This window comes from Wandonia haliotis (assembly GCF_039523435.1).
Lineage (GTDB): Bacteria > Bacteroidota > Bacteroidia > Flavobacteriales_D > Crocinitomicaceae > Wandonia > Wandonia haliotis.
In genome coordinates this window covers 115,343-173,013 of the sequence record NZ_BAAAFH010000007.1, presented here as the reverse complement: position 1 = coordinate 173,013, position 57,671 = coordinate 115,343, and the positions used below count along the sequence as shown (strand labels likewise).

Annotated in this window: 54 protein-coding genes (2 of these 54 running past the window's edge); 42 read left to right on the top strand and 12 right to left on the bottom strand. The window is 40.2% G+C overall.

All coding sequences use genetic code 11. The features are described 5' to 3' along the window. Window positions 1-416, top strand: partial view of a tetratricopeptide repeat protein gene (locus tag ABDZ97_RS06940; protein WP_343785894.1) — the 3' portion only. Its footprint begins 1,513 nt before the window's first position; 416 of the gene's 1,929 nt are visible here — the last part of the coding sequence; its start codon lies beyond the left edge, outside the window; its stop codon occupies window positions 414-416. Window positions 417-418: 2 nt separating this feature from the next. Here ABDZ97_RS06940 and apaG read toward each other — a convergent pair whose 3' ends face one another. Continuing rightward, window positions 419-811, bottom strand: a complete 393-nt coding sequence (gene apaG / locus ABDZ97_RS06935; RefSeq protein ID WP_343785892.1) for a Co2+/Mg2+ efflux protein ApaG — start codon at window positions 809-811, stop codon at window positions 419-421. 355 nt (window positions 812-1,166) lie between these two features. Between apaG and ABDZ97_RS06930 the strand changes: the two genes are divergently transcribed. The 18 genes from ABDZ97_RS06930 to ABDZ97_RS06845 all read left to right on the top strand — a co-directional run bounded on the left by ABDZ97_RS06930 (window position 1,167) and on the right by ABDZ97_RS06845 (window position 19,734). Further along, window positions 1,167-2,528 (top strand): Na(+)-translocating NADH-quinone reductase subunit A, encoded by a 1,362-nt coding sequence (locus tag ABDZ97_RS06930; RefSeq protein WP_343785890.1) that lies wholly within the window; start codon window positions 1,167-1,169, stop codon window positions 2,526-2,528. Window positions 2,529-2,558: 30 nt separating this feature from the next. Then, window positions 2,559-3,761, top strand: coding sequence for an NADH:ubiquinone reductase (Na(+)-transporting) subunit B (locus tag ABDZ97_RS06925; RefSeq protein WP_343785888.1), 1,203 nt, complete (start codon window positions 2,559-2,561; stop codon window positions 3,759-3,761). 2 nt (window positions 3,762-3,763) lie between these two features. Beyond that, window positions 3,764-4,474 (top strand): NADH:ubiquinone reductase (Na(+)-transporting) subunit C, encoded by a 711-nt coding sequence (gene nqrC / locus ABDZ97_RS06920; protein ID WP_343785886.1) that lies wholly within the window; start codon window positions 3,764-3,766, stop codon window positions 4,472-4,474. 8 nt (window positions 4,475-4,482) lie between these two features. Next, window positions 4,483-5,166 (top strand): NADH:ubiquinone reductase (Na(+)-transporting) subunit D, encoded by a 684-nt coding sequence (locus ABDZ97_RS06915; RefSeq protein ID WP_343785884.1) that lies wholly within the window; start codon window positions 4,483-4,485, stop codon window positions 5,164-5,166. A gap of 22 nt (window positions 5,167-5,188) precedes the next feature. Then, window positions 5,189-5,821: an NADH:ubiquinone reductase (Na(+)-transporting) subunit E gene (nqrE, locus tag ABDZ97_RS06910; protein WP_343785882.1), complete on the top strand. Its 633-nt coding sequence runs from the start codon at window positions 5,189-5,191 to the stop codon at window positions 5,819-5,821. Between the two features lie 19 nt (window positions 5,822-5,840). Next, window positions 5,841-7,133 (top strand): NADH:ubiquinone reductase (Na(+)-transporting) subunit F, encoded by a 1,293-nt coding sequence (gene nqrF, locus ABDZ97_RS06905; RefSeq protein WP_343785880.1) that lies wholly within the window; start codon window positions 5,841-5,843, stop codon window positions 7,131-7,133. Window positions 7,134-7,247: 114 nt separating this feature from the next. After that, window positions 7,248-8,564, top strand: a complete 1,317-nt coding sequence (locus tag ABDZ97_RS06900) for a DUF389 domain-containing protein (RefSeq protein WP_343785878.1) — start codon at window positions 7,248-7,250, stop codon at window positions 8,562-8,564. Between the two features lie 101 nt (window positions 8,565-8,665). Then, on the top strand, window positions 8,666-9,250 hold the full coding sequence (locus ABDZ97_RS06895; protein ID WP_343785876.1) for a Riean_0653 family protein: 585 nt from the start codon (window positions 8,666-8,668) through the stop codon (window positions 9,248-9,250). 205 nt (window positions 9,251-9,455) lie between these two features. Beyond that, window positions 9,456-10,010: a Riean_0653 family protein gene (locus ABDZ97_RS06890; protein ID WP_343785874.1), complete on the top strand. Its 555-nt coding sequence runs from the start codon at window positions 9,456-9,458 to the stop codon at window positions 10,008-10,010. 10 nt (window positions 10,011-10,020) lie between these two features. Continuing rightward, window positions 10,021-10,587, top strand: a complete 567-nt coding sequence (locus ABDZ97_RS06885; protein ID WP_343785872.1) for a Riean_0653 family protein — start codon at window positions 10,021-10,023, stop codon at window positions 10,585-10,587. A 5-nt stretch (window positions 10,588-10,592) separates the two neighbouring features. Continuing rightward, the gene (locus ABDZ97_RS06880) at window positions 10,593-11,147 is read left to right on the top strand and encodes a Riean_0653 family protein (protein ID WP_343785870.1); all 555 of its coding nucleotides are present in this window, start codon (window positions 10,593-10,595) and stop codon (window positions 11,145-11,147) included. Between the two features lie 5 nt (window positions 11,148-11,152). Beyond that, complete coding sequence (locus ABDZ97_RS06875) at window positions 11,153-11,710, top strand: Riean_0653 family protein (RefSeq protein ID WP_343785868.1); 558 nt, start codon at window positions 11,153-11,155, stop codon at window positions 11,708-11,710. A 5-nt stretch (window positions 11,711-11,715) separates the two neighbouring features. Further along, window positions 11,716-12,282, top strand: coding sequence for a Riean_0653 family protein (locus ABDZ97_RS06870; protein ID WP_343785866.1), 567 nt, complete (start codon window positions 11,716-11,718; stop codon window positions 12,280-12,282). Window positions 12,283-12,291: 9 nt separating this feature from the next. Then, window positions 12,292-12,846, top strand: coding sequence for a Riean_0653 family protein (locus ABDZ97_RS06865; protein ID WP_343785864.1), 555 nt, complete (start codon window positions 12,292-12,294; stop codon window positions 12,844-12,846). Between the two features lie 5 nt (window positions 12,847-12,851). Continuing rightward, window positions 12,852-13,406, top strand: a complete 555-nt coding sequence (locus tag ABDZ97_RS06860; RefSeq protein WP_343785861.1) for a Riean_0653 family protein — start codon at window positions 12,852-12,854, stop codon at window positions 13,404-13,406. Window positions 13,407-13,411: 5 nt separating this feature from the next. Continuing rightward, entirely contained in the window at window positions 13,412-13,969 is a 558-nt protein-coding gene (locus tag ABDZ97_RS06855; RefSeq protein ID WP_343785859.1) for a Riean_0653 family protein, read from the top strand. Window positions 13,970-14,058: 89 nt separating this feature from the next. Then, window positions 14,059-14,652 (top strand): Riean_0653 family protein, encoded by a 594-nt coding sequence (locus ABDZ97_RS06850; RefSeq protein WP_343785857.1) that lies wholly within the window; start codon window positions 14,059-14,061, stop codon window positions 14,650-14,652. Between the two features lie 48 nt (window positions 14,653-14,700). After that, complete coding sequence (locus tag ABDZ97_RS06845; RefSeq protein WP_343785855.1) at window positions 14,701-19,734, top strand: T9SS type A sorting domain-containing protein; 5,034 nt, start codon at window positions 14,701-14,703, stop codon at window positions 19,732-19,734. Window positions 19,735-19,781: 47 nt separating this feature from the next. Here the strand turns inward: ABDZ97_RS06845 and ABDZ97_RS06840 are convergent, their stop codons facing one another. Then, entirely contained in the window at window positions 19,782-21,710 is a 1,929-nt protein-coding gene (locus ABDZ97_RS06840; protein ID WP_343785853.1) for a RecQ family ATP-dependent DNA helicase, read from the bottom strand. Between the two features lie 209 nt (window positions 21,711-21,919). Between ABDZ97_RS06840 and ABDZ97_RS06835 the strand changes: the two genes are divergently transcribed. From ABDZ97_RS06835 to ABDZ97_RS06825, 3 genes are all read left to right on the top strand, one after another. Then, entirely contained in the window at window positions 21,920-22,990 is a 1,071-nt protein-coding gene (locus ABDZ97_RS06835) for a branched-chain amino acid aminotransferase (protein ID WP_343785851.1), read from the top strand. Between the two features lie 325 nt (window positions 22,991-23,315). Then, window positions 23,316-23,969: a hypothetical protein gene (locus tag ABDZ97_RS06830; protein WP_343785849.1), complete on the top strand. Its 654-nt coding sequence runs from the start codon at window positions 23,316-23,318 to the stop codon at window positions 23,967-23,969. A 285-nt stretch (window positions 23,970-24,254) separates the two neighbouring features. Then, window positions 24,255-26,300 (top strand): OmpA family protein, encoded by a 2,046-nt coding sequence (locus ABDZ97_RS06825; RefSeq protein WP_343785847.1) that lies wholly within the window; start codon window positions 24,255-24,257, stop codon window positions 26,298-26,300. A 1-nt stretch (window position 26,301) separates the two neighbouring features. On the opposite strand, the gene ABDZ97_RS06820 is transcribed toward ABDZ97_RS06825, so the two are convergent. The 4 genes from ABDZ97_RS06820 to cls form a co-directional block, all read right to left on the bottom strand. Continuing rightward, window positions 26,302-27,285 (bottom strand): T9SS type A sorting domain-containing protein, encoded by a 984-nt coding sequence (locus ABDZ97_RS06820; protein ID WP_343785845.1) that lies wholly within the window; start codon window positions 27,283-27,285, stop codon window positions 26,302-26,304. 218 nt (window positions 27,286-27,503) lie between these two features. Next, window positions 27,504-28,298 carry an SDR family oxidoreductase gene (locus ABDZ97_RS06815; protein WP_343785843.1) on the bottom strand — a complete coding sequence of 265 codons (795 nt, stop codon included), beginning with the start codon at window positions 28,296-28,298 and terminating at the stop codon, window positions 27,504-27,506. A gap of 11 nt (window positions 28,299-28,309) precedes the next feature. Further along, complete coding sequence (locus ABDZ97_RS06810; protein WP_343785841.1) at window positions 28,310-29,119, bottom strand: 2,3,4,5-tetrahydropyridine-2,6-dicarboxylate N-succinyltransferase; 810 nt, start codon at window positions 29,117-29,119, stop codon at window positions 28,310-28,312. 95 nt (window positions 29,120-29,214) lie between these two features. After that, entirely contained in the window at window positions 29,215-30,657 is a 1,443-nt protein-coding gene (gene cls / locus ABDZ97_RS06805) for a cardiolipin synthase (protein WP_343785840.1), read from the bottom strand. A gap of 127 nt (window positions 30,658-30,784) precedes the next feature. On the opposite strand from cls, the gene ruvX reads away from it, so the two are divergent. Then, entirely contained in the window at window positions 30,785-31,195 is a 411-nt protein-coding gene (gene ruvX / locus ABDZ97_RS06800; RefSeq protein WP_343785839.1) for a Holliday junction resolvase RuvX, read from the top strand. Here the strand turns inward: ruvX and ABDZ97_RS06795 are convergent. Further along, on the bottom strand, window positions 31,192-32,052 hold the full coding sequence (locus ABDZ97_RS06795) for an OmpA family protein (protein WP_343785838.1): 861 nt from the start codon (window positions 32,050-32,052) through the stop codon (window positions 31,192-31,194). The genes ruvX and ABDZ97_RS06795 overlap by 4 nt on opposite strands. A gap of 144 nt (window positions 32,053-32,196) precedes the next feature. On the opposite strand from ABDZ97_RS06795, the gene ABDZ97_RS06790 reads away from it, so the two are divergent. After that, window positions 32,197-32,769, top strand: coding sequence for a TMEM175 family protein (locus tag ABDZ97_RS06790; protein ID WP_343785837.1), 573 nt, complete (start codon window positions 32,197-32,199; stop codon window positions 32,767-32,769). Here ABDZ97_RS06790 and ABDZ97_RS06785 read toward each other — a convergent pair whose 3' ends face one another. After that, window positions 32,770-33,636, bottom strand: coding sequence for a nucleoside phosphorylase (locus ABDZ97_RS06785; protein ID WP_343785836.1), 867 nt, complete (start codon window positions 33,634-33,636; stop codon window positions 32,770-32,772). Between the two features lie 132 nt (window positions 33,637-33,768). On the opposite strand from ABDZ97_RS06785, the gene murQ reads away from it, so the two are divergent. After that, on the top strand, window positions 33,769-34,584 hold the full coding sequence (murQ, locus tag ABDZ97_RS06780) for an N-acetylmuramic acid 6-phosphate etherase (protein WP_343785835.1): 816 nt from the start codon (window positions 33,769-33,771) through the stop codon (window positions 34,582-34,584). A gap of 40 nt (window positions 34,585-34,624) precedes the next feature. Here murQ and ABDZ97_RS06775 read toward each other — a convergent pair whose 3' ends face one another. Both ABDZ97_RS06775 and ABDZ97_RS06770 read right to left on the bottom strand, forming a co-directional pair. Continuing rightward, window positions 34,625-36,397, bottom strand: a complete 1,773-nt coding sequence (locus ABDZ97_RS06775; protein WP_343785834.1) for a SulP family inorganic anion transporter — start codon at window positions 36,395-36,397, stop codon at window positions 34,625-34,627. A 92-nt stretch (window positions 36,398-36,489) separates the two neighbouring features. After that, on the bottom strand, window positions 36,490-37,155 hold the full coding sequence (locus ABDZ97_RS06770) for a DUF2490 domain-containing protein (protein WP_343785833.1): 666 nt from the start codon (window positions 37,153-37,155) through the stop codon (window positions 36,490-36,492). A 254-nt stretch (window positions 37,156-37,409) separates the two neighbouring features. On the opposite strand from ABDZ97_RS06770, the gene ABDZ97_RS06765 reads away from it, so the two are divergent. The 12 genes from ABDZ97_RS06765 to ABDZ97_RS06710 all read left to right on the top strand — a co-directional run bounded on the left by ABDZ97_RS06765 (window position 37,410) and on the right by ABDZ97_RS06710 (window position 47,920). Further along, window positions 37,410-38,279 (top strand): hypothetical protein, encoded by an 870-nt coding sequence (locus ABDZ97_RS06765; protein ID WP_343785832.1) that lies wholly within the window; start codon window positions 37,410-37,412, stop codon window positions 38,277-38,279. After that, entirely contained in the window at window positions 38,272-38,622 is a 351-nt protein-coding gene (locus ABDZ97_RS06760) for a hypothetical protein (RefSeq protein ID WP_343785831.1), read from the top strand. Before ABDZ97_RS06765 ends, ABDZ97_RS06760 begins: the two co-directional genes overlap by 8 nt. A gap of 195 nt (window positions 38,623-38,817) precedes the next feature. After that, entirely contained in the window at window positions 38,818-40,233 is a 1,416-nt protein-coding gene (locus ABDZ97_RS06755) for an MBL fold metallo-hydrolase (protein ID WP_343785830.1), read from the top strand. A gap of 65 nt (window positions 40,234-40,298) precedes the next feature. Beyond that, the gene (locus ABDZ97_RS06750; RefSeq protein ID WP_343785829.1) at window positions 40,299-40,613 is read left to right on the top strand and encodes a rhodanese-like domain-containing protein; all 315 of its coding nucleotides are present in this window, start codon (window positions 40,299-40,301) and stop codon (window positions 40,611-40,613) included. 10 nt (window positions 40,614-40,623) lie between these two features. Beyond that, window positions 40,624-41,460 carry a universal stress protein gene (locus tag ABDZ97_RS06745; protein ID WP_343785828.1) on the top strand — a complete coding sequence of 279 codons (837 nt, stop codon included), beginning with the start codon at window positions 40,624-40,626 and terminating at the stop codon, window positions 41,458-41,460. A 19-nt stretch (window positions 41,461-41,479) separates the two neighbouring features. Continuing rightward, entirely contained in the window at window positions 41,480-42,037 is a 558-nt protein-coding gene (locus ABDZ97_RS06740) for a YeeE/YedE family protein (protein ID WP_343786351.1), read from the top strand. 18 nt (window positions 42,038-42,055) lie between these two features. Continuing rightward, entirely contained in the window at window positions 42,056-42,469 is a 414-nt protein-coding gene (locus ABDZ97_RS06735) for a DUF6691 family protein (RefSeq protein ID WP_343785827.1), read from the top strand. Between the two features lie 58 nt (window positions 42,470-42,527). Further along, complete coding sequence (locus ABDZ97_RS06730) at window positions 42,528-42,962, top strand: DsrE family protein (RefSeq protein ID WP_343785826.1); 435 nt, start codon at window positions 42,528-42,530, stop codon at window positions 42,960-42,962. A gap of 28 nt (window positions 42,963-42,990) precedes the next feature. Then, window positions 42,991-44,391 carry an OprD family outer membrane porin gene (locus ABDZ97_RS06725; RefSeq protein ID WP_343785825.1) on the top strand — a complete coding sequence of 467 codons (1,401 nt, stop codon included), beginning with the start codon at window positions 42,991-42,993 and terminating at the stop codon, window positions 44,389-44,391. Between the two features lie 205 nt (window positions 44,392-44,596). Beyond that, window positions 44,597-46,657: a S9 family peptidase gene (locus tag ABDZ97_RS06720; RefSeq protein WP_343785824.1), complete on the top strand. Its 2,061-nt coding sequence runs from the start codon at window positions 44,597-44,599 to the stop codon at window positions 46,655-46,657. Window positions 46,658-46,778: 121 nt separating this feature from the next. Then, window positions 46,779-47,357: a hypothetical protein gene (locus tag ABDZ97_RS06715; protein WP_343785823.1), complete on the top strand. Its 579-nt coding sequence runs from the start codon at window positions 46,779-46,781 to the stop codon at window positions 47,355-47,357. Continuing rightward, window positions 47,354-47,920: a hypothetical protein gene (locus ABDZ97_RS06710; RefSeq protein WP_343785822.1), complete on the top strand. Its 567-nt coding sequence runs from the start codon at window positions 47,354-47,356 to the stop codon at window positions 47,918-47,920. The genes ABDZ97_RS06715 and ABDZ97_RS06710 overlap by 4 nt, the downstream gene beginning before the upstream one ends. A gap of 20 nt (window positions 47,921-47,940) precedes the next feature. Here the strand turns inward: ABDZ97_RS06710 and ABDZ97_RS06705 are convergent, their stop codons facing one another. Then, on the bottom strand, window positions 47,941-48,477 hold the full coding sequence (locus ABDZ97_RS06705) for a DinB family protein (protein WP_343785821.1): 537 nt from the start codon (window positions 48,475-48,477) through the stop codon (window positions 47,941-47,943). 57 nt (window positions 48,478-48,534) lie between these two features. Beyond that, complete coding sequence (locus ABDZ97_RS06700) at window positions 48,535-49,089, bottom strand: Crp/Fnr family transcriptional regulator (RefSeq protein WP_343785820.1); 555 nt, start codon at window positions 49,087-49,089, stop codon at window positions 48,535-48,537. A gap of 282 nt (window positions 49,090-49,371) precedes the next feature. On the opposite strand from ABDZ97_RS06700, the gene ABDZ97_RS06695 reads away from it, so the two are divergent. The 5 genes from ABDZ97_RS06695 to ABDZ97_RS06675 form a co-directional block, all read left to right on the top strand. Next, entirely contained in the window at window positions 49,372-49,836 is a 465-nt protein-coding gene (locus ABDZ97_RS06695) for an HYC_CC_PP family protein (RefSeq protein ID WP_343785819.1), read from the top strand. Between the two features lie 73 nt (window positions 49,837-49,909). After that, window positions 49,910-53,596, top strand: coding sequence for an efflux RND transporter permease subunit (locus ABDZ97_RS06690; protein ID WP_343785818.1), 3,687 nt, complete (start codon window positions 49,910-49,912; stop codon window positions 53,594-53,596). Next, window positions 53,593-54,843: a TolC family protein gene (locus tag ABDZ97_RS06685; protein ID WP_343785817.1), complete on the top strand. Its 1,251-nt coding sequence runs from the start codon at window positions 53,593-53,595 to the stop codon at window positions 54,841-54,843. Before ABDZ97_RS06690 ends, ABDZ97_RS06685 begins: the two co-directional genes overlap by 4 nt. A gap of 13 nt (window positions 54,844-54,856) precedes the next feature. Further along, window positions 54,857-57,334, top strand: coding sequence for a heavy metal translocating P-type ATPase (locus ABDZ97_RS06680; protein ID WP_343785816.1), 2,478 nt, complete (start codon window positions 54,857-54,859; stop codon window positions 57,332-57,334). After that, window positions 57,334-57,671, top strand: the beginning of a protein-coding gene (locus ABDZ97_RS06675; protein ID WP_343785815.1) for an efflux RND transporter periplasmic adaptor subunit. The gene runs 1,390 nt beyond the window's last position; only the first 338 of its 1,728 coding nucleotides appear in the window; the start codon lies at window positions 57,334-57,336; its stop codon lies beyond the right edge, outside the window. Before ABDZ97_RS06680 ends, ABDZ97_RS06675 begins: the two co-directional genes overlap by 1 nt.

Sequence of the window (57,671 nt, the reverse complement as noted above, 5' to 3'; positions counted from 1 at the left end):
GAGAACAGGATGAATTGACTTCGTTGCTTTTTCTTCGGTTCCTGCAAAAAAACAGTTTACGACTTGCAGATCCTGATAATATAGATGAGGTATTGATGGAGCAATCGCTTATTGATAGATGCGGAGTAGCCTGGTTTTTTTATAACACAGAGGAGAAGAAGGTTGAGATGAGTTCCGGTGTTGTTTTTTGTAAAAAGGGTCGGGTTATTTCAAGGGAAGATAGTGTAGAAGGAGATTATCTCATTACAGATAGAGAAACCTGGGAAAGAAACGGAGAAATCGTTCAAAAACTGGAACAGGGAGTACTACAACTGAAAGATTTCTCACACGAGATGATAAACAACAGTGCAAAAGATCTTTTGTCTGCTTCTGTACTTGAGAAAAACGTTTTGTTTTTCTTGAAAGGAGAAGAATAGGACTAATTATACTTGCCGGGAAAAACAAGGTGAAACTGCGGTACATTCACTTTAAATGTTTCTTTGGTAAGCATATTTTCAAACGTATAATACCCTTCCATATATCCCATTTCGGAATTCAGATCACATCCCGAAGTATAATGGTAAACTTCTCCAGGTTGTAATTCAGGTTGATTCCCGATCACTCCGTCGCCTTCTACAATCCGGAAAGGATTAAGAGAATCATAAATATGCCAGCATCGCTTCAGAAGCTTAACCGGGAAATTATTCCTGTTTTCGATAGAAATCCGGTAATGAAAATAGTATACGGATTCGTTTACTTTTGAGAAGTCAGGACGGAACTGCGGCTGAACACTTATCTTGACTCCTTCTGTAATGGCTGTATGTAATTTCATTTTTTCGCTTTATAGATGGTGGTGCAACTAATATAACGTTAAAACTTCATACTTAGTTTGCCTGTTAACAAAAAAAAGATCAAAACAGGTTGGGGAAAAGCAGTAGACAAACCGGATAGATGTTCGTGAAAAACGCTGTGTTCTAAATAGAAAGAAGAGATGGGATTTATCGTACAAATAAGGGAATGTATCGAAGGTTATTTTGTTTTTTTACAGGACGTGCCGAACTGAAAATGAAAGCATATAATTTAGAATTATTCTAAATTAATATTTGATGTACTCTAAGTCACATAATCCGAGCCCTAAACGAAACAATTTTATAAATTTGCCTTTCGAATTTTAATAGGTAATTCGCATGTCCAAGACTATTAGACTAAAGAAAGGTTTGGATATCAGATTAGTAGGCGAGGCTGAGAAGGTGACAGCTAATGCGCCAATTTCTGATTTCTATGCTGTGAAACCATCCGATTTTCACGGTATGACTCCAAAGATGGTTGTTAAACCCGGTGAAAAGGTAAAGGCCGGTACAGTGATTTTCTTCGATAAGTACAACGAGCAGATTAAGTATGCTTCTCCGGTTAGTGGTGAGGTTACTGAAGTGGTTCGTGGTGAAAAACGAAGAATTCTGGAAGTAAGAATCAAAGCTGATTCGGAAATGCAATACGAAGAGGGACGTTCAATGGACCCCGCTTCTATGTCTTCCGAAGAAGTGAAAAGCGTGATTCTGAGCTCAGGATTGTGGCCGATGATTAAACAGCGTCCTCTGGACATTGTAGCTAACCCGGATAACGATCCGAAAGCGATCTTTATATCCGCTTTCGATTCGGCACCACTTGCCCCGGATTATGACTTTGTACTGCATGGTCAGTCGGAGTACTTCCAAAAAGGGCTTGATGTTATTTCCAAACTGACAAAAGGAAAAGTTCATTTGGGAATGAATGGAAGTACACGTCATGACGAGGCGTTTACAGGTGCTAAAGGCGTTGTGCAGGATAAATTTGTTGGTAAGCACCCTGTAGGAAATGTAGGGACACAAATACACCATGTTGACCCGATCAACAAAAACGAATTTGTTTGGGTGATCAATCCACAGGATGTGATGATCATCGGACGTTATTTTGCCGAAGGTAAGTTTGATCTTACTAAACTGGTTGCTTTGACCGGTTCAGAAGTGAAAACTCCCAAATATTACCGTGTGATAAGCGGTGCTACTGTAAAAAGTATCGTGGACGGCGGATTGAATGACGGTGAGAACCGAATTATTTCCGGTAATGTACTTACAGGTGAAAACATAGGACAGGATGGATTCATTGGTTTCTATGATAATCAGATAACAGTTATTCCTGAAGGAAATGAAATGAAATTCTTCCTGACAAAAGGATGGCTGGGGCTTGGATTTGACAAGTTTTCAAATTCTCGTCTTTTCCCTACTTTCCTTACTCCGAACAAGAAGTTCCGTTTGGATACGAATACAAATGGAGAGGAAAGAGGGTTTGTTGTAACAGGAGAAATGGAAAAAGTATTCCCGTTTGATATTTACCCGATGCAGTTGATCAAAGCGTCTATGACGAATGATATTGATCTGATGGAAAGTCTGGGTATTTATGAAGTGGCTCCTGAAGACTTTGCGTTGTGCGAATATGTTTGTACATCGAAAATTGAAATTCAGGAGGAGATTCGAAAAGGATTGGATCTGATCAAAAAAGAATGTCTCTAAAATAATTGTTGAACTAAAAAGACGTAGAAAGTGAAATTTCTGGAAAAGAAAGTTAAAAGTATGGAGCCGATTTTCGCGAAAGGCGGAAAGCTAGAGAAGCTTCATTACGTGTATGATGGTCTTGCGACTTTCCTTTTTACTCCGGCTACAACCACAAAACGTGGAGCGCATATTCGTGACGGAGTAGATTTGAAGCGAACAATGTTTATCGTTGTTATGGCCCTTGTACCTGCATTGTTATTCGGAATGTATAATACAGGACACTGGCACATGGTGGCAGAATCCGGTAATATGGATTTACCCTATCTGAATGATTTCGGAGCAAAATTACTGTACGGATTGATCAAAGTACTTCCGATGGTAGTAGTTTCTTACGCTGTCGGACTGGGTGTGGAGTTTATATTCTGTACCATTAAAGGTCACCCGATTCACGAAGGATTCCTTGTGTCAGGAATGCTTATTCCATTGGTTATGCCGGTGGAGGTTCCACTATGGATGGTAGCTGTAGCAACTATTTTTGCGGTAGTGATCGGGAAAGAAGTATTTGGAGGAACAGGAATGAATATTCTGAATGTGGCATTGACTGCCCGTGCGTTCCTTTTCTTTGCTTACCCGACGTCTATGTCAGGAGATAAAGTATGGATGGGTGGTCAGGAAGCTGACGGATTCTCAGGAGCGACTTTCCTTGGAGATGCTGCATCGCTGGTGTCCGACTCGCCCACCGTGGATGGTGCCACCGGTTTGATGGACAAATTCTCAGCTATGGATTCCTTTATCGGAATTATCCCTGGATCTATCGGTGAGACATCTGTGATTGCTTGTTTAATAGGTGCTGTTATTTTGATCGCTACAGGAGTAGGAAGCTTACGAGTTATGCTTTCGTTTGCTCTTGGTGGTTTAGGAATGGGATACCTGTTCAATCTGATTGGTCCCGGATTAGGGAATGAGTACATGCAGATTCCTGCATATATGCATTTATTGGTAGGTGGATTTGCTTTCGGAGCAATTTTCATGGCTACAGATCCTGTTACAGCTGCTCAAACAGCAACAGGGAAAATCTGGTACGGAGTTTTCGGAGGTATGCTTGCAGTAATGATTCGTGTATTGAACCCGGCATATCCTGAAGGAGTAATGTTGGCGATTCTGTTTATGAACGTTATGGCTCCTCTTATTGATCACTACGTTGTGCAAGTGAATATTAACCGTCGTTTAAAACGTCTTAAAACAGCATAGTCATGGCAATGAATAAAGAAAGTAACGGATATATTTTTGGTTTTACCATTGCGCTTGTAGCTGTAGTGGGAACTATTCTGGCTTCGATCTCTATGGGGTTGAAGGAAAAGCAGACGATGAATAACGTGGTTAAGAAGAAAATGGATATTCTTGCTGCTATTCAGGTCGAAAGTACACGAAAGAATGCAGATGATGTTTACGATAAATACATTACTTCCAGTCTTGTTATCAATAAGGACGGAGAAGCACTGGATGGAGAAGTAGCATTTGATGTCGATGTGAAAAAACAACACAGAGATAAGACACTTACGGAAGAGATGAAGAAGTACCCGCTTTACTTCGCAGAGAAAGAAGGGGAGAAACTTTTGATCATTCCGGTTGTAGGAAAAGGTCTTTGGGGACCCATCTGGGGATATGTAGCCTTGAAAGATGATATGCGAACTATCTACGGTGTAAGCTACGATCACAAGTCTGAAACTCCGGGATTGGGAGCTGAAATCAAGCAGAAATTCTTTACGGATCGTTGGTTGAATGAAACAATTGCCGATGCCTCATTAAACTTTACACCAATCGTTGTTGTAAAGGATGGTTCAGGAGCAAATCCTCAGAAAGTAGATGGAATCACAGGTGGTACTATTACTTCTAAAGGAGTAGAAGAGATGATGAACCGTACAATGGGGATTTACATAAACTATTTTAAAACTGTTAAATAAGCCGGATTATGAGTGAAGTAGCAGAAAAGATCAAAGCGCCGAAAGAACCGCTTTTTTCGAAAAAGAATAGAAAACTGGTAACAGAGCCACTTTCGGATAACAACCCGATTACAATTCAGGTATTGGGAATTTGTTCGGCCTTGGCGATTACAGTACAGGTTGAACAGGCGGTAGTAATGTCTGCTTCCGTACTGTTTGTATTGGGGTTAGGAAATATGGTTATTTCTTTGCTTCGAAACCTGATTCCCTCACGTGTACGTATTATCGTGCAGTTGGTGGTTGTAGCATCGCTGGTAATTATTGTAAACGAGGTATTGAAAGCTTTCCTTCCGGATGTTTCGGAGAAGTTATCCGTTTTTGTCGGATTGATCATTACCAACTGTATTATCATGGGACGTTTTGAAGCATTTGCAATGGCAAATAAACCCTGGCCTTCTTTGATGGACGCCTTTGGTAACGGACTTGGATATGCATGGATTCTGGTTGTAGTTGCAGTTGTCAGAGAGCTGTTTGGATCAGGAACTCTTTTTGGTTTGCCTATTTTTGGAGACTACATAGAAGGAAATGGATTGTATTCAATTGGTTATGTAAACAACAACATGATGATTTTGCCTCCTATGGCACTGATCGTTGTGGGAGTAATCATTTGGATTCAACGTTCACGAAACAAATCATTAATCGAGGAGCACTAGACTTCGTTAAAGAAAAAGTAATATGGAAAGTACATTAGATATTTTTGTAAAAGCCATTTTCTCGGAAAATATGATTTTCGCATATTTCCTTGGAATGTGTTCTTACCTGGCTGTCTCGAAAACAGTAAAAACGGCAGTAGGTCTTGGTGCAGCTGTTATTTTCGTATTGGGAATTACAGTTCCGATTAACTATTTACTAGAGAATTATATCCTGAAAGAAGGTGCATTGGAATGGATTAACCCTGAGTGGGGAGTGAATGGTTCCAGTACAGTTGATTTATCCTTCCTTTCATTTATCATGTTCATTGCGGTAATTGCTTCAATGGTACAATTGGTAGAAATGATCGTTGAGAAGTTTGCCCCAGCACTTTACGGTGCATTAGGGATCTTCCTTCCGCTGATCGCTGTAAACTGTTCGATTCTTGGAGGTGCCCTGTTTATGCAGGATCGTCAGTATTCGACAATTACAGACGCTACAGCGTTCGGTCTGGGGTCAGGAATTGGGTGGTTTATAGCAATTGTTGCTATTGCTGCAATTCGTGAGAAAATCAAATACTCTCATGTTCCTGCACCGCTAAGAGGATTGGGAATTACTTTCATCCTGACAGGGTTGATGGGAATTGCCTTCATGAGTTTTATGGGAATCGAATATTAACAGTACAACGGAATTAATAATGGGATTAACAGTAGGAATAACGGTAGCAGTCTTTTTGATCGTAGTACTCTTGTTAGTAAGCGTACTTCTTTTCGCAAAGGCTAAACTTTCACCGTCAGGAAAAATTAAAATTACAATTAACGGCGAGCGTACTCTGGAAGTAGACGGAGGAGGAACGTTGTTAGGTACATTAGGTAGCCAGGGAATTTTCCTTCCATCCGCGTGTGGTGGAGGTGGAACCTGTATTCAGTGTACTTGTCAGGTACTTTCAGGAGGAGGAAACATCCTTCCTACGGAAGAACCACACTTTTCACGTAAGCAAATTGCTGATAACTGGCGTTTGGGATGTCAGGTGAAGGTAAAAGAAGACATGGAAATCCATGTTGAAGAAGAAGTATTGGGAGTTAAAGAATGGGAAGCAACAGTTGTTTCCAATTACAACGTGGCATCTTTCATTAAAGAGTTTATCGTTGAGATTCCCGAAGATATGGATTACAAACCGGGTGGATATATCCAGATTCGTATCCCGGCTTGTGAAGTACCTTACTCTTCAATTGATATTACAGCACACCCTGAAGAACATCCGGGAGAACCTGAGAAATTCAAAAAAGAGTGGGATAACTTCAACCTTTGGCCGCTGGTTATGAAAAATGATGAGGATGTCGTGCGTGCCTACTCAATGGCTTCGTACCCGGCAGAAGGACGTCGTGTCATGCTGAATGTTCGTGTGGCTACTCCACCATGGGATCGCGCACGTAACGGATGGATGAACGTGAATCCGGGAGTTGCCTCTTCGTATATTTTTGCGACAAAACCAGGTGATAAAGTAATCGTATCAGGACCTTACGGTGAATTCTTCATCAACGAGTCAGATGCTGAAATGCTTTACATCGGTGGTGGAGCTGGTATGGCACCTATGCGTTCGCACTTGTACCACTTGTTCCGTACTGTGAAAACAGGACGAAAAGTAACCTATTGGTACGGTGGTCGTTCGAAACGAGAACTATTCTACATTGAGCATTTCCGTGCACTGGAGCGCGATTTCCCGAACTTTAAGTTCTACATCGCATTGTCAGAGCCACTTCCGGAAGATAACTGGAAAGTGAAAGAAAGTACAGAAGCGGAAGGAGACGGATTTGTTGGATTCATTCACCAGGTTGTGATTGATCAGTATCTGACAAAACACGAAGCACCGGAAGATATAGAATTCTATTTCTGCGGACCTCCGATGATGAACAACGCAGTTGTTAAAATGTGTTCGGATTGGGGTGTTCCTGACGAGAACGTTCGTTTTGATGACTTCGGAGGATAAAAAGAAATTACAAATACGTAATACAAGGGAAAGCTGCTTTAGGGCAGCTTTTTCTTTTGGATGAAAGCGGAAACCAAAAATTATTTTATTTTCGTAGTCGCATCCTTATATACTATGGCAAATATTAAGCAGATACTTGAATACCTCAAACTAGACGGAGACGTAGATGATTTTGAGATTATTCACAAGAATATTGAAAAAGACATCATCTTTAAAGGAACCAACCTCTGGATTCTTGTTTTTGCCATAATCGTGGCTTCTGTCGGTCTGAATATGAATTCAACGGCAGTGATTATCGGAGCCATGCTTATCTCTCCGCTGATGGGACCTATCAACGGGATGGGATATAGTATTGCGACGTACAACTTTCCTTTGTTCCGGAAAGCCATTAAAAATTTTGGGTTTGCGGTAGGTGCCAGTTTGGTGGCGAGTACAGTGTATTTTGCCATCACGCCTATTTCAACAGCACATTCGGAATTATTAGCACGTACAAGTCCTACAATTTATGATGTGCTCATTGCCCTTTTTGGAGGTTTGGCAGGTATTGTAGCCATCAGTAGTAAACAAAAGGGAAATGTGATTCCCGGAGTGGCGATTGCTACCGCCCTGATGCCACCGCTTTGTACAGCGGGTTACGGACTGGCTACGGGACAGTTTTATTACTTTTTCGGTGCTTTTTATCTCTTTACGATTAACACTGTATTCATCGCAATCTCAGCGATGGTAGTTTCACAGATTTTGAAATTCCCAATTCGTACGTTGGTAGATACGAACAGAAAATCGGTGGTGAACCGTTGGATTTCAGTGGTGATTGTGGTAACTATTATCCCCAGTATCTATTTCGGATACGGACTGGTACAAAAGGAAAAGTTTATTGATAATGCGACCAAATTTGTAAATAATGTTCTTGTATTTGAAGGAAACTTTCTGATCAAAAATGTGGTGGACGGAGACCGGAGAGAAGTTACACTGGTATATGGAGGTAATGCACTGACAGACGAACAAAAGCTAAAGATTCGCATGAAAGCCGCTGATTTCGGACTTGATCGTTCCAGTATACTGGTTGAGCAGGGGGTGGCTTTTGATAAAGGAGATCCTTCGGTGCTGCAGGTGGAACGTCTCAAAGCAGAGATGATCTCGCAAAACGAAAAACTCAAAGAGAAAGACGCAGAGATTAACGTATTAAAAACCCGGAACGATATCGGGAAAGAATTGTTGGCTGAAATAAAAACAATTTATCCGAAAACAGACGTTTGTATCTACTCGGAAGCAACCAAGTTTACCGATTCACTTCGCAATTCGGAACAACTGGCACTGGTCGTGTTTCATTCGTATTCGGAAGAGTATACAGCTGAAGAGAAAAACCAGATCAGGAAATGGATCCGGCAGCGTTTGAAAACTGAAGCGATACGCGTTTATTTCTATTACTAGGTAGTTGTAATTTGGGATATGACAATCCCTTTGTTTACACAACCTTTTGTCTGATTCTTATTTTATTAGTAACTTGTTCGCACCAACTGAACAGTTACACGATGAAAACAAATCAAAAAGTAATCCTGCATCAGTATGGATTGATTCTACTGATGCTCTTTGTTCTGGGAGTGATAATGACTTCCTGTTCGAAGGACGAGGCAAGCTCCCAGGAGGAGTTACCCGAACTGACAAGTGAAGGAAAGAATACCTTTGGCTGTCTGGTAAATGGTGAAAAATGGGTAGCCTATACTTCCTTTACGATTGGTGGACCAATTGCCCTGGAAGGAACCTATAATCTTTCAACCCGCGGATTTTATATTACAGCTACCAGAGACCTGGATGATCAGAATAAATTTGAGACCATTCGTTTCGGAATACAGAATCTGACATCGGCAGGGGGATATGATATGGCCGCTACGCATCTGGTGACAAGAGGATTTACCGATTATGCGGGCAATTATTCCTGTTCAATGTACTATGTGGATACGACATTGGTACACAACGTGTTGATTACAAAGTTTTCGCATGCGGAGGGGGTGATATCCGGCATTTTTAATATGGATCTCATCAACTCTGCCTGTCCGGAGGATACGTTGCGGATACGACAGGGGCGGTTTGACTGGAGTATGGTAATTTTTAATTAACGAACGGGAAGTTCTATGCTCCGGATTGTATTCAAAAAGACGACGGAATAACAACTGTAATGGAGTATACAGTAAGAATGTTTTTATACTTTTTTGTAAAAAAATAGAGAAATAATAAGCGCAATTAAATACTTTTCTCTATATTAGCTGTACTACCCATGTACCTCCTATGAAATACCCATACGTACATACGATCTGTAGAAAAATGATATTCCTGATAGTAGGGGGTGTGATGTTGTGTGGAGTGGGATGCAAAAAAGAGGTTGCAGATCCTGATTCCTCTAACCCAAATGTATTACCGTCTTTAACCCACGAAGGAAAAAACACCTTTGGCTGTTTGGTGAATGGCGAAGTGTGGGTAGCTTACAGATCTTATAAAGTTGGAGGAGGAGTGTCTTTAGATGGTTATTATGATTCTCAAACAAAATATTTTCAATTAGTTGCCTCAAGAAGAGTAGAAGATGAAAACAGGTTTGAATCGATTAAATTATTATTAGATAGTTTAACTTCTGATGGGGTATATAATATGAGGGTAAATCACTTGTCAACAAAGGGACTTACTGATTATTTAGGTAATTATAACTGTTCTAGATATTATTATGATACCACATTAGTTCATCAGGTTAGTATTGAAACGTTTTTACCTGAACAGGGCATTATTTCAGGTACGTTTGAAATGGATTTGATTAATCCTTCCTGCCCGGGAGATACGATAAAAATCCGGGAAGGCCGCTTCGATTGGCGCATGACCGTGTATTAATGTAAAAGAAATGAATAGAATTAGATACATATTCTTTTCTGTACTACTGTTCCTGATAGGTGCAGGAGTTCTTTCCTGCAAAAAAGAGGTTGCAGATCCTGATTCCTCCAATCCGAATGTATTGCCACCCTTAACCCATGAAGGAAAAAATACCTTTGGGTGTAAGGTGAATGGTGAAGTGTGGGTAGCTCAAATGCCTTTTTCAGTTGGAGGAGCTAGCGAAATAGAGACCGAGTACTATCCGGATTTAGCAGGGGTGCAAATTGTTGCCAGAAAAAAAGATGAGGATAAGAATATCTTTGAACGTTTAACTATAGTTATATCTGGATTTAATGGGGAGAATAGCTACTTAGTTGAAACAATGAATAATGAGTTAGGTGGTTTTTCTGATTTTAATGATAATTATGATTGTTGGAAGTATTTTTATCATGATAGTTTGATTAGAAACGTCAAAGTGAGTTATTTCTCATCATCATCCAGAATCATTTCGGGTACGTTTGAAATGGATTTGGTAAATCCTTCCTGTCCCGGAGATACGATAAAAATCCGTGAGGGGCGTTTCGATTGCAGTTACTAAATGAAATGAAAAGAATACAATACATAGCGATTTATGGAGGGCTGATTATCGGTTTGATGGGATGCAAAAAAGAGGTTGCAGATCCTGATTCCTCCAATCCAAATGTATTACCACCCTTAACCCACGAAGGAAAAAATACCTTTGGCTGTTTGGTGAATGGAGAGGTATGGGTAGCGTATGTTTCATATGCAATTGGTGGGAGTCAATCGTTAGAGAATCAATATAATAACGAAGATTCTTCAATACATCTAAAAGCTTTAAGAGAAGATGATTCGGGAAATCTAGAGCGTATTGATATTTTTGTTAAGAACATTCTTAATACTGGATATTATCAAGTATATACATTTGATAATGAGTTACGTGGGTTTACAGACTATTCTGGAAATTATAACTGCGGTTTATATAATTATAATAATGAGTTATTAAGAAGTGTTGTTGTTACTTATTTAAGTTCTAGCGAAAGAATTATGTCAGGAACCTTTGAAATGGACTTGATTAATACCTCCTGTCCCGAAGATACGATACGAATCCGGGAAGGCCGTTTCGATTGCAGTTACTAAATGAAATGAAAAGAATACAATACATAGCGATTTATGGAGGGCTGATTATCGGTTTGATGGGATGCAAAAAAGAGGTTGCAGATCCTGATTCCTCCAATCCAAATGTATTGCCGCCCTTAACCCACGAAGGAAAAAACACCTTTGGGTGTAAGGTGAATGGCGAAGTATGGGTGGCGTATGCTCCGTTTACAGTGGGGGGACCAATGGCTATGGAAGGTAATTTTAGTGATGTTTCAGGTAATTTTAATTTAAGAGGATTAAATAAAGAAAGAAATCAGAGTATTCATTTGTGGTTGAGTGGCTTATTTGATGTTGAAGTGTATGAAATAGAAGTTGACGGATATGATATAAATGATCTGAGAGGCTTTCGAAATAGTTCTGAAAATAATGGCTGTTTAGGAGAAGCGAATTATAATCAAGATTTACTCAGAGAACTATTTATTGTTTTCTTAGATAAAAACAATAGAATAATTTCCGGAACCTTTGAAATGGACTTGGTGAATCCTTCCTGTCCTGGAGATACGGTTAAAATACGGGAAGGCCGTTTCGATTGGCGTTACTAAATAAAATGAAAAGAATACAATACATAGCGATTTATGGAGTGTTGATCATTGGTTTGATGGGATGCAAAAAAGAGGTTGCAGACCCTGATTCCTTCAATCCGAATGTCTTGCCGCCCTTAACCCATGAAGGAAAAAATACCTTTGGGTGTAAGGTGAATGGAGAGGTGTGGGGGATTGGTGCTCCATATACTATTAGTGGTCCTGTTGCATTAGACGGTAGTTACACATTGTCAACGGGTAGATTTTATCTGAAGGGAACTCTAAAGACTGACGGAGGAGACATTTTTGAAAATGTTAGGATACGAGCCAATGAGGTTTACTCAGTCGGAGAATATAATATGGGAATATCTAGTGATCAAGTTACTGGTTTTTCTGATTATTCAGAAAACCATAATTGTGGTAGTTACTATAATATTCAGGAATCTCCGGGAAAAATTTTCATTACCTATTTTTCTATTAGTGAAGGAATCATTTCAGGTGTTTTCGAAATGGACTTAGTAAATCCTTCCTGCCCGGGAGATACGATACGAATCCGGGAAGGTCGCTTCGATTGGCGGATGATTGTTTATTAATGTAAAGACATGAATAGAACTCCATACATATTACTTTCTCTAGTACTGTTGCTGATAGGTGCGGGAGTTCTTTCCTGCAAAAAAGAGACTACAGCTTCTAATTCCTCTAACCCAAATGTTTTACCGCCCTTAACCCACGAAGGAAAAAATACCTTTGGGTGTAAAGTGAATGGTGAAGTATGGGTGGCATATGCACCGTTTACGGTGGGGGGAGCTGTGGCTATAACTGGAGAATTTAATTCAGGCGCAGGGCACCTTGAAGCAACTTTGAGAACAGAAACTAAACATGAAGTTATTAAACTTTTTTTTAAAGATGTTTATTCAACAGGAATGTATAATTTTTTTTTAGTTAGTAATACAAAGACTGGATTTGTATATTTTCTAGATCCTCCTGATTGTTCAATCTATTATCACGATACATCTAATGTCGGTACTATGAATATTACGAACTTAGATCATTTAAGTAGAATAATGTCAGGAACGTTTGAAATGGATTTGGTAAATTCTTCCTGCCCGGGAGATACGATAAAAATCCGGGAAGGTCGTTTTGACTGGCGCTACTAAATAAAATGAAAAGAATACGATACATAGCGATTTATGGAGTGCTGATTATCGGTTTGATGGGATGCAAAAAAGAGGTTGCAGACCCTGATTCCTACAATCCAAATGTATTGCCACCCTTAACCCATGAAGGAAAAAATACCTTTGGGTGTTTGGTGAATGGAGAGGTGTGGGTGGCGTATGCTCCATTTACAGTGGGGGGAGCTGTGGCTATAACTGGAGAATTTAACTTAGGAGAGGGATATATCAGAGCCACAACTAAAAGTGATGAAAAACATCAGATTATAGGAATGTTCTTTAAGAATATTTCAGGTGTTGGAGAATACTATTTTTATTTGAACAGTGAAACCAAATTAGGTATTATGTACTTAGATGATAAGTCTCCAAGTGATTGTTCAAGTATATATTATCATGACTTAAATAATACAGGTGTTTTGAATATCAGTTATTTAAATCAAAACGAAAGAATTATGTCAGGAACCTTTGAAATGGATTTGGTGAATCCTTCGTGTCCCGGAGATACGGTTAAAATACGGGAAGGTCGTTTCGATTGGCGTTACTGAATAAAATGAAAAGAATACGATACATAGCGATTTATGGAGTGCTGATTATCGGTTTGATGGGATGCAAAAAAGAGGTTGCAAACCCTGATTCCTCCAATCTGAATGTATTACCGCCTTTGACTCATGAAGGAAAAAATACCTTTGGGTGTTTGGTAAATGGAGAGGTTTGGGTGGCGTATGCTCCGTTTACGGTGGGGGGGACTATTGCATTAGAAGGAAGTTATCATAGTGATATTGGGTACTTACATTTAAGGGGGAATCGGAAAAATAATGATTTGAACCATAATGAAAGCATTAATCTAAGAATTGAAAACCTTTTTTCTTCGGGTACATTTACTTTCTATACTAATCATCATGTGAGTAGAGGATTAGTTGATTATTCTGATAATTTTAATTGTTCAAACTATTATTTGGATACGAACTTAATCAGAGAGTCAACTATTACATACTTTTCACTTCAGAAAAGAATTGTATCAGGAACCTTTGAAATGGATTTGGTGAATCCTTCGTGTCCCGGAGATACGATAAAAATCCGTGAGGGGCGTTTCGATTGGTGTTATTAATTTTACTTTTTTGTAAAATAAATGGTAAAACATAGTTGGGTTTCAAAAAAATACGTATATTGGGGGCATACTACCGTAAAATGAACCGTATGAAGGATACAATCAGACGACGTATAGTAAAAAAGGAGTTGCTTTTTTTATTGGTGATCGCCATGCTTTGCGGGGCGTCTTCCTGTAAAAAGGAAAACACCGAACCTAACTCTTCCAATCCGAATGTCTTGCCGCCCTTAACTCATGAAGGAAAAAACACCTTTGGGTGTAAAGTGAATGGTGAAGTATGGGTGGCGCAAATGCCTTTCGCAGTGGGTGGGGCAATTGCATTGGAAGGAACGTATTATACGAATACAAATATGATGTATTTGGTTGCAAAAAGAAAACTAGAAGAAGAAGGTAAATTTGACCGAATAGATATTTTGGTAGAGAATTTAATTCAAAATGGAGACTATGTGATGCTTACAGATGATAACCAAATGAGAGGGTTTACTGATTATGAAGGGAATTACAACTGCTCTACATACAGATATAATGATGATTTACTAAGGCGCGTGATTATTACATATTTTTCCCCTAGTCAAGGAATTATTTCTGGTACGTTTGAAATGGACTTGATTAATCCTTCGTGTCCCGGAGATACGATACGAATCCGTGAAGGTCGTTTTGATTGGCGCATGACGGTTTATTAGTTCGGAAATTATTTTTTTATAATTCATACATAATTTAATACGATAAAGATGAGACTACTACTGGTGTTGAGTGGCTGTTTGTTACTAGTCACTGGGGGCGTTTTTTCCCAAAATTTAGACTATACGATCAATATACAAGATAGTGTCGGCTATGACTACTATGAAAAAACACAGGAACTACTGGAGAACCTGGATGTTTCGGAGGTAACTTCCGGCATTCTGTACGAACGGGGATTCCCTTTTGTGAATTTTGAACCCTTTAAGGGAGGAGCATTGGATACGGTCACAGCCAACCGCCTGACCTTTTCGTTGGCCTATGCTTCCCTGTTTTCGATGGCGATGGATACGGTAAAACGATTGCCCTTGCCCCAACGGTATATGCAGAAAGTAGATGTGTTGGCGGAGCGCGAACAGGCCGATACGATTCCCTTGCTGATTTTGCACCAAAACTATCACCGTTTAAAAGCACATGCGCGGGACAGTAATTTGGTGGTCCTGAGTAACGACCAATTCTACGACGTGCCCGGGCGTTCAGAAAGCCCTTTTCAGGAGGATTCGGTCTGCATGGTTGCCGCTGCGCGTGAAAAATTGACGACAACCGGTGCATTGACGTTTACGCTGGACACGACGTTGTGGTTTTCGAATACGGGGAAAGTGATCGATCAGCTCCGTTTACATTTCGGAAACGGTTGGCAGGATCTCAAACCGGGAATGCTTTACACGCATACCTTTGACAGTACGGGTGTTTATCCGTTTTCAGCTCAGGTGGTGTATTTAGACGGTACGGTGTACCACAGTAAGAGTTACGTGGAGGTGGAGCTCAAAAGCGGTGCTGAATTTGTTCCTTCGTATTCGCAGAGGATCACATCTTCCATTGCCTATTGGGGGGAATCCGGTTATCCGCCCGGAATGTATCCCACCAGTCCCTATGGGGCGGGAACGGCACATGTGTACCTGGCGTGTGGACACGAGGACATAGTCAAACCCTTTATCTGGGTAGAGGGCTACAATCCTAAGATGAGCGAAACGATTGATTTGGGGTTGGAATTCCAAGATGCAGTAGATAGATTAATTTTTATAGATTTTCCTTCTACAGGATCGAAGTCAATACTAGAGCATCTCAGAGCCGAAGGTTACGATATTATTGTTCTTGATTACGACGACGGCGGCACCTATATCCAACGCAATGCGTACTTTTTTGTAGAGGCTATGAAATGGATCAACCAGGTCAAACGCGATCAGGGAAGTATCGAGAAAAATGTGGTCATGGGGCAGAGTATGGGCGGTATGGTAGCGCGCTACGGTCTGCGCTGGATGGAAATGAACGCTATTGATCACGAAACCGCGACCTATATTTCATTTGATACCGGGCACCAGGGAACCAATGTGCCACTGGGTGCACAAATGGCTGTACGACACGTTGCAGGTTTACACATTGGATTTTCGGCATTAACCAATCAGACACTGGAAGACTTTGTTGCACCTTTACGGGATGCACGCAGATTACTGGATATTCCGGCTTCCCGCCAGATGCTGGCATTTCAGACGTATGGGCCGCTTCATCCTTTTAATTTGCACAATCAATACTACTCGGAGCAAAATGTAGTTTTGGGAATGCCCCAAAATTGTGAGATACTTGCCATAGCCAACGGTTCTCAACTTGCTGTGGGAGGAGCCCAGAATTTTCTTCCCGGCACCTCCCTTCTGAGTGCAGTGTCCGGCAACATTGTACTCATGAACGGTTTGGTGAATTCGGAAGCGTTTCAGGATGACTACGGAGATTCGGAGGTTGTAGGAGGAATTGTTGCAAGTGCATTTGGTCCTTTTATAACATTTGGTTTGGGAACCAGTGCGCTTGCTGTTGCAGATATACGCGCCGCTCCGGATGGAAGTGGTGTTGTTTATACCGGGATCTTTCACGTTAGTGTATTGAACTATCCGATTATACTTTCGAATAAAACGGGGTCGGTTGAAGGCATGAAGCCCGTAGATTCATCACCGGGCGGAGCGATGAATCCGATACTTTTTCCTCAAATGATTCCTCCGTACGCAGAGCTGATCAATTTTAATATTCATGCCTGGAGCTTTACGCCTGTTGTCAGTACACTGAACTTTGCAGGGGGCGCGCATAGTGGGTATTCCAACGTGTACACGAACGCTTTTACCAATCCGGTGCAGGCACTTCAGCAAAATCAGGCAGTCGGGATAGACCATTATATAGCTGCGGCTTCCCAGACCGTTTATAATCGTACAGATAAGGACGGAGTAGTGTATCCGGAGAACGTGACACTAAACAATACCTTACACACGTTTTTTAATCCACGCATCGCTCCCTGGTTTTTATATCATTTGGTCGGGGAGGAGATTCCTGCGGGTATGACCTCGTTAACGGCTTCGGCATTTAACTTTGGAAAAACGAATGTACTGCCGCAATCCTACTACCAGGCAGGTGCCGGACCGGTTCGTACGCGGTCGGTACTGGATCATGATCTTACATTGAACAGTCAGGGGATTTTGCGTGTCAACGGATCAGCACCGATTGGTTTCAGTAATTCCGGAGACGGTGTGGCAGCTGATAATTCTGTTTTCTCGGTAAAAGTCCGTGGAGGCGAATGCGGCACCGAAGAAGTCATAGTTACGGTTAACAGCGGAGGTCAGTTGATTCTGGGAGACGGAGCAGGACGACGCGGGGAAATGGTATTTTACCCGAATACCAAACTGGTGATTAACTCCGGGGGAGAAGTTATTGTACGTCCCGGTTCCAATATGGTATTCGAAGAAGGGTCAGAACTGATCCTGAACGGAGGGCGTTTACACATTGAAGACAATGCGCGTGTCATGCAAAAGAGCCAGAGTCCGATGACCGTAAATGAAAACTCCGAATTTATGCTGACAGGGCACGGCTCGTTATATTACACCCACGGACAGATCAACCTGGGAGACAACACGACATTCGAAATAGGAACAGCAACCAATGCCAAAGGACGCATCGTTATCCGGGGAACCGAAATGGATTATGCCAACTGGGGACAGAATACAGCCCTCTACCTGATCGGGGATGACAAGGACGATGAATTGATCCGGTTTGAGCAAAAAGGAATGCTGTTGGTAACCCCGGATGCAGAGGGAGACGTGCCGGATGAATTGCGGATTATGCATTGTTTGGTGCGTTTTACAGAAGATACCGAACATGAAGATGCCATTATCTCCTCTACGCGGATCAGAAGCACCCGGGCACGTTTTGTAAACGAAAACGATCTGGTAGCCCAACACATCCGGGTGGCCGCTCCTTCTACTTTCCGGCAGTGTGAATTTGATAACGCAGGAATCTGGTCCTACTTATTTGAACCGTCCAACCGGCTTACAGTATTTATGAGTGATTTTAATAATCACCGTTACATATCGGGGACGAACAACCTGTTCCATGCGATTCAAAACGAAAGAGGAAACGTCCATATTTCGTACAGTACCTTTGACAACTGTAACGCAGCGATCAGGACAGAAGACCTGAGTCTGGCTTCGGTGATTGACAACAACACCTTTGTTAACCCTCCTGGCAATGCCCGTGCGTATGCAGATGATTCGCAGGTCGAAATAACCTTTAAGAAAAATACGATCGATCAATACGCGTATGGTGTATCCGATTCTTACGGGAAAATGAACGTGTTGTGTAATGAATTTCTGGGTACAAGCGTTTCAACATTAGAAGCGCATTACAGCAGTATGGATCTTTCGAGATATTTTAGACTGGGAGGATACAACCGTATTGAATCCAATCATACAGGACCGGTTATTCTGGCGAATACGGCAGCTCTTAAATTGATCAAAGGATACAACAAAATAACCAATCCGGGCTTATTTGTAGAAGGAACTACTTCCTGGGCCTGTATGGCAGGGTATCCCTGCGAGGTATCCGGGATTGCTAACCAGTGGGCGAATGATCTGACACCGCCGTCTTCGGCTAAGTTCAACCTGACAAGTTACATCGGACAGACCGTTTCTGTGCCAACCGATCCTGTTTTAGCCTTACAACCTTGTCAGGTATTTGATGCCGGAGGTGTCATCGGAAACCCTGTGTACTCCTTCAGTAATGCAGATTTGGTCAGCTTGTTTGATACCGACGAAACGGAATATCCATCCTTGCCACTTGTGAATACAGCCAGCTATAACAATGTACGTCTGGATGTGGCCATTCTGACCGCTCTGTATAAAATGGATCGCAGAGACAGTACGCAGGGAGATAATGCCAAGGCTATGACCTTGTTGGACGAACTGATTTCAGATCAGATTACGCGCCGGGACATTATGAAAAGCCCTGAACTGTTTTCTCTGGTTTTGTCAGAAATGAAGTACATCGTTGAAGAAGAAATAATGAACGATACTCTGTCAGCCTGGCCGGCAACGACATTTACATTCCTGCAGGGGCAATATGCACGTTTATTGAATGAATTTACCAATGAGTTTGCCGGAGTGCCCATGAACAACCAGATTTTTGCACTCGAACTGGACAAAGCTCACTTTATGCGTCAGGTAGGAAGCGAAACAATTGCACTGGAAATACTGGAAAGTATGGAGCAATGTGGTGTCGACTCTATACAGCAAATACAAGTTAATCACCGGAAAAAAGCCATTATAAAAAGCATCCAGATTGCCAGTCAGCCAGATAAAGTAAAAGCATTTGAACCGGAACCGCGTACAGTCGATACATCGACCTTTATCCTTCCATCGGCAGCTATCCCGTTGGATCAGTATTCGGGAACGATTCTGCAAAACCCGACAAAGGCGGATTATATCACGTGTGGCGGGAAGAAGAGCAGCCAAATGGTAACAGAAGAACCCGGGTTTGAGGTACGATTATTCCCGAATCCGAACACGGGAGAATTTATCCTGACACACAATCATACGGATGAAGAAGAGTTAGCACTTGAGGTGTACTCCATTTCCGGGGCAATCGTCTACCGTGAGAAGATTACCTCTGACCGGATGAAAGTAAACATGGGAGAAATCAGTCCGGGAGTGTACTATTATCGCGTTCGTGTGACAGAGCATTACACGTATTCCGGTAAACTGATTGTTCATTAAAAACAGAAAATTAAATAGAATAGAAACAGAGGCAGTGCTCCGGGGAATCACGGGGCACTGTTTCGTATTTTCCCTTCCTGTACATGTACTTTTCCTTCGTCGGTAAGCGTCAGTATCAGTCTTTTTAGTGCCATTTCGTGCCGGGCTCCGATAAGCTGTTTCAATTCGGAAATACTCTTTGCTTCTTGCGTATAATCCAGAATCAACTGGCACAAATCATCATCGGAAACAGCCTTTTTTTTGTCTGCACGACAGACATCACAAATACCGCATTTTTCTCCCTTTTGCCCGAAATAATTAACCAGTAAAATACTGCGGCACGTTTTTTCGGTAAGATACTGCCGAACCTTTTCGAATTTTTCGAAAGCAACATTTTTGCGGGTTTTCAGGACTTTGGGAGAAATCGTCAGGTAATCATCCGGAAGCCGTTCCTGTAAAAAGGTCACACGCGGAATTTCGGAACGCCAGTTAAATTCTGCAATTCCATTCGATTCGATAAATTGCAACTGGCGGTACAATTCCTGTTTCGTCAGTCGGAGTTGGCGCAATAACCCTTGTTCATCCAGTTCCACATAATTGTCAAAAACCCCGGGATGCGTTCGGCAAATCATAGCAATCAGCGGATCGAGATTTTCGTGTTTTATCTGGAAATTATACAACGGTTTATTACCCACGGCAAAACGCATACGGGTATAGTGAAGTGCATTTTCGGAGAACACAAGATTCTCATTCAATTCCAGTATTTTCAACGCATTGAATACCGATACGGCATCCAGATTGTATCTTTTAATAAAGGCTCCGATATCAAAGGGAAACGATTCTTCTTTCCCCGAACCGATAGCAATCTGCAAATAATTACAAATAGCGCGGTACACCATCTTTACTTCCTCGGGATCTGGGAAACGTAATTGCACTTTACGTTCAATTTCACTGAGATCACCTTCACCGATAAACGCCATTGTACGGGAGGGAAGTCCGTCTCTTCCGGCGCGTCCCGCTTCCTGATAAAAAGCTTCCAGCGAATCCGGAAACTCATAGTGAAACACATACCGGACATCCGGTTTATCGATTCCCATCCCAAACGCATTGGTGGCAACAATCACTTTGGTCTTCCCCTGCAACCAGTTATTTTGTTTCGCAGTACGTTGTTCTCGGGTTAGTCCGCCGTGATAAAAATCAGCGGTAATTCCATTGGATCGCATCAACAGAGCCACCTGCTTCGTGCTTTTTCGTGTCTGGCAGTAAATAATTCCCGAGTGTTCCCGGAATTTATTTGCCATATACAATAGAGCCTGTTCCTTATTTTCCACGTGATAGACCTCGTAGGAGAGGTTTTTACGAGAAAAATCCCCCTCGAAATAACGGTGTTTTGTTAATTGCAGGTAATGGACAATGTCTTCCTTAACCCTCTCCGTCGCGGTAGCTGTGACAGCGATAACAGGTGTTTCGGGGTGTAAAGCTCTCAGGTTGGTAATATCGAGATAAGCAGGTCGGAAATCATATCCCCACTGAGAAATACAGTGGGCTTCATCCACTGCAATCAATCCCAGATTCATCTGCTTTACCCGTTCCAGGAATAAACGACTTTTGAGTCGTTCCGGAGAAGTGTATAAAAACTTGGTGTTACCAAACCGGACATTATCCAGTACAATGTCAATCTCACGGAGACTCATCCCGCTGACAATCATTTCTGCTTTAATGCCCTTTTTTCGCAGATTTAGCACCTGATCTTCCATGAGAGCAATAAGCGGAGAAATAACAAGACAAACCCCTTCCCGTGCAAGTCCGGGTACCTGAAAACAGACTGATTTTCCCCCTCCGGTAGGGAGAAGAGCCAGCGTATCATGTCCGTAGATAGCAGATTCTACAATCTCCTGTTGCAACGGACGAAAGGACGGATACCCCCAGTATTTCTCTAATATTTCAAGACTTTTACTCAAATCGGTCTGTACTTTGATTGTTCCGGAGCGTACCATACCGTTTTGATACCACGCCGACCGGAAGACCAAAAATACAATTTGAAGATTGAAATAGCCAGTACAACACCTTAATTTCTGTGGAAGCTTTATGGGGAGAGGAGTAAGAATTTTACAGAGAATTAACATATATTGATGATAGCCCCTGCCTTTAAAAGAGAAAGAATCGGAAAAAATCGCTATCTTCGTGCTCGCAAATTTGAGAAATTATGGTTACTGATAACTTAGAAATTCAGGTAAAGCCGGTTGCAGAATCACGCATTAATCAGGTAGATTTTGATAACCTGCCTTTCGGACGTGTTTTTTCGGATCACATGTTAGTGATGGACTATAAGGACGGAGAATGGCAGGCGCCTGAGATCGTTCCTTTTGAGCCCATCAAATTGCATCCGGCCTCTTCCGTAATTCACTACGGACAATCCATTTTCGAGGGAATGAAAGCCTATCGTATGGAAAATGGAGACGTGGCTGTTTTTCGTGCGTACGATAATGCAAAGCGATTCAAGGAGTCAGCTATGCGTTTGTGTATGCCTGAAATTCCGGAAGAAGTATTTGTAAAACTGGTGAATGAATTGGTAAAGACGGACAAACAATGGATTCCTTCTTCGGCTGATTCTGCTTTATATATCCGCCCTTATTTATTCGCTACAGACGAATTCATAGGGATTAAACCTTCGGATACGTATAAATTCATGATTTTTACCTGTCCGGTCGGACAATATTACCCGGAGCCGCTTCGTGTGAAAATAGAAGAGTATTACACACGCGCCGTTCAGGGAGGAGTAGGGAGAGCAAAAACAGCAGGAAACTACGCGGCTTCTCTTTACCCGGCACGATTGGCACAGAAAGAAGGATACCACCAGTTGATCTGGACAGATGCCATTGAGCACAAGTATATCGAGGAGAGTGGAACAATGAACATCGTTTTTGTTATTGATAACAAGATCATTTCTCCATCGGAAGAAGCAGATACAATTCTACGCGGAATTACCAAGCGTTCGGTACTTGACCTGGCAAATGACTGGGGATACGAAGTTGAAGAGCGCCGCGTAAGTGTGGAAGAAATTATCACTGCTATCAAAGAAGGACGTTTGCAGGAAGCTTTTGGAGCCGGAACTGCTGCGACCATCGCACATATTGATGTCATTCACCACCAGGGAACGGATTATAAACTTCCTGAAATAGAGGGAAGAGAATTTTCAAAGCGTGTTTACAATGAGTTAAACGCAATCAAATCCGGGAAATCGGAAGATAAATTCAATTGGATCGTTCGTATCTGATACGATCTAAAGATATAAGATAAGAAGTTAGCTATAACTTTAAGAGAGTTAAGTCAAAACTGATTTATAAAGAGGGATTGTAATTTTTACAATCCCTCTTTTCATTTGTGTCACATTTGACTAAAGTAAGTGTAATTGATTTTGAATAGATGAAATTTCATTAAAACCTGAGAAGGGAAACTTGATAGCTATAAAAGTTGTATCTAAACTTTAGACAGGAAACTAAAATGTGTAATCCTAAAATATTTTGTGCCGAAAAATCATTTAAATTGATTATTTATTAGTTTTGAAAGTATTACAATTAACCTTTCAAACAATTATACCCATGAATACTTTGTGCCGACCTTTTGGTTTATTTCCTCCAGTTTTTCTGATGTTTCTGATATTATTGAGTTGTGATAGTTCAAATGAAGACCTTCTTACTAAAGCATCGTCTATATATGACAGTCAGATGAGTCATAAAGAACATCTAATTGAAATGAACCGGATTGATTCTTTACATTTCTATACCAATATTGCAGATTCATTATTTGAGAAGAAAAAGCTAAAAGAAGGCATTAATTTTCTTGATTCAGCATTGAATTTTGCTAATTATAATGATGAAATCAAAATTCTGAAAGAACGAGTTGTTCATCTGGTTTCTTTAAAGAGATATGAAGCTGCAATAGAGGATTACTCGACTTTGATAAAGAGTGAAGAAGAAAGTAAGGATTATTATTTTGAAAGAGCGATCTGCTACAAGAACCGAAATGAGATTCCACTTGCAGTTGATGACCTTAGGAAGGCAATTAGATTAGGTCATGAAGAAGCTGATAAATTACACAATAAAATTAATCCAATTAGGAAGAGGATAAGCTATTATGTGACGAGATGTTGTGACGGAACGACATCGAACTCAACAGGGAGAGGAACATGTTCACACCATGGAGGTGTTTGTAATTGGAGTGAGCCTGTTTATGAGGAGTATAGGAAGTATTAGTATAGAGATTAAAACATAGAATTTTCTATTCAAAAGCCGTTGTTTTAAAAGAGTGAACGAGATTTATATGGTAAGGTTATTTGAGGAATCTTTTTTGATCCTACATTAGTCGTTTCAAGGGGATTACCGAGATAAATATTCCTGTCGATTCCATGTAACATTTTGTTGTGGATTACGTTAATATTAATTGGCGAAAGTAACGCCCCGAACTGAAACAAAGTACAAAAACATGAAATGAGCTGAAAAAGAGAGAGTGTTCGTTTTCAGCAAATAAAAAATAGACAAATGAAAAATAGATACCTTCCCATTTTTCTGTTAATAACCACCATTTCCCTGTCCGGATTTTCACAGGAAGAAGACGAATCCTGCATCGCACCGGAGAAAAAAGTACTCAAAATACTGGACAAAGCCAAGAGCACAGCTGCGCCGGAACGCTATAAATTATTTCAGGAAGCTCAGGAAGCTGCACCGGATAATGCTATGGTCTTTTTTGAATACGCCATGGTTTCATTTGAAGAAGCCCAAAAGGCGTACAGCTCTTCGTATGATCCTTCTTTGGGGGATCGTCTGATGAACAAAGCAAAAGAATTATTCCGCAGAACAACTGAATTATGTGATGATTATCACGCAGATATGTATTATTACCTGGGAGGAATTTACTACATGCAGCAGGATAAAGTGACAGCGAATTCCTATTTCAGAAGGTTTCTGGATTTTGAAAGTCGTGATGATTGGCGTATTCCGAGAGATTTTGCGCAGAAAAAGCAGGAAGTACAAAAAATCATAGGAGATACGAAAAAAGAAGTAGACCTACTTTCCAACAAAGTACCATTTGACCCGAAGATGGTAAAGAATGTTTCCACGTCAAGAGATGAATTTTTTCCGATGATCTCACCGGATAACGAACTCATATTTTATACGCGTCGTGTTGATCGGAGTAATAAAGGAGACTTAAAAGGACGTATTCTGGAAGAATTTACCATGTCAAAACGCATGGATGTTACAAACGATTTTGACGGAGGGCAGCCCTTGCCTTTACCTTTTAATGACGGGACATTTAACAATTACGGAGCAGCTACTGTGTCTGTTGATAATAAGGAAATGATCATCTGTGCCTGTAAATATGAGCGGGTGATGGGACAGGATTACAACAACTGTGATCTATACATTACCCGATACGAAAGGGGAGAGGGATATGATTTTACCTGGACTCCGCTGGAGAATATGGGAACCAATATCAATACAAAAGATGGTTGGGAAGGACAACCTTCTCTTTCGGCAGATGGAAACACATTGTACTATACAGCAGTGCGTCCGAATACACAAAAAGACGATATTTTCGTTGCGCGCAGAAGTGCGGACGGTTCCTGGGGATTATCTGTGCCACTGGACGAAATCAACACTCCCGGAAAAGATAAATCTCCTTTTCTGCACCAGGATAGTCAGACACTTTATTTTGTGTCCGAATCCGGTGATTTGAGAAACGGAGTCGGAGGATTGGATATTTTCTACACACAGATGGATGAAAATGGAAAGTGGGGAAAACCTAAGAATATTGGTTATCCAATTAATACAGAAGAAGATGAAATCGGACTTTTCGTTTCAACAGACGGAAAAGATGCATATTTCTCAAGTCGTTACGGTGGTGTTTGGAATATTTACACCTTTGAGTTGTACAAAGAAGCGCGTCCGAAACCGGTCGTTTTGGTCAAAGGAGAGTTAAAGAAAGATGACGGAGAGCCTGTAAAAGATGCAACGATAGAGATTACGTATGCCAATTCTGACCGTGTCGAGCAGGTAAAAGTAAACGGAGATGACGGAAAATATGCTGCGATCATTCATGTTGACGAAGACCAACCCGAAGATGTAATGGTTACCGTGAAAAAAGAAGGGCATGCGTTTGATTCGAAACTTATTCGCAAAGAAGATGTTACCAGCTCTACTTATATTAAGGAAACAGATCTGGAAGTACGTAAAATAGAAGTAGGTGTACCGTACACCATCAATGATATTTTGTATGCAACCAACTCGGCTGAATTGAATAACCACTCGAAATTTATTCTGCGTCAGTTTTCACGATTCCTCAAAGAAAACCCGGGAATAAAAGTCTCTATCCAGGGGCATACGGATGATGTAGGGGATGATAATAAAAACATGGAATTGTCGGATCGACGTGCCAAAGGTGTGAAAGATTACCTTGTTTCATTAGGAATCTCCGCATCCCGTCTTAAATCGAAAGGATACGGAGAAACAAAACCGCGTGTACCGAATGACTCGGAATCGAACAGAGCTAAAAATCGTCGTACGGATTTTGTAATCGACGAAATCTGATCTATTCGCGGATAATTTTATACGTGTTGGTATCGTACTGTAAGAAGTAAATACCGGGTTGAGCAGTTGATAAATCCAGTTTTACCCGATTCTCGCTTTCACTGATGAGTTCTACCGGAATCGTTCTTCCATGTGCATCAAGTACACGAATATCGTCAACGGAAACTGATGATTCCGAGGAAACCGAAACCATTCCATTTGTTGGATTGGGGTAAACGGAGAATTCCGGAGTGGCAACTGTCGTAGACCGAATCCATGAATAACTGAACTGACCGTCGTAATCCGTTTGCTTCAAACGGTAATAAATAGTGGACGATGTATTTCTGGAATAGTCAATCCAGGAATAATTTGTAGGAGTATTCTTTGTTCCTGCTCCTTCCAGTGTTCCGATTACTGTCCAGTTATCTCCATCTGTTGATTTTTCGATGTCAAAACGACTGTTGTTAGATTCCGTAGCGGTTCGCCAGGACAATGCTACATGGTCTGTACCCGGTGCGGCATCAAAATCAACCAGTTCAATAGGAAGAGAAATAGCACACTCCAAAGGAATGGTACGATATGAAATACCGGGTCCCTGAATGGTAAGGTCAACACGATTACAAAGTAAAGAACTTACGGTTGCCGTCTCACAATCAGCAATATCTCTCCATGAGTTTCCTCCGGAAACATTTGTCCCTGAACCACCTGAATTGGGTAAATCAAGGAAGTTGTCATTGTATTGTCCGCAAATGATATTTCCCTGAAGCGTCCATAAACCGGAAGGAATGTTGCTGCCTGAAAACCAAATGTCATAAGAGTAACGGATATTAAAATTGTAACCATTAGGACATGCGGAAGGCTTAATAAGTTGTTCCAGTCTCATTTCAACATGCACATTATATCCGTCCGTAGAGGGAATAACTGCTTCAAGAGTACATTGTGCCTGCGCAGAATTTACAAGAAAAACAAGCGCAGAAAGTAATGAAAAGATGATTTTTTTGGTCATATTAAATTAATTTTCGACGCAAAGGTAGTGATAGTAAAAGGGTTGGAGGGTGACAAAAGTCACCCGGGTAACTATATGTAGTGATGGAGGTCTTTTATTGATTGAAGTGTAGTAAATACAGAGTGACTGGTAATCAATGGGTAACCTACTGTAAAGGTGCTGTGCAAAGAAGTGAATCTTAACAAATACTTAACATACTGAAATGTTTAAAAGGTGTATCAGGTTGCTTTTTGATTGCGGATTATTTTCCAGAAAAGTTTGGGGAAAAATCGTTTGAGTGTTACCGCTTTAATTTCTTTATTCCCAACCAGAATCTCGATTTTGTTTTTCTCTACAGCATCCAGAATGCGACGGGCACATTCTTCGGCAGGCATTCCCGTTTCCTGATTGTGATCCATTACTCCGTGCGCTTGTCCATCAGTGTTTAAGGCACGGGTCGAGATAGGGGTATTAATTTTACCGGGATAGACTAATGTCACCCTTATATTGTTTTGGGCTTCTTCCAGTAACAAACTTTCGAAAAAACCCTGAAGCGCATGTTTGGAAGCAGCATAAGCTGAGCGCAGATAAAAACCGAATTTTCCGGCAATGCTTGAAATCGTTACGATGTGCCCCGATTTTTGTTTTCGGAGCACCGGGAGAATGGATTTGGTCAAAGCAATGGTTCCGAAGTAATTGATTTCCATTATTTTCCGATCTACATCAAGAGGAGTTTCTCCGGCTTCCCCACGTTGGCTGATACCACCGTTATTAATGAGAATATCAATTCGTTTGTATCTGGATACAACCTGAGAAACAAGACCAGTGTAATTACTTTGATCTTCAAGATCCAGGGGAAGCGAAAAATGTCTGTCCGGTTCTGGCAGACTCAGCCTTACTTCTTCGAGTGTTTCTATAGAACGGGCGGAGAGCACAACAAAGGCACCTCTTTCTGCACAGGCCCGCGCCAAAGCCAGACCAATTCCGGAAGAAGCTCCGGTTATCCAAACTACTTTTTCAGAAAAATCACTCATGCCGTGATGAATTAAACAGCTACATTATGTTCGCGAAGCGCATCATTAAGCGAAGTCTTCAAATCTGTACTTTCTTTTCGTTTTCCGATAATCAAAGCACAGGGAACCTGGTAACTTCCTGCCGGAAAATCTTTGGTATAACTTCCCGGAATCACAACACTTCTGGCAGGAACAACCCCTTTCGTTTCAACCGGCTCGTTTCCGGTTACGTCAATAATCTTTGTCGATTTCGTCAATACAACGTTGGCGCCTAGTACAGCTTCCTTTTCAACACGAACGCCTTCGACAACAATACAGCGTGAACCAATAAACGCATTATCTTCGATAATAACCGGGGCAGCTTGTAAAGGTTCAAGAACACCTCCGATTCCTACACCTCCTGAAAGGTGAACATTCTTTCCGATTTGCGCGCATGATCCGACAGTAGCCCATGTATCTACCATGGATCCTTCGTCAACAAATGCACCGATATTAACATAAGAAGGCATCATAATTACGCCAGGAGCAACAAAAGCACCATAACGTGCAACTGCATGAGGAACAACACGTACACCTAATTCTTTGTAATTGGTCTTTAATTTCATCTTGTCATGAAACTCGAAAGGTCCCACTTCGATCGTTTCCATCTTGCGAATAGGGAAATACATGACAACAGCTTTCTTGACCCATTCGTTTACAATCCAGCCTCCGTTTCCGTCTGGTTCTGCAACGCGGATTCTTCCCTTGTCTATTTCTTCAATTACATGTTCAATCGCTGCAATTGTTTCTCTTTCGGATAAAAGGGAACGATCTTCCCAGGCTTTCTCTATAATTGTACGCATAGTATTCTACTTCAATTGAACCCCAAATATACTAGATTGTTGCCAATTTCAAAGGAAACAGAGAAGAGGGAAAGCAAAATCCGGCAGGAGTGTTTTTATAACAGGGGAGAGATCAGCCCGAAGAATTTCTCAGCTACTTTTCGACCATAGGGTCTGTTTTTCCATTGTGTATAATCAATTTCGTCCGCAGCAGTCAGGTCGTTTTCGAATGCATCGACAAGTTTTTGGGTAAATTGTTGATCAAAGACCAGCGCGTTTACTTCAAAATTAAGGTCAAAGCTTCGGTGATCAAGGTTGGCAGTTCCTACTACGGATAATTCGCGGTCACATACCATCGTTTTGGAGTGGATAAATCCTTTTTTATACCTGAAAATTCGAATGCCTCCGGCTAACAATTCTTCGTAATGGGATTTCGCAACGGCATTGACAACTCGTGAATCAGAATTATAGGGGACAAGTAATGTGATTTTTACTCCGCGTAAAGCAGCCATTAATAAAGCACGGATAAACTCCTGTCCCGGAATAAAATAAGGAGTTGTGATCAATAATTCTTTCTGAGCAAGATGAATAATCTGAAGAAGGCTGTAGAGAATTCCGGGGTGTTTGGAGTCGGGACCGGAAGCAGTAATCTGAACCCATGTCTTTCCGGGAAGTGATTCATTGAAAGGTACAAAGTAGTCGGAGTTTATTTGAAGCGATTTTCCTGTACAGAAATTCCAGTCGGCAATAAAATGGTGTTGTAACTGAAGCACAGACTCTCCAGTTATTTTTACATGCGTATCCCTCCAGAATTTAGATTGATCTGTAGAATTAATATATTTATCACTGATATTGATACCCCCGATAAAAGCCGTTTGCCCATCAATAATCACAACTTTCCGGTGGTTTCTATAATTCAGTCGGTTGGCAAGAAAAATGAACCGGATTTTATAAAACGGATAGGCTTCAACTCCGTTTTCCCGTAAGCGGGGAACAATATTCTTACGTATATCACTACTTCCGAAATCATCGTAGATAAAGCGTACTTCTACACCTTGACGGGCTTTTTCGATCAGGATATCAGCAACCTGATTACCAATGGTATCATTCTCATAAATATAATATTCAAGGTGTATATGTGACTGAGCTGCTTTCAGGCAACGAATAAGTTCCGGAAATTTCTCTTCTCCGTTAATAAGCAATTGTACTTCATTATGCTGAGTCAGCAGACTTTGATCATTTTTGAAAAGTAATTCTGTCAATCCTTCATACCTTGGATATTCGTTGTGAAATAGAGGTGTGTTGGTTTCACGGTATTCTTTGATCTTTTGGTACAGGAGAGCTGCCTGCTGCTCATTTCGGATTACTTTTTTCGAATACAGAATATTCTTCCGGTAATTCAACCCGACAGATAGATAAATAATAATTCCAATAACAGGAACGAGAATGACCAGGATAATGTAAGCAGAAGCCTTAACAGAAGACGAAGTATCCAACAGTATTTTTGTACAAATGAATAAGGTTAGTGCGATATAGAGTAATTCAAGAAAGAGTAACATTTAGCTTGTGCTTCTTTTAATGATTTAAGGCAATGCTTATAGCTAAAAATACATTTTATTTTTTAGATGTGATTTTCGGAGATTCGATTTTGTAAATCCATATACAAAATACGTACTTTTGTAGGGTATGCCACGATTATTAGCACTGGATTACGGAATGAAGCGGACGGGAGTTGCCGCAACAGATGATTCGCAGATTATTGCCAGCGGAGTTGGAACCGTTCTGACGGCTGATTTATTTGATTTTCTGTCGGATTATCTGACAAAGTACAAGGTGGAAGCTCTGGTGGTCGGTGAACCCCGTCGTCTGAATGATGAGCCGACACATGCTACCGGACTGGTGCACAGTTTCGTAGAGAAGTTTAAGAAAAAATTTCCGGATGTTCCTGTTCATCTCGAAGATGAGCGATTTACTTCAAAAATGGCATCACAGAGTATGTTGCAAATGGGGTTGAAAAAGAAGGACCGTAGAAAAAAAGAACTGGTGGATGAAATCAGCGCGGTACTGATTCTTCAATCTTTTATGGAATCACATTAGATAAAGGCAAAATCAACTCGACGATTGAGTTGCATCCCTTCCCGGGTTGAATTGGGAGCAACAGGAGAGCGTTTCCCCTTAAAATCAATACGTACCCGATCTTCTCTGAGTCCCTGATTGACAAAGAACTCTTTAATCGCTTTAGCTCTTCTTTCGGATAAACTCATATTATAGGCATCGCTTCCGTCTCCATCGGTATGACCGGTAACCTGAATACGCAGATCGGAGTGATCCAATACGATTGCGGCCATTTTTTTTAGGTATTCATGATATTCGGGGCGAATTTCGGCTTCATCGTAATCAAAATAGATGGGCGTGAATTTGAAATTCTTCCGTTCCAGCTCCCGGATATGCGGAGCTTTTTTCCCTTTCATCAGGTCGTCAATTAACATTTTTGCCCAGGCATGAGTCAGACTGGGGACGTCTGTTTCCGAAAAATCATCATGGGTTTTTATCAGGATTACTTTCCCCGTAAAATGCCTGCAATCACTTGATGTATATGTTCCTTCGAGGTAACCGGTAATTTCATTGTAATGCAGATCAAATTTTAATCGGCAAAAGTTAAACGTGGTTGTTGCTTTTTTTTTCGTTGTAACGAACTCTTCCAGATGAATTTGTCCGCCCTTGTTAGAACCTCGTACCTTTTTAAGAGCATAAAAATCAGTGTCAAACACTTCGTTTCGGGTACTCCCGTCAATTTTTTCTCCTGATGCGGTAAGTTTCAGCCAAAGTACACTTCCGCTTGAATACGCTTGTCCTTCTGTGAAAAGAATTCCTTTCCATGTTCCGTCAATGAAAAATTGAGAGAACCCGGTGAATGTCCAGCATATAATAAGTATACTCAGAAAATGTTTCATCTGTTTGTCTTATTCGTATGGAAGCAAAAATAGTTCCAAAAAAGCAGCATAAACTTCTCTGGTAGAATGGTAAATGATATTTTTCTATCTTGTAATCATTTAAATGAAAGCAAAGTGAGTGCAGGTCGATTTTTGAAAAACCAAATGAAAAAAGGTCGTTTGGAGGCGTTTAGTGATGGTGTTCTGGCCATTATTATAACTATTATGGTTTTAGAAATGGAAATTCCTTCAGGAGCTGATTTTACGGCCTTAAAAGAAGTTTTTCCGGTATTCTCGGCGTATGCGGGAAGCTTTGTGTATTTAGGGATTTATTGGAATAACCACCATCATTTATTACAAGTAATAGAAAAAGTGACAGGCGGAATTTTATGGGCAAATCTGAATTTACTTTTCTGGCTTTCCTTGTTTCCTTTTGCTACTGCCTGGCTGGGTAGTAATCACCTGGAAGAAGCTCCGGTGGCTTTATACGGGATTATTCTTCTGTTGGCAGCAATAGCGTATAAAATACTGGTCTATTTTGTTGTGAAAAATGAGGGAGAGAACTCTTTAGTTGGGAAATATCTCGGGAATGACAAAAAGGAAATCGTTTCGATTTTACTTTACGGTGTAGGAGTGATAGCCGCTTTTTTCGAACCGGTAATCAGTTATTGTATGTATATACTGGTGGCTGTCTTATGGTTTATTCCAGACACTAGGATTGAAAAACACCTGGAGTAATCAGATTTCACCTAATACAAAACCAATTAATTCCTTCATTTCGGTATGGTATTCACTCAGGAAGTCTCCGTTCGGGCGATTGGCAATGGCTAAACAAACGGTTGTCGCTCTGTGTCCAAGAGCTTTTGAAAGTGCAAAAAGCGCCGAACTTTCCATTTCGAAGTTGACAATATGTTTTCCTTCGTGTTGGAAATCCATCAGACGTTCGTTGAGATCAGGTGTTCGGAGGGGTAAACGTAGTTGTCTTCCCTGGGGACCATAAAAACCACTTGCAGTCACAGTAATTCCCCGTTTGATTTTCGGATGATTTTCGATACTTTTTGTAAGCGCTTCGTCTGATTCGCAAAAGTATGGACGGATGGAATCCGGTAAGCTGATATGCTTTTCCAAGGCTTCCCGGAAATTGTTTTCCGCCTCAGAAAAAGGAATGTTATAAAAGTGAGCTACGTTATCCAGTCCTACAGCACCCTCTGAAAGAATATAACTCCCGATGGGAACATTCGTCTGTAAAGCTCCACAGGTTCCGATACGGATAAAGTTAAGCGATTTCTTCTCCGTTTTTTCTTTCCTTTTTTCAAGATCAATATTGACTACGGCGTCCAGTTCATTGAGGACAATGTCTACATTGTCTGTACCAATTCCGGTCGATAGAACGGACAAACGTTTACCGTTATAGGTTCCTGTATGACAGATAAATTCCCGTTTTTGAATCTGGTGTTCGATTGTTTCAAAGAAAGAAGATACCAGTTCTACGCGAAACTGATCACCTACGAGAATAATTGTATCACTTATTTGCTCCGGACCCAGATCCAGGTGATACACTTTTCCCTCTGATAAAACCAATTCTGACGCGCGTTTTTCCTCCATAACTTCTGTAATGAGCTTTAAAGGTAGAGAAAATTGAAAAAAGCGAATGAGAATAGGCAAAGAATCTTTGTTTGAAGAAAGGAACCGTGAATTGAGAAGTATTTTAATATTTTTACCACAAAAGAACAAACGATGCGTATTACAGAGTCTGATAGTTTACACGATAACCTTGAAAATCAATCCGTAAATGAATTACTTACCGGGATTAATTCGGAAGATGCTAAAGTTCATCAGGCAGTTGCCGAACAAATCCCTTTCATAGAAAAGTTCATAACGGCAGCACTGGAAAAGATGGAGACCGGAGGCAGATTGTTCTACATCGGAGCGGGAACAAGTGGACGATTAGGGATCGTAGATGCTTCGGAATGTCCGCCGACGTTTGGAGTTCCGCACGGACTGGTGGTGGGAATTATTGCCGGGGGAGATGCAGCGATTCGAAAAGCAGTTGAATTTGCCGAAGATGATACTACCCAGGCCTGGAAAGATCTGGAGGCCTATAACTTTTCTGCTAATGATGTGCTGGTTGGAATAGCAGCTTCTGGTTCTACACCGTATGTTTTAGGAGGAATTGAAAAAGCAAATGAAATAGGAGCTGTTACCGGGGGAATTACCTGTAATCCGGGGAGTAAACTGGCAGAACTGGCAAGTTTTCCCATGATTCCAGTTGTTGGACCAGAGTTTGTAACCGGAAGCACCCGGATGAAATCAGGAACCGCCCAGAAATTAGTATTGAATATGATTTCCACTACTTTGATGATTAAGCTGGGGCGGGTAAAAGGAAACAAAATGGTGGATATGCAGCTCTCCAACAATAAACTGGTAGATCGCGGGGCAAGAATGATTGTTTCGGAAACGGGCGTGGCGTATGCGTATGCTGCTCAAATGCTGGAAGAGTTCGGTTCGGTGAGAAAAGCTGTTGAAGCAATTATAAAGGAAGATAAAAAGTAAGAAGGCAACCTGAGCTGCCTTCTTGTATCATTTGCTTATTTTAGTGTCCGGTAGACGATTCGTCAAATTTCTTTTCACTTTGGAGTGCATACGGGCTGAGTTCTTGTATACTTTCCGGATTAATTTTATTGTCAAAGAAATCTACAGCGGTTGCATCATCTGTAAAGACATGGTCAGCTCCAATACTGTGGATGATACCCCAGGTGTGAAGAATGTCCCGTATAGGGCCTCTTGTTCCCGAAATAGAAGTATTGAGTCCTGCTGTTTTCCACATGCGTATCCATTCGTCCAACTCATGAGCTCCTGAACTGTCAAGAGACGTAACACTTTCCATATTCAGTACAATCGTCCTGAGCGTATTCTTTTTGGAAAGGACAAGGCGGTCTATTTTTTTCTTGATAAAATCAACGTTGGCGAAATAGATGGGACCGTCAATTCGAATAACAACAACATCGTCACGTTTTTCAAGATTTGTGAAACGTTCGACATTTCGGTAATACTTTGTTCCGGGAACTTTTGCCAGGATAGCGATATGAGGGCGGGAAGCTTTATAAATAACAGCCAGCAGAGAAAGGATCATCCCTGAAATAATTCCGGTCTCAATACCCAGTGTTAGTGTTGCAATGAAAGTAGCCATCAACATCAGGAAGTCCATCTTATCGTTTTTCCAGAGTGTTTTCGGAGTTTTAAAATCAATAAGTCCAGATACAGCTACTAATACGACAGCAGCAAGAATAGCATTCGGTAGATTATAAAATAAACCGGTGAAGAACAGGAGGGTAAGAACGATCAGAACAACACTGATGATGGAAGCAAGGGCTGTTTTTGCTCCTGCCTGATCATTTACGGCAGTACGTGAAAATCCCCCTGTTACCGGATAACCTTTGAAGAACGCTGCTCCGAAATTTGCCATTCCCAAACCGATTAATTCCTGATTCGCATCCAGTTTATAGTTTTTGTGTTTTCCATGAATGGTTTTGGCTACAGCATAACTTTCTGCGAAACCAACCAATGAAATAGTCAGTGCGATAGGAAGAAGAGTGCTCCAAACAGACATATCAAAAGAAGGAGATGAAAGAGTCGGTAATCCGGAAGGAACATCTCCCAAAACTTTAACACCTGATTCGGTAAGATTTAAAAAGGTAACGGCCAAAATTCCGAATACAACAGCAATCAGAGGAGTAGGAAGACTTTTATGTATTTTTTTACCATACTTAATAATAATAATACCTACGATACCTATTCCGAAAGTAATCCAGTGAATATCACTGATATTCTGAGCGATGGCAACAACCGTATCCTGAATGTGTTCGGTTCGTGGTAGCTTAATCCTGAAAAGGTGTTTTACCTGACTCAAACCGATAATGATGGCTGCCGCAGATGTAAAACCATTGATAACCGGGTGAGAAAGAAAGTTTACCACGAAACCAAATCGGAATAACCCGAGCGCAAACTGGATCAGTCCGACAAGAAAAGCGAGTGTAAGTGCCAGCATCAGATATTCTTCAGGTGAAGATGGGTTAAGTGTGCTGATACTGGAGGCTGTCAACAAAGAAACCATAGCGACAGGACCTACAGCAAGCTGACGTGATGTTCCGAAAATCGCATAAAGTAATAAAGGAACAGTAACAGCATACAGCCCGTGAATGGGATCTAAACCTGCCAGCATTGCATACGCCATTCCCTGAGGAATCAACATAATTCCTACTGTAAGACCTGCAGAAAGATCACCGGAGAGATTCGATTTGTTGTAATTAGGCAGCCAGTCAAAGATTGGCATGTATTGTTTAAGTGTGTTTGCGATTTTATTCATCGTCAGCATCTTTTTTGGTTAAACTGTGTTTTGATGATGCAAATTTCGCGCTATTGTAACCTCTTCACAGTGATTAATATCACACAAGATAATTAATTCCAGTTTGTAAATACCGATATCTGAAATTGAGGGCGGTGATCGGTTTGATAAACCTGAGCCATTGCTCCCGCTTCAATCTTTACACGATCGGTTATAGAATACCCCAATGCTCCGTATAAACGATTCCTGTCAAAAACGGTTCCTTTTGTATTGATAAAAATCTCATTGTAAAGACTTAGATAAACTGCATTTTTTACAATTGTTTTTTTGTTAAACGGAATAGCAATTCCAAGAAAATAGCGAATACGGAATTTAAAATCATCTTTCAGGAAACGTTCTTCAAAACGATAACGGTGACTGAGTGCTATTCTCCCCAGTTTATGTTTATGGTTGTATTGTTGATACAACCGGTGTTCATGCGAACGTGTTTTATCATGGGTAGAATCCGTTGGTTGTATGCCCGAAAGGATATACCCATATCCGAGGAGAACATTATCATTATTGGGTGTCAGATTATACCCCACGCCATTTCGGATCATTAGTTGTTCCAGACTTCCCCGAAAGTCCCATGCGCGGTATTGAATCTCATTGTGTAGTGTGAAGTTTTTTGGCAGATTGACACCCTGAACGTAGCTTACCCAGGCGCCCCAATCGGTTTGTTGTGCAGTAGAGAAGAGTACGATTTGTAAAAATACGGTGATAGCAACCAGCTTTTTCATGTCATGGAAATTTTAGTGTAAATAATAATAAGCGTACAAAGTTAACAGAGAAGAACGAGTTCGAATGGTACTTTAGTTACAAAGAGTAGAAATAATCTGGTAAATACTGGATTCCCGATTCGTACATCGTCCAAAACATTTGGCTGTTCCTTTTCCTTTTTGATCCTGATCTTTTACCGGGAGCTTATTTTAATTCATTATATTCGAGGTGAATATGACGTGAGGTAAGCTACTTTTTGTTAAAAACCAACCGAATGAAATATGTAATTAAGATCACAGTCTTTTTATTTATGGTGTCTTGCGGATCAGCCAAAGTTGCTGAACTGGGAAGTGAAACTGCCAAAAAAGGAGAAGAAGTTTCACAGCGCGCTATCGATTTGTACCGATCGTTGAGTAAACAATCCGAAATAGAAAAAGCGCAACGGGATCGGGTTAAAATACTAACAAATCCGAATCCCGCTTCCATGACAATTCCGGATACAAAACCGCAGGATTTTTCGGAACAAATAGAGAAGCGCATTATAGCTTACCGTCAATTGCTTGAAGCGTATGAGTATTTCGAACAGTTGACGGATAAAAAATACAGTGAAAAAACAGAGGAGTTAGGAGGTGCATTGCAAGAGAGTTATAATGCGCTAGAACAACTTCCGGATTTACCGGATGAGGCGGCTTCCAAACTAGGGAGTTTGTTAAAAAAGATTACAGAGGCTTCTCAGGCAAAAAAGATAAAAGAGCACAGTCTGGTTTTCCATCATTTAACGGAAGTATACCATATTCTGTGGGAGAAAGAGAAAGCCATCTGGAATGCCTACCTGGATCGTGTGTATGACGATTATATAGCGGAACTAAACACGGTTAAATCACAACGGTATGATGCGAAGAAAATTCTGGAGCTATATGATTTTCCCTATTCCGATGAGGCCGTCATTATTTTATTTTACCGGTTGGAACAAAGAGAAAAGATTGTCGCTCATAAAAAGGAACTTGTAGAACAACTGAATGATGTTGGGGAAATGTTGCAGGAGTTGAGTACGGCACATGAAAAACTGGCCGAGAAGAAAATAACTGTATCTGACATACTACAGGCTTTGAAAGAAATCGAAAACTTACTGAAAGATGAATAATGATAGAGAAGAACTATTGAAGATAGCATTGGCAGGGGCAATCGGAGAATTCAGTACCAACCGGGCAGCTATTCTGGAGCTTGCATTTGCGAGTGGCGGACAGGAAGCTGTTCAGAAGTTAGAGTCTGAGTACGATGTATTGCGCGATGCTTATTTTGAAATCCTCAAACGACAATTGGACCGGAATAACCATTTATATGGACAGTTAATCAAAGCAGCTAACGAGGAGGTCGAAAATTTAAAGACGAGTATCAAACAGGTAAATAACATTAATGACATCATTCAGCTGATCTCTACGGTCATTAATCTGGTAGGACGAATTTTGATCGTTCTGGGTATATAACCTGATCTTTTATACACCAGATAACCGGAAGTAACCTATTTCGGTTAAATTAATATGCTTCTGTAAATTAGGTAGTTTCTGTTTATTCGTGCGCTCGAAAATGAGTTGTGTGACAAAAGTAACTGTAGGGACTGTGAAGTATCCCGAACTTTGCATCGAAAACAATTTTTCTAAACACAATTTAAACGAGTAAAAATGAGAGTAGAACAGATCTATACAGGGTGTCTTGCGCAAGGAGCATACTACATTGTATCCAATGGTGAGGCAGCGATAATAGACCCGCTTCGTGAAGTAAAGCCATATATAGAATTACTGGAAAAAGACGGAGTGAAATTAAAATATATTTTCGAGACGCATTTTCACGCAGACTTTGTTTCCGGTCACATTGACCTAAGTGCGGAAACCGGAGCACCGATTATTTATGGACCTAATGCTGCCCCTGAATTCGATTGTATTGTTGCAGAGGACAATCAGGTATTTGAGTTGGGAGCTGTAAAAATTAAAGTTTTACATACGCCCGGACACACCATGGAAAGTACTACTTACCTGTTGATAGATGAGAACGGAAAAGATCATGCTATTTTCTCAGGAGATACCTTATTCCTGGGGGATGTAGGACGTCCGGATCTTGCTCAGAAAGCAGCAAGTATGACGCAGGAGCAATTAGCCGGACACTTATACGATAGCCTGATGACAAAAATTATGCCTCTGGCAGACGATGTAATTGTCTATCCAGCACATGGTGCAGGATCGGCTTGCGGTAAAAACATGATGAAAGAAACGGTAGATACGCTGGGGAACCAGAAAAAAGTAAACTACGCGTTGAATCAACCCAATAAAGAAGCTTTCGTTGCTGCGGTTACGGATGGTTTGCTTCCTCCTCCTGCCTATTTCGGAGCGAACGTAGCAATGAATAAAAAGGGATACCGTAATGTAGATGAGGTGATTAATCAGGGTATGACAGCTTTGTCTCCTGAAGAATTCGAAACAGCAGCAGAGTCAACGGGTGCTTTGATTCTGGATACGCGTTCCAATGGTGAATTTGCAAAAGAATTCATCCCGCAGTCAGTAAACATAGGAATTAACGGAGACTTTGCTCCCTGGGTAGGAGCCATGATCGGTGATGTGAATCAACCATTGTTACTGATAACAGACAAAGGAATGGAAGAAGAAGTGGTAATTCGTTTGAGTCGTGTAGGGTTTGATAATGTATTAGGATACCTGAAAGGGGGAATCGAAGCATGGAAAACCGCCGGAAAAGAAACGGATCAGGTAGATCGTATAAGCGCGGAAGAGTTCAAAGAACGTTTAAAAGTAGGTGAAAGCGTTGTCTATGATGTGCGAAAAGAAAGCGAGTACGAAGCTGAACACGTTGAGGAGGCATACAGCAGACCGTTGGCTTCTATTAATGACTGGATCAAAGACATTAATCCGAAGGAACACTTCTTTGTACACTGTGCAGGAGGATATAGAAGTATGATTGCAGCAAGTATTCTGCAAGCAAGAGGATACCGGAATTTTACGGAAATAGAAGGAGGATTTAAGGCGATTGCCGAGACAGGTGTACCTAAAACGGATTTTGTTTGTCAGTCAAAAGTAATGAAAGCATAACAGGAAAAAATGGAAAGCCGGAGGAATTTATCCGGCTTCCCCAACCAACATAAACACAAAAGAAAATGGGACTATTTGATTTTTTTAAAGGGAAGTCCACTTCGAACGAGAAGTTGGCGGAGATCGTGAACAGCGGTGCCTTTTTGGTAGATGTAAGAACTCCGGGAGAATATAAAGGCGGAAGTGTAAAAGGTGCTGTAAATATTCCGCTGGATCGTATCAGTAAAGAGTTGGCGAAATTCAAAGGAAAAAAGAATATTGTTGTTTTTTGCCGTAGCGGGAACCGTAGCGGACAGGCAAAAATGATTCTGGAACGCAACGGTGTCGAAAACGTTTTTAACGGTGGAACAGTTAGCAAAGTAGCATCATTATTGAAATAAGTAAAAGAGTATGAGTGATAAACTGAAAATACTAATCCCGACGGATTTTTCGGTACAGGCGGATTATGCTTTCCTGATGGTCAAAAATCTGGAGAGAAAAGCAAATCTGGAAGTGACCTTTCTTCACGTACTGAATGTACCGGACACGGTTTCTATTGATGTAAATGGAATGATCGAAACCTGCGGTGAAATAGATAATGAGTATGTGATTTCTCAGAAAAACATCGCAGAACAGAAACTGAACAGTATAAAAATGATTCACGGGAACCATATTCATACAGCACTGGTGTATGGTAAAACGACCCATGAAATCATTGATTATGCCGAACAAAACCAGTTTGATCTTATTGTAATGGGAACAAAAGGTTTATCGGGATTACGGGAGCGGATTGCAGGAAGCGAAGCGCAGATTATTGCGAGAAAATCTTCTGTGCCTTTGTTGACATTAATGTGTGACCGATCGGATTTGGAAATTCAACATTTATTGTTGGTACACAACTTTAACGATACACACAAACAGGATCTTTCGTTGATGAAAAAGTTTTCGGTCATTTTTGGAGCCAAATTACATTTGCTACAAATCACCAATAAACCAATAGACAGTGTTCGGGGTGAAATAGAAGCCAATATGGAAAAATTTGCCCGGATTAACGAAGTCGAGGATTACGAAATGCATATTGTGAAGGATAGTGATATTGAGGCCGGAGTGATCCATTTTAACCAGATGAGTAATATGGACATCGTTTGCATCGGGACGCACGGTAAAGGCGGTTTCTTTCATACAAGTGCAGCAGAGAAACTGGTAAATCACATGTACAAACCAATTATCACATTTCATTTGAACTAAAAAAAATAACTAAAAAATGTTGGAATTTATTATGCAGCCATGGCCCTGGTGGTTTTCAGGGGTGGTGATTTCTTTTATCATGTTTATACTTCTGTTCTTTGGGAAATCATTCGGATTTTCGGCTAACCTGAGAACAATTTGTGCCATTGGTGGTGCAGGCAAAAAAGTGAAGTTTTTCGATTTTGACTGGAAAAAACAAGTCTGGAACCTGGTATTCCTGGTTGGAGCAATTATCGGTGGGTTTATTGCGAAAGAGTTTCTGAGTGACGGCGATTATGCTGTACAAATTTCTGAAGCAACTGTTCGCGACCTGGGTGCGTTGGGATTTGCAGCTCCTACTTCAATGCAACCCGGAGAACTGTTTAGTCTTACTTCTGCTTTTTCAGTAAAAGGATTCCTGATTCTTGCCATAGGTGGTTTACTGGTAGGATTTGGTGCACGTTATGCCGGAGGATGTACTTCCGGACATGCAATTAGCGGAATTTCAGATCTTCAGGTGCCATCCATGATAGCAGTGGTAGGTTTCTTTATTGGAGGGCTGGTCATGACCTTCGGGATATTTCCACTTATTTTCTAATTATACAATCACAAACACATGAAATTTATAAAGTTTTTACTGGCGGGGGTATTATTTGGTATCGTTATGACGAAATCAGAAGCTATATCCTGGTACCGTATTCAGGAGATGTTCCGCTTTCAGGCGTTCCATATGTATGGAATCATCGGGACAGCGGTCGTTCTTGGTGTCATCGGTGTTGCGCTGATCAAGAAGTTTAAAATGCGGGATGCTTCCGGAGATCCGATTGTTTTTCACCCAAAAGCAAAATCAATTCCACGGTACCTGATCGGGGGAATTATTTTTGGTCTGGGATGGGCACTTAGTGGTGCATGTCCGGGACCTATGGTCGTAAACATTGGTTATGGATTTTTGACCATGTTTATTGTACTTGTATTTGCAACAATAGGCACCTACCTGTATGGTGTACTACAGAAAAAATTGCCACATTAATTATACACGAAAATGGCGGTGCAATAGGTACTGCCATTTTTTGAATAAAAAAGAAAATATGAAAGTTGTATCAGTGATCCTGCTTATGGTTATGACCTTTCTTTCCGGTTGGTCCTATGGACAGAAGAAATCGGACGATGGAAGAAAGCACAAAATAGTTTTTCAATTTACAAACGGACAAGATTCTACCCAACAAAAAGCCTTTATTAAACAGCTGGATAATTTGTCTCAACACTGGCCAAAAGCCAGATTTCACGTAGTTGTGTATAACAAAGGGTTGGACTTGCTGTTACCGGAAAAATCAGTCGGCCTTACGCAACTCGAAGAACTGGCGAACCGGGGAATAACCTTTGTCGTTTGTGAAAATTCCATGAAACCCAGAAAACTTACCAAAGACCATTTTCCTGGTTTTGTTGGCTTTGTTCCTGCCGGAATAGCCGAAGTAATAAAGAAACAGGAGGAAGGATACAGTTATATCAAAGGAGGTTATTGATGATACACCTGTCTGAAAATTGAAAAGTATGAAAAGAGTAATTACAGCCCTTCTGATTCTCTTCGGAGCCACCAACCTGATTGCACAACATCACACGGATAGTTTACACACTTCCAGGCAGAGTGATACTACTATACGAAGGACACTAGGGAAAGATTTGAGGTTTGGTCATTTCGAGTTTCATACCCGCAGTTTTTTGATGGGAACCGTTAACAGGGGCGTGTTATCCGATTATAGTACCATGGCAGTAGGTGCCGGATTGGGGTATTACAGCCCTTCCTGGAAAGGTTTTCATGTGGGATTGAGTGGCTTTTTTGTCTTTCAGGTTTTTCAGGATAATATTTACGAAAAAGACCCGGTTACAGGAAAGTCAAATCGGTATGAAATCCTGATGTTTGATATCAATGATTATCACAATACACATGATCTGGACAGGCTGGAAGAATTGTTTATTTCATACGAAAACAAAGGGTTTACAGCCATTCTGGGAAGACAGAAGTTTGAATCACCTTTGCTCAACGGGCAGGATAACCGGATGCGTCCGAATGTATTTAGTGGTATTTCTTTGAATTATAAAGTGAAAAACTGGGAGTTTCTGGCAAACTGGTTCAATCAGGTTACGATACGGGGAACGGTGGACTGGTACTCGATTCAAAGTTCATTGGGAGTCTACTCAACCGGTCGGAATCCGTTAGAAAGCACAGAAAGTTATAAGGGAAATATCCATTCTTACGGAATTGGTGTGACCGGTGTAAAGCACCAGACCAAAAACTGGAAAAATCAAATCTGGAACTATAATGCCGACAATATCTTTAACACCACTTTTGCGCGTTCCGAATATGCATTTACAAAAAAGAACTGGAGGTTCCTGACGGGGATTGAAGGATTCTATGAAACTCCACTTAACAACGGGGGAAATGCAGATCAGACAAAAACCTACTTACTGAAAAATGAAAGAGCTTTTGGTGCAGGAGCGCGATTAGGCTTTAAGGTAAAAGGACACCAGTTGACATTTAATTATCTGGGGATTTCTAACATCGGTAGATTCCTTTTTCCAAGAGAATGGGGACGGGAGCAATTCTTTGCCAGTTTGCCACGCGAGAGATTTGAAGGCGCAGGAGACGTGAATGCCCTGACAGTAAAATACCGCTATACAATTCCGAAGAAAAACTTTTATGTTGAATTGGGAGCGAATTATACGGATAATATACAGTACACAGATATTGATCTGAATAAATACGGCCTTACATCCTATTATCATTTTACCGGAACACTGGATTATAAATTTAAAGGATACCTGGATGGTTTGGAGTTAAAATTTCTGGCAGTGCATAAGCGAGCTACAGATCCGGATAATCTGCCTGATAAGTACAGAATTAATAAGGTAGAGATGTGGAATCTCAATTTTGTTATTGATTACTGGTTCTGATACAATCAATAACTGCTTTTTTGAGAAGCCGGCAGGAAGTAATTCTGTCGGTTTTTTGTTTCCGGTAAGGAGACAGGTGGAAATGAGTTTTTCTTTGTAGATTTACCCACCAATTTGCACGAATATGAAGCTGTTAAAAATCACTTCCGCAGTATGCTGTCTTTCATTGATAGCGTGTTCGGAGTCAAAAGATGAAAAAAATACAATGAGTAAAGTAACCCCTCCTGTAGCGGAAAAAGTACCGTTTGAGTTGGAAAAACACGGTGATGTACGTGTGGATAATTATTACTGGCTGAACAATCGGGAAGACCAGAAGGTGATTGATTATTTGAATGCAGAGAATGCATACTATGAGGAAATGACTGCTCATACAAAGGCTTTTCAGGAAGACTTGTTTCAGGAAATGAAGAGTCGTATTAAAGAAGATGATGAGTCAGTTCCCTATTTTAAGAATGGGTATTATTACATTACTCGTTTCGAGAAAGGAAAGGATTATCCGATTTATTCAAGAAAGAAAGGAAGTCTGGACGCACCGGAAGAAATTTTGTTTGATTGTAATGAGATGGCTGAAGGACACAGCTATTTTAATCTGGGAGGTTTAAATGTCAGTCCGGATAATAATCTGGTCGCTTTCGGAGTGGATTATGTGAGCCGTCGTCAATATACAATTCAGGTGAAAAACCTGAAGACCGGAGAGATTTATCCTGAAAAAATTACAAATACAACCGGAGGATCATCGTGGGCAAATGACAATAAAACCTTGTTTTACACGCGAAATAATGAGGTTACTTTGCGTTCGGATAAAATTTATAAGCACAAGTTAGGAGAAAGTCCCGAGTCAGACCAGTTGGTGTATGAAGAAAAGGATGATACCTATAACACATTTGTATACAAGGAAAAATCACAGAAGTATTTGTTGATTGGTTCATCGAGTACGGTAAGTGATGAATATCGCTATCTGGATGCAAATAATCCGGACGGAGAATTTAAAATTTTACAAAAACGTGAGCGCGGACTGGAATATGGCGTGTCATATTATGACGGGAAGTTTTACATTGTAACGAATAAAGACAATGCAACCAACTTTAAATTGGTGACTTGCCCTGAAAATAAGACTTCTAAAGAAAACTGGACAGATCTTATTCCGCATCGTGAGGATGTATTATTGGAAGGAATTGATATTTTCAAGAATTATTTGGTCATCAGTGAGCGTTCAGGAGGTTTGAGTAAACTACGTATTCGTTCCTGGGATACGTCAACCGATTACTACTTGCCATTTGATAGCGAAACCTATACTGCATATACGACATCTAATGTTGAGTTTGATACAGATGTGGTACGTTTTGGTTATCAATCAATGACTACTCCGGCTTCTGTTATGGATTTCAACATGACGACACAGGAGAAAACCTTGTTGAAAGAGCAGGAAGTTCCGGGAGGTACATTTGACAAAAACAACTACGTTGAAGAACGTATTTGGGCAACAGCAGAGGATGGTACAAAAATTCCGATGTCAGTCGTGTATCGTAAGGGAATGGAAAAAAACGGTAAAAATCCTGTATTGCAATATGCGTATGGTTCGTATGGGTATACAATCGATCCGTACTTTTCTACGACGCGTTTGAGCTTACTGGACAGAGGATTCATTTTTGTTCTCGCTCACATCCGCGGAGGACAATACATGGGGCGTCAATGGTACGAAGATGGAAAAATGCTGAAAAAGATGAATACATTCACTGATTTTGTGGACTGTTCAAAACACCTGATAGCTGAAAAATACACTTCTGCGGAACATCTGTATGCTCAGGGTGGATCAGCCGGAGGACTATTAATGGGAGTTGTGATTAATATTGCTCCTGAATTGTATAATGGTGTGGTATCACAGGTCCCATTTGTGGATGTAGTAACAACAATGTTGGATGATTCTATTCCGTTGACTACAGGAGAATACGATGAGTGGGGGAATCCGAATGATAAGGAGTATTACGATTATATGCTGTCTTACTCTCCTTATGATAATGTAAAAGCACAGGCATACCCGAATATGTTGGTGACAACTGGACTGCACGATTCTCAGGTACAATACTGGGAGCCTGCAAAATGGGTTGCTAAATTACGCGACATGAAAACAGACGACAACCTGTTGTTTATGGATACAAACATGGATGCAGGGCACGGTGGTGCTTCCGGACGTTTTGAGTCATTAAAAGAAACGGCTAAAGTTTATAGTTTCCTTTTGGATCTGGAAGGAAAGATAAAAAAGTAAAAAACAGTAGAGATACTATAAGTAAAATCCTCTTTCAGTTTTTGGAAGGGGATTTTTTTATTTTTAGAAGTAGAGTTAAAATTAATTAGTTTTATTATTTGTAACATACATACTAACATAGATGAACAATTATTTGCTGGTCATGCTATTAACCTGTCTTTTTTCAGGATGTTCAACACAAGAAAGAGAAACTGGGCATTCGACTGAGATTACCACTAATGTTGGGGAGCAATTGGTTTTGGACAACGAGAGTGAATATGCGATGTGGTTAAAAAAAATGCATAGAGATTCTGTAGAGATAAATAATAGCGGTGTATATGGTTCTCAAACACTAAAGCATCTCAAAACAATAAACGATTCTGTTAGTTACTGTATTTATGAAGTGAATGATTTTGTCTGTAGTTGTGTCTATCTGGAGGTGTTCGTAGCAAAAAAAGAAGTTGAGAAAGAACAAATAGGGATAGGTTGTGATCAGGATATGGCAAACCCGGATTTCTATTGGATGGATTATGAAATACTGGATGATGGATTTGTAAAGGTTACAAGTACGCGTGAGTTTGTTGCAGACTCTTTATTAACAGAAGAGGGAGTGTTTCCCAAGGAAACGAACTTCGAGGATTATATACCTCAAAAAGAAACGAAAAGCTGGTTTGTAAAAGTTGATGAATCGGGAAATGTCCAGAAAATAGATAAAATATGACTTATAATACATGTAAGATGAGCGTACAGCGTTTTAGAAGAAAGTGGTTAATAGTGACGATCATTTTTCTTTATAGTGTGCATCAGGGATATACTCAGGAGTTTCCTCAAAGTTGGGAAGGTGAATGGAAAGGAGAAATGAATATCTACAATTCCAAATCCGTTGATCCGGTAATGAACCTTCAAATGGAACTGAAAGTTGAGCCCATTACCGATTCGGCATGGAGCTGGACTATTGTATATATCACGGCTGATAAACCGGATATGAGAGCTTATGAATTACAGGCCACAGACGATCCGAATAAATGGATCATTGACGAGAAAAACGGCATTCAATTACCCCAGACATATATTGGAAATCGCTTAACCAGTTCTTTTTCGCTTGAGAATACATTGCTGGTTGCCTCATATTGGCTGGAAGACAGCGAAATGAACATTGAGATAATTGTAACAAACCTGGAGCCGGAGTCCGAAACAGGGTTAGGAAATGATACTTCTCCTATTGTTGGAAATCATCCGGTAAACAGTTACCAAAGGGCAATTCTGAAGAAAGTCAGCGAGTGATCCGCATCAGTATCCATCAATTATTTTCCGTTGTTATTTGAATCCTGATTAAGGAGTTGTTCAATTTGTTTTTGATGATGCAAAGGGTGATAGGACATCAGGTAAAACATTTCCCGGATCGTTACTAATCCAAGTAACGGATGAGGTAATGTCAGTGTGTCCAGTTCTTCCTCAGAATAAGTATCTACTATTTGCTGAATCTGATTCAGGTTTTCGTGAATGTCTGAAATGATTTTCTCTTTTTGCGAATAGGAGACTTCCGTTTCTGGTAAAAAGGGTTCGGGAGCTTTCAAACTGGTGTTTAAATAGTTTTCCATAACAGTAGAGTAATCCCAGGTAGGTCGGTTGATCTCCCCGAACTTTTCCCGTATCACAACTTTTGACGCCAAGACCTTTGGGAAAGGAGTTATGGTCAGTAAAATATGTTGTAACTGCTGCCCGGTTGTCCATTTTCCGGGAGAATGGTAGTTAAACTTCTGAGAGGGAAGATGATCAATATAGTGAATGATCTGTAGGTGATTCTGTGTGAAATCTTTGAGTAATTCCTGCTTTGTCATAGAATTTATTTTTCTACAAAGAACAAGAATAGGAGAGAGTAAAACAATGAACCCGGGTTAAGTAATTTGTCGCCGGATTCGACTCAATGCCTGCGGTGTTATTCCAATATATGACGCTAAATATTTCAGCGGAACCTGTTGTATAAATTCAGGTTTGTTCTTTAAAAGATAAAGGTACATTTCTCTGGGAGCTGTTTGTAAAAGCTGAATTTCACGAAGCGCTTTCGCACGAAGTTGTTCTTCTAAAAAGACCTTTTGTGTTGTACTACAAAGTTTTGATTCCAAAAAAAGCCGGCGTACTTCGCGCATATCTACATACCATAAAACACCCTTGCTAATAGGCTGGTACGTAAATTGACGTTCTATCTCATTATCAGCCTTTGCTGTAAAAATATCTCCCTCCAAATAAAAATCAATAGAAATCGATTGTTCCGGGTCTGCTTCTTCCGGAGTAATTAATTTTCGGATCGTTCCTTTTTCTAAAAAACAAAGAATATCTGCAGGTAAAATTGTCTTCTTTGTAAAGTGTAGTACGGTCAGTTTATTCCATATTTCGCCATAGGTGTCGATCGGGTATTTTTTTGAGAAAATATGTTTATCAGGTGTGTCCAAAACCGCTTATTTACGTTCGTATTCTGTTAAAGGTATAGCCTTAATTCTTCAAATATAAAAGAACCGGGTTAATAAGCTGTCATAGAGAGCTTTTTATGAATAATGGAGTTGTTGAACGATTGAAGAGTTTTTGAGGGAGATTTTTGCAAATTGCAAAATGTTGTTGAGTAGCGTAAAAGGAATTTAAAAGCTAGTATAAATGAAGGGCGTGTGCAAGGAGTCAAATTTAATTGGATCGTAAAAATAAATCTATTATCTTTACGTTATACCAGAGTGTAAAACATGAAAGTAAGTTTCAGACATAGAATTTCAGCTGTATTTCTGGCTATACTGATGTTGAGTTCATCAATAGGGGTATCTATGGATGTACATTTCTGTGGTGGAGAACTTAAAAGTTTCAATTTCTTTGGAGAAGCTGACGCGTGTGAAATGCAGGAACCAAAGAAAGATTACAATCGTTCCTGTTGTGATTCTGAACAGATAAAGGAAAATCAACAATGTGAGCATAGTTCAGAGTTGCAAAATAATTGCTGTCATAATGAAACGTTTAGTATTGATGTTTCTGATTCTTTTGAAGTAGACTATTTTACACTTAATTTAAGTCAGTCTCCGGTCTATATTCCACTAAACTGTCATTTTCAGCTCACTTTTTCGGAGATAAAAAGTGAATTAAATTATTTCCATTATTATCATCCTCCTCCAATAGATCAGGATATTCAGGTTCTGTATCAAGTATTCCGAATTTGATTTTATTTTTTTGATAGTGCTCAACATCTAATAGGTGTATGGGCTTTTTGTGTTTGTCAAAAAAATTAAAGTCATGTTAAATAGAATCATAAAATTTTTCCTTGACAATAAACTGGTAGCGTGGATTCTACTTGGTTTATTTGTCATCTGGGGGGTGGTTACAGCACCTTTTAATTACGAATCTGATTGGTTACCAAGAGATCCCGTTTCTGTGGACGCTATTCCTGATATTGGTGAGAATCAACAAATAGTTTTTACTGAATGGATGGGGCGTTCGCCTCAGGATGTGGAGGATCAGATCACCTATCCTTTAACTTCTGCATTATTGGGAATTCCGGGCGTAAAAAGCGTACGGAGTAATTCAATGTTTGGATTTTCAAGTATTTATTTAATTTTTGAAGAGGACATTGAATTCTACTGGAGTAGAAGTCGAATACTCGAAAAATTAAATTCTTTGCCTGCGAATTTGCTTCCGGATGGGGTACAGCCTTCTTTAGGACCGGATGCAACGGCGCTCGGACAGATTTATTGGTACACTCTGGAAGGTAGGGATGAAAAAGGTAATCCAACTGGTGGCTGGGATTTACATGAACTAAGAAGTATTCAGGATTTCTATATAAAGAATGCTTTACAGTCTTCAGGCGGAGTAGCAGAAGTAGCGTCAATAGGAGGTTTCGTTCAGGAATATCAAATTGATGTTGATCCGGATAAAATGAAAGCGTTTAATGTAAACTTAGCGCAAGTAATGAAGGCTGCCAAAGAAAGTAATCTGGATATAGGGGCACAAACGTTAGAGATAAATTTGACTGAGTATTTTGTTAGGGGGCTTGGTTATGTTAAATCCCTGAGTGATATAGAAGAAGCAGTCGTAAAAGTTTCTGAAAATGTACCTATTCGTATAAAAGATATTGCGGTTGTGCATCTTGGTCCAAAAGCAAGAAGGGGGATTCTTGATAAGTCCGGAGCTCCAGCCGTTGGAGGTGTTGTAGTGGCAAGATACGGAGCCAATCCCTTAGAAGTAATCAATAACGTAAAATTAAAAATTCAAGAAATTGAGAATGGTTTACCATCTAAAACATTAGCAGACGGGACACAATCTAAAGTTTCTATCGTGCCTTTTTATGATAGGACACAATTAATCAATGAAACAATAGGAACACTTGAAGAGGCACTCACACTGGAGGTTTTAATCACAATAATAGTGGTCATCCTAATGCTTCTGAATCTGAAGTCTTCACTATTGATTTCTGCTTCACTCCCTGTCGCAGTCCTCATGTGTTTTATTGCGATGCGCTATACAGGAATTGATGCGAATATAGTTGCGTTATCCGGGATTGCAATTGCAGTGGGAACGATGGTTGATATGGGAATTGTATTGACAGAGAGTATGATCGCTCAGATGAAAGTAGCACCACCGGGTCAACCGATCAAGAGAACCGTTTATCTGGCGACAACGGATGTTGCTTCTGCCGTGATAACAGCCGTAGCGACTACAATCGTTAGTTTTTTACCGGTTTTCACTATGGAAGCTGCCGAAGGAAAGTTATTTCGCCCCTTAGCCTTTACAAAGTCTTTTGCCCTGATCGCTTCAATCGTTCTTGCAATAACGATATTACCGGCACTTGCAACTAAATTATTTAGTTTTAAAAGCAAAGGGAAAGTAGCGAAATATTTCACAAACGGAGGACTAATTCTGCTTTCAATTCTATTACTTTTTACATCGTATTCATTCATCGGTTTTTTTGGATTACTCTTAGGGGTAGGAGGTATAGTTACAACTTATATGAAAGATAAAAAATCGGAAGTATGGAATATCCGGTTTGAGTATTGGAAAAATATCATGTACGCTCTACTTGTAGCATGGTTACTGTCCAAAATATGGATGCCACTTGGAGTGTCAAAAAGTGAATTACTGAACTTCCTATTTGTTGTCACCATCATCGGCGTGCTGATTGGTACTTTCTATCTGGTTATACATTATTACGAACGAATTTTAAGATTTTTAATAAAAATCAGGTTGATATTCATTGGTCTGTTGATTCTATTACTTTTTGCCGGGTATTCTATATTTAAGAATACAGGTCAGGAATTCATGCCATCCTTAAATGAAGGGTCGTTTTTGTTAATGCCAACTTCAATGCCCCATGCGGGAATGGAAATGAATGAAGCCAATTTAAGACTCCTCGATATGTCTGTTAATTCAATTCCTGAAGTTGACGGAGTTGTGGGGAAAGCAGGAAGAGTTGAAAGTTCACTTGATCCTGCCCCGATGTCCATGTATGAAAATATCATTTCTTATAAATCAGAGTACCGATTAAATGAGAATGGGCAGAAAATTCGATTTAAAGTTGATGGAGACAGAAATTATGTCATGGACGAAAATAATGCCTTAATACCTGATGAGAACGGTCAATATTTCAGACAATGGAGAGATCATATACAGTCACCGGATGATATTTGGAATGAGATAGTAGAAGCAACCAAATTACCCGGTATAACTTCTGCCCCGAAACTACAGCCTATTGAGACCAGACTGGTTATGCTTCAAACCGGAATGCGCGCTCCAATGGGTATAAAAGTTAAGGGAAATGATTTGAAAACCATTGAAGCATTTGGATTAAAGTTGGAAATGTTTCTGAAAGAGGTTGAAGGTGTAAAAACGCCTGCCGTTTTTGCAGAGAGAATTGTCGGAAAACCATACCTTATGTTGGATATAAATCGTGAGGTTATCAGCAAACATGGTTTAAGTATTCAGGAAGTACAAAATCAAATTCAGGTGGCAATTGGTGGGATGGTTATGACATCCACAGTTGAGGGACGTGAGAGGTATGGAATTCGGGTTCGCTATCCCATGGAACTCAGAAATGATCCTGATAAAATTAAAGACATTTATGTTAGTACATCTAATGGCGCACAAGTCCCTTTAGGAGATTTGGTTGAAATCAAATATGAACAGGGACCGCAATCTATTAAAAGTGAAGATGGATTTCTTATTGGGTATGTTTTATTTGACAAAGAAGATGGCTATTCTGAAGTGGAGTTAGTAAATAAAGCGCAAAACTACCTGAACGAAAAAATAGAATCCGGTGTTTTGGAAGTTCCCAATGGGATTACGTATCAATTTGCCGGAAATTATGAACAGCAGCTCCGAGCAAACAAACGCTTAGGTATTGTCATCCCGATAGCACTTATTCTCATCTTCCTGATTCTTTATTTTCAATTCAAATCAGTAATTACATCATTATTTGTCTTTTCAGGTGTATTTGTAGCTTTCTCCGGAGGGTTTATTATGATTTGGTTATATGGTCAGGATTGGTTCATGAATGTTGAGTTTTTTGGAACCAATATGAGGGATTTATTCCAGATGGATACGATAAACTTAAGTGTTGCTGTTTGGGTAGGTTTCTTAGCGTTATTTGGTATTGCAACAGATGATGGTGTTTTAGTTGCAACATTCCTCAAGGATAGTTTCAAGGGAAATAATCCAAAAAACCGCAAAGAAATCGAAGATGCTGTAATTGAAGGAGGTTTGCGAAGAGTCAGACCTGCAATGATGACTACGGCAACTACAATTTTGGCACTCCTTCCTGTGTTGACTTCTACGGGAAAAGGAGCAGATATTATGTTACCCATGGCTATCCCTTCTTTTGGAGGAATGGTATTAAACATGATTACAATGTTTACAGTACCAGTGCTTTACTATACATGGAAAGCAGGTGAATTTAGTTGGAAGAATAAACAAAATCGATTTAAATTATGAAGAATATAAAAAATAGATACAAAATGGTTCTGACATGTCTGTTTATTCTGGGTATTCAGCTAGTTTCTACTGCACAATCTTTGGACTCTTTGTTTCAATTAGCAGTTGAAAATAATACGGAATTAAAGGCATTGGAATTAGAATACCAGGCTATTCTAATTCGGCAGGATCAAGTGAGCCAGTTACCCAATCCTCAATTAGGTATTGGCGCACCAATTTTACGTCCTGAAACACGATTAGGACCGCAAGTTATGATGGTGAGTGCATCACAAATGTTTCCCTGGTTTGGATCATTTAAAGCAAAGAAGGAGGTAGTAATTCAAATGTCCAAAGCCAAATATGAAGAATTATCTGCTATTAAACTGGAGTTGTTCTTTCGAATTAAAACAGCGTATTATCAATTGGTTTTCTTGTCTCAAAAAGAAAAGTTGTTCTCAGAAACAGTAACCAATTATAGGGCGTTAGAAACAATTGCTTTAGCAAAGGTTGAGTCGGGGCAATCCTCATTGGCAGATGTGTTACGAATTCAAACTAAAATTGATGAATACATAGTTTTGCTGGAGCAAATAAATATCGAAAAAACGGACTTGTACGCTCAAATTAATAATGTCACGAATCAACCTTTAGCTAACAAAATCCTAATTCAGGATAGTATGGACTATGAGTTAATTAACTACGATTTGGGGCAGTTCAGGTCAAAGATAGAAAATCATCACCCACTAATCAATAAGTTAGACTTTCAGATTGCAGCTTCAAACAGTAAGATTGCCGTCAATAAAAAAAACAACCAGCCTGGCTTGGGAATTGGTTTAGATTACAATCTTGTTAATCCAAGAGTAGACGCTACTCCAATGAACAATGGAAGGGATATTTTAGTGCCAAAAGTTATGGTGAGTATTCCGATCTATCGAAAAAGTTACACTAGTGTTTTTAAAGAGGAGAAACTGAATCAGGAAGCATTAAACTATAAAAAAGAAAGTATAACCGATCAAATGATCAGTACGATTATTTCTTACAAATCAGCGTATGACAATGCTCAATTGACGTACGATCTGTCCAGAACACAATTGGAGAAAATTTCAAGTGCCTACAAAATTCTGGAAGCAAGTTACAGTGCTGATGGAAAGAAAATTGAAGAGTTACTATCAACACAGAATGAACTGATAAACCTCAAACTGAAATTAGATTTCAGTAGATTAAATATGGCCGTTTCTAAAGCCAAAATTGAACGACTAACGGATTATTAATCAATATAAAAAAATGAAACATACTTATAAAATATCAGGAATGACTTGTAATGGATGCAAAAGCCATGTAGAGGAAACCCTTAAATCACATGATGCAATACGTGAGGTAAATATTGATCTTTCAACTGGAAAAGCCGAAATAACTTTTACCAACCACATAAAGCTTGAGGAGTTAAAGGCCTTATTTGAAGGCTCGGACTATATGATTCATTCTCTTGATGAACATATACAACCAAAGGCTAAAGCTAAAGCCGTTGAAGGAGTCAGCTATTATTGTCCAATGCATTGCGAAGGGGATAAGACCTATGATAAGCCAAGAGATTGTCCCGTTTGTGGAATGGATTTAGTTCCTGAAGCAAAAATCAATTCAAGCGCTGAAAAATATACATGTCCTATGCATCCCGAGGTCGTCAAAGATGAAATGGGGTCTTGTCCAAAATGTGGAATGGATTTGGTTCCTATGGAAGCTGATGTAAGTGCTGAGGAAAAACAGTATAAGTCCTTACTTAAAAAGTTTTGGATTGCCGTAGCTTTTACATTTCCTATTTTCTTAATCGCCATGTCAGAAATGATTCCAAATAATCCGCTTTATGACATATTGGATGTAAAATATTGGAACTGGATTCAATTATTTTTATCGATACCAGTGGTCTTTTATGCTACCTGGATGTTTTTCAGACGAGCATACAGTTCTATTCGAACAATGAATTTAAATATGTTCACTTTGATTGGAATTGGGGCTGGTGCTGCCTGGTTGTTTAGTTTAGGAGCCATTTTGTTCCCTTCAATTTTCCCCGAAGATTTTAAGACACATTCAGGAACAGTTCATGTTTATTTTGAAGCTGCAACAGTTATTTTGACATTGGTACTATTAGGACAACTGCTAGAGGCTAGGGCTCATAGTAAAACAAACAATGCAGTAAAGGAGTTATTGAAGTTAGCTCCAAATAAGGCAATAAAAATTGTGAATGGTGAAGAGCAAGAAATTTCTATTGATGAAATTGAAGTAGGTGATCTATTGCGCGTTAAACCAGGTGATAAGATTCCTGTTGACGGTAAAATAACAGAGGGTGAAAGCTCTATTGATGAATCTATGATTACAGGAGAACCTATCCCTGTGGATAAATCAAAAGGGGATGATGTGACTTCGGGAACAATTAATGGTAATCAATCTTTTGTAATGAGAGCAGAAAAAATTGGTTCCGATACACTTTTGTCTCAGATTATTCACATGGTGAATGACGCAAGTAGAAGTAGAGCTCCTATTCAAAAATTAGCCGATAAAATATCAGGTTATTTTGTTCCTGCCGTGATTCTAGTTTCTGTTTTAACATTTATTGCCTGGTACATTTTCGGTCCATCTCCCCAATTGGTATTTGCTTTTGTCAATGCGATTGCTGTTTTGATTATTGCTTGCCCCTGTGCTTTGGGATTAGCTACTCCTATGTCTGTTATGGTTGGAGTTGGAAAAGGAGCGCAGGAAGGTGTTCTGATTAAAAATGCGGAATCTCTGGAAAAAATGAATAAAGTTGATGTTTTAATCATTGATAAAACGGGAACAGTAACAGAAGGAAAACCATCAGTGGAACGAATTGTATCACTATCAGAATTTAGCACTGAAGAATTAGCAGTCATAGTCGCCTCAGTTAACAATCAAAGTGAACACCCATTAGCGGAGGCAACTGTTCAGTTTGCTAAAAATAAAGGATTGGAGCTTAAGAGAATTAATTCTTTTAGTTCAATAACTGGTAAAGGTGTTGAGGCAGAGATAGATGGGGAAAGGGTTTTAGTAGGTAATGAGAAACTGATGACAGACAGAAAAGTCCAACTTTCATCAGAAGTCAATTATGAATCACAAAACGTTAAATCAAAAGGAAAAACAGTTCCTTATATCGCCATTGGGGATAAGGTAGTTGGTTTTGTGGTAATTTCCGATGCGATAAAGGAGACAAGTAAAAATGCGATTCATCAATTGCAAGAAATGGGTATAGAAGTAATTATGATGACTGGAGACAACTACCATACTGCCAAAGCTGTTGCTGAAGAGTTAAAGCTGGACAACTTTGTTGCAGACTGTTTACCTGAAGATAAGTTGAATAAAGTAAAAGAATTACAAAGCAAAGGGAAAATAGTAGCTATGGCAGGTGATGGGATAAATGATGCGCCTGCTTTAGCACTTGCAAATGTTGGTGTCGCCATGGGAACAGGCACTGATGTTGCGATTGAAAGTTCTGAAATTACACTTGTAAAAGGAGATCTTCATGGTATTGTAAAAGCAAGAAATTTAAGCCATAAAGTGATGCGCAACATTAAGCAAAACTTATTCTTTGCTCTCGCTTATAATACACTTGGAATTCCAATAGCAGCAGGATTGTTATATCCGATATTCGGGATATTATTATCACCCATGATAGCAGCCCTGGCCATGAGCTTCAGTTCAGTTTCTGTTATTGCAAATGCACTAAGACTAAGAACTCAAAACATAAAATAATGAAAAAGTATATAATTTACATAGGGTTCCTGTTGCTTGGGTTAGTGATAGGTTGGATTGTCTTCAAGGGTAAATCTGCTCCGGAAGGAGAGAATACCGAGCACAATCATGTTGAACATACGGAGCAAATTTGGACGTGTTCCATGCACCCACAAATTCGTCAGCCAGAGCCCGGCGATTGTCCGATTTGTGGAATGGATTTGATTCCGCTTGAAGAAAACGCAAATGAAAACCCTTTGGTATTCACAATGTCTGATAATGCCGTTAAAATTGCTAATATTCAGACAACTGTACTCGGGGGATCTGTAAATTCAGAAAACGGGATAGTGATATCTGG

Excerpts from the sequence above, each read along its gene's own strand:
- apaG (WP_343785892.1), bottom strand. The coding sequence starts at position 811 with ATGAAATTACATACAGCCATTACAGAAGGAGTCAAGATAAGTGTTCAG.
- ABDZ97_RS06930 (WP_343785890.1), top strand. The coding sequence starts at position 1,167 with ATGTCCAAGACTATTAGACTAAAGAAAGGTTTGGATATCAGATTAGTA.
- nqrC (WP_343785886.1), top strand. The coding sequence starts at position 3,764 with ATGGCAATGAATAAAGAAAGTAACGGATATATTTTTGGTTTTACCATT.
- ABDZ97_RS06915 (WP_343785884.1), top strand. The coding sequence starts at position 4,483 with ATGAGTGAAGTAGCAGAAAAGATCAAAGCGCCGAAAGAACCGCTTTTT.
- nqrE (WP_343785882.1), top strand. The coding sequence starts at position 5,189 with ATGGAAAGTACATTAGATATTTTTGTAAAAGCCATTTTCTCGGAAAAT.
- nqrF (WP_343785880.1), top strand. The coding sequence starts at position 5,841 with ATGGGATTAACAGTAGGAATAACGGTAGCAGTCTTTTTGATCGTAGTA.
- ABDZ97_RS06900 (WP_343785878.1), top strand. The coding sequence starts at position 7,248 with ATGGCAAATATTAAGCAGATACTTGAATACCTCAAACTAGACGGAGAC.
- ABDZ97_RS06895 (WP_343785876.1), top strand. The coding sequence starts at position 8,666 with ATGAAAACAAATCAAAAAGTAATCCTGCATCAGTATGGATTGATTCTA.
- ABDZ97_RS06890 (WP_343785874.1), top strand. The coding sequence starts at position 9,456 with ATGATATTCCTGATAGTAGGGGGTGTGATGTTGTGTGGAGTGGGATGC.
- ABDZ97_RS06885 (WP_343785872.1), top strand. The coding sequence starts at position 10,021 with ATGAATAGAATTAGATACATATTCTTTTCTGTACTACTGTTCCTGATA.
- ABDZ97_RS06880 (WP_343785870.1), top strand. The coding sequence starts at position 10,593 with ATGAAAAGAATACAATACATAGCGATTTATGGAGGGCTGATTATCGGT.
- ABDZ97_RS06875 (WP_343785868.1), top strand. The coding sequence starts at position 11,153 with ATGAAAAGAATACAATACATAGCGATTTATGGAGGGCTGATTATCGGT.
- ABDZ97_RS06870 (WP_343785866.1), top strand. The coding sequence starts at position 11,716 with ATGAAAAGAATACAATACATAGCGATTTATGGAGTGTTGATCATTGGT.
- ABDZ97_RS06865 (WP_343785864.1), top strand. The coding sequence starts at position 12,292 with ATGAATAGAACTCCATACATATTACTTTCTCTAGTACTGTTGCTGATA.
- ABDZ97_RS06860 (WP_343785861.1), top strand. The coding sequence starts at position 12,852 with ATGAAAAGAATACGATACATAGCGATTTATGGAGTGCTGATTATCGGT.
- ABDZ97_RS06855 (WP_343785859.1), top strand. The coding sequence starts at position 13,412 with ATGAAAAGAATACGATACATAGCGATTTATGGAGTGCTGATTATCGGT.
- ABDZ97_RS06850 (WP_343785857.1), top strand. The coding sequence starts at position 14,059 with ATGAAGGATACAATCAGACGACGTATAGTAAAAAAGGAGTTGCTTTTT.
- ABDZ97_RS06845 (WP_343785855.1), top strand. The coding sequence starts at position 14,701 with ATGAGACTACTACTGGTGTTGAGTGGCTGTTTGTTACTAGTCACTGGG.
- ABDZ97_RS06840 (WP_343785853.1), bottom strand. The coding sequence starts at position 21,710 with ATGGTACGCTCCGGAACAATCAAAGTACAGACCGATTTGAGTAAAAGT.
- ABDZ97_RS06835 (WP_343785851.1), top strand. The coding sequence starts at position 21,920 with ATGGTTACTGATAACTTAGAAATTCAGGTAAAGCCGGTTGCAGAATCA.
- ABDZ97_RS06830 (WP_343785849.1), top strand. The coding sequence starts at position 23,316 with ATGAATACTTTGTGCCGACCTTTTGGTTTATTTCCTCCAGTTTTTCTG.
- ABDZ97_RS06825 (WP_343785847.1), top strand. The coding sequence starts at position 24,255 with ATGAAAAATAGATACCTTCCCATTTTTCTGTTAATAACCACCATTTCC.
- ABDZ97_RS06820 (WP_343785845.1), bottom strand. The coding sequence starts at position 27,285 with ATGACCAAAAAAATCATCTTTTCATTACTTTCTGCGCTTGTTTTTCTT.
- ABDZ97_RS06815 (WP_343785843.1), bottom strand. The coding sequence starts at position 28,298 with ATGAGTGATTTTTCTGAAAAAGTAGTTTGGATAACCGGAGCTTCTTCC.
- ABDZ97_RS06810 (WP_343785841.1), bottom strand. The coding sequence starts at position 29,119 with ATGCGTACAATTATAGAGAAAGCCTGGGAAGATCGTTCCCTTTTATCC.
- cls (WP_343785840.1), bottom strand. The coding sequence starts at position 30,657 with ATGTTACTCTTTCTTGAATTACTCTATATCGCACTAACCTTATTCATT.
- ruvX (WP_343785839.1), top strand. The coding sequence starts at position 30,785 with ATGCCACGATTATTAGCACTGGATTACGGAATGAAGCGGACGGGAGTT.
- ABDZ97_RS06795 (WP_343785838.1), bottom strand. The coding sequence starts at position 32,052 with ATGAAACATTTTCTGAGTATACTTATTATATGCTGGACATTCACCGGG.
- ABDZ97_RS06790 (WP_343785837.1), top strand. The coding sequence starts at position 32,197 with ATGAAAAAAGGTCGTTTGGAGGCGTTTAGTGATGGTGTTCTGGCCATT.
- ABDZ97_RS06785 (WP_343785836.1), bottom strand. The coding sequence starts at position 33,636 with ATGGAGGAAAAACGCGCGTCAGAATTGGTTTTATCAGAGGGAAAAGTG.
- murQ (WP_343785835.1), top strand. The coding sequence starts at position 33,769 with ATGCGTATTACAGAGTCTGATAGTTTACACGATAACCTTGAAAATCAA.
- ABDZ97_RS06775 (WP_343785834.1), bottom strand. The coding sequence starts at position 36,397 with ATGAATAAAATCGCAAACACACTTAAACAATACATGCCAATCTTTGAC.
- ABDZ97_RS06770 (WP_343785833.1), bottom strand. The coding sequence starts at position 37,155 with ATGAAAAAGCTGGTTGCTATCACCGTATTTTTACAAATCGTACTCTTC.
- ABDZ97_RS06765 (WP_343785832.1), top strand. The coding sequence starts at position 37,410 with ATGAAATATGTAATTAAGATCACAGTCTTTTTATTTATGGTGTCTTGC.
- ABDZ97_RS06760 (WP_343785831.1), top strand. The coding sequence starts at position 38,272 with ATGAATAATGATAGAGAAGAACTATTGAAGATAGCATTGGCAGGGGCA.
- ABDZ97_RS06755 (WP_343785830.1), top strand. The coding sequence starts at position 38,818 with ATGAGAGTAGAACAGATCTATACAGGGTGTCTTGCGCAAGGAGCATAC.
- ABDZ97_RS06750 (WP_343785829.1), top strand. The coding sequence starts at position 40,299 with ATGGGACTATTTGATTTTTTTAAAGGGAAGTCCACTTCGAACGAGAAG.
- ABDZ97_RS06745 (WP_343785828.1), top strand. The coding sequence starts at position 40,624 with ATGAGTGATAAACTGAAAATACTAATCCCGACGGATTTTTCGGTACAG.
- ABDZ97_RS06735 (WP_343785827.1), top strand. The coding sequence starts at position 42,056 with ATGAAATTTATAAAGTTTTTACTGGCGGGGGTATTATTTGGTATCGTT.
- ABDZ97_RS06730 (WP_343785826.1), top strand. The coding sequence starts at position 42,528 with ATGAAAGTTGTATCAGTGATCCTGCTTATGGTTATGACCTTTCTTTCC.
- ABDZ97_RS06725 (WP_343785825.1), top strand. The coding sequence starts at position 42,991 with ATGAAAAGAGTAATTACAGCCCTTCTGATTCTCTTCGGAGCCACCAAC.
- ABDZ97_RS06720 (WP_343785824.1), top strand. The coding sequence starts at position 44,597 with ATGAGTAAAGTAACCCCTCCTGTAGCGGAAAAAGTACCGTTTGAGTTG.
- ABDZ97_RS06715 (WP_343785823.1), top strand. The coding sequence starts at position 46,779 with ATGAACAATTATTTGCTGGTCATGCTATTAACCTGTCTTTTTTCAGGA.
- ABDZ97_RS06710 (WP_343785822.1), top strand. The coding sequence starts at position 47,354 with ATGACTTATAATACATGTAAGATGAGCGTACAGCGTTTTAGAAGAAAG.
- ABDZ97_RS06705 (WP_343785821.1), bottom strand. The coding sequence starts at position 48,477 with ATGACAAAGCAGGAATTACTCAAAGATTTCACACAGAATCACCTACAG.
- ABDZ97_RS06695 (WP_343785819.1), top strand. The coding sequence starts at position 49,372 with ATGAAAGTAAGTTTCAGACATAGAATTTCAGCTGTATTTCTGGCTATA.
- ABDZ97_RS06690 (WP_343785818.1), top strand. The coding sequence starts at position 49,910 with ATGTTAAATAGAATCATAAAATTTTTCCTTGACAATAAACTGGTAGCG.
- ABDZ97_RS06685 (WP_343785817.1), top strand. The coding sequence starts at position 53,593 with ATGAAGAATATAAAAAATAGATACAAAATGGTTCTGACATGTCTGTTT.
- ABDZ97_RS06680 (WP_343785816.1), top strand. The coding sequence starts at position 54,857 with ATGAAACATACTTATAAAATATCAGGAATGACTTGTAATGGATGCAAA.